Source organism: Saccharothrix sp. NRRL B-16314 (genome assembly GCF_000716595.1).
Taxonomy (GTDB): Bacteria; Actinomycetota; Actinomycetes; order Mycobacteriales; family Pseudonocardiaceae; genus Actinosynnema.
In genome coordinates this window covers 1-47,490 of sequence record NZ_JNXC01000047.1, presented here as the reverse complement: position 1 = coordinate 47,490, position 47,490 = coordinate 1, and the positions used below count along the sequence as shown (strand labels likewise).

The following is a 47,490-nucleotide window of genomic DNA, read 5'->3' as shown; positions in this document are numbered from 1 at the left end:
GATCACCTTGGCGTCACACGCGATCCGCCGCGCCTGCGCCGCACTCAGATAGCGGTCACCGTCGAGCACCGCGTGCCCCACACCCCGCCGCAACGTCTCGAAGTCCAGGGTGACGCTGATGTGCGGCCGTTCCCCGGCCTCCGACGGCAGATCCCCCGACCGCGACGCCAGCGTGATCACGTCGGCGAACGCCTCACCGAACCGGTGCGCCCGGTCCTTCGATCCGGTCGCGGATGCGGTCGGCGAGCTGACGGATCACCTTCGGCTCCACCGACCGCGCCGCCTCGACCAACGTCTCCTGCGACCAGTCGGGCAGCTTCAACGTGGTGATTGTCCGCGTCAACTCCCGCAGGTGACCATCCGACAGCTCGCCTTCCGCCAACGCGGCACCGACGACAGGATGCAAGGGCGGCAACGGTTGCCCGGTGGGCGCGGTGGACGGCAGGTACAACTCCACCTGTGCGATCCACTGCTTCACCTCCGCAGGGTTCGCCCGCACCAACCGCCGGTACGCGTCCAGGTCGTACCCGCACCGCAACACCTGTGACAGCAACTCCAACCGCCGCCGGTGCAACGCCCGCGCGGACGCCTCGACCGCGGCGACGGCGGCGAACACGTCGTCCTCGGTCAGCAGCGGCACAGGCGAAACATCCATGGCCCCAACGGTATTCGAACAGGCATTCCCGGATCATCACTCGACCAGGTATAACGACCGAGTAAGCAAGGCACCGGTCACCGGCTGCGCGCCAGTCGGCCCAGGACCACGCGGGCGATGTGCCGGGCGTCCCGATTCATCCCCATGAGCAACGAGGACGCGAAGGAGTGCAGGAACGGCAGTCCGATCACGTACAGCCCCGGCTCGCCGGACACCACCCCGCGGTGGTGTGTGGGATCTCCGCTGTCGCCCAGCACCGGGAGCTTGATCCAGGAGTAGTCCTGGGTGTAGCCCGTGGCCCAGATGATGGCCGCGGGCTCCAGTCGGGTGCCTGCCGCCACCGGCATCCCGTCCGCGATGTCGTCCACCCGGGGCAGCCTGCGCACACCGGCGGCGGTGACGTCTTCAGGGGAGAGCCGCACGAGGGGAGTGCCCTTGCCCGAGTTCTTGCGCGCCATCGACCGGCCCGGCGGCGTGTCGGAGGTGAGGAACCTGTCGAGCAGCCGGTACGGCAGTCCGCCGAGCCGGACCGGCAGGGTGCCCACGTCGCGGCCCGCGAGCCACACCGGGCGGGTGGCGGCCAACTCGACGGCGATCTCGGCGCCGGAGTTGCCCGCGCCCACCACCAGCGCCGGGCCGTCCGGCAGTTGCGCCGGGTTGCGGTACTCGGCGGCGTGCACCTGGAAGACGCCGGGATCGACCAGGTCGGCGATGCCGGGCACGCGCGGGTTGCCGGTGGGGCCGGTCGCGACGACGACGTGGTCGGCCCAGAGCTCCCTACCGCCGGCGACGGCCAGGTAACGCGCCGGTCCACCGGTCTCCGCGGTCAGCCGCTCGACCGCGGTGTCGCACTCGACGTCCAACCCGAACCGCCGCGCGTACGCCACGAGGTAGTCGGCCGTCTGGTCCTTGCCCGGCACCGCGCTGCGCCGGCCGGGGAAGCGCATCCCGGGTAGGTCGTTGCGCTTGGCCTCGGTGAACAGCCGCAGGGAGTCCCACCGCCGTCGCCACGTCCAGCCCACCTCGGGGTTGGCGTCGACGATGCGCGGCGCGACGCCCGCCCGCCGCAGGAACTGGCCGACGGCCAGCCCGGCCTGCCCGCCGCCGATGATCAGGACATCTGTTCTGTCGATCATGGGCCGCCCATTCCGACATCCAAGTTATTGGTTGATAACTTCGATGCTATCGCCCTTGTCATCCGGTCGCCTGGCTGCGTGCTTTCCGGTGTAGGAACCGTCCGTGGCGAGGCCGAACTGCCGCCGCAGGATGTTGTCCATCGACTTGGACGGGAAAATCCGCCCACTGGCGAGAATGAGCTTGCCGCCGATCGAGACGACATAGCGGGCCCGGGGTGAACGATCGGTGAGCGCCCGCTCGACCGTTCGGGCGACGGCCTGCGGCGGCGTGCTCATCCTGTCGTTGTCGAAGCAGCGGTGCATCTGGTCGCGGATCGCCGCGAGCAGACCCGCGTAGGGGCCGTCGACCGCGGTGTTGCTCGTCAACGACTCGCTCACGTGATCTTCGAAGCGGGTGTTCCGGATGAGGTTCGGCTCGACCACGCTCACCGACACCCCGAACGGCGCGGTCTCGAAGCGCAGCGCGTCGGAGACGGCCTCCACGGCGTACTTGGACGCGTTGTAGAAGCCGCCGCCGGGGAACGTCATCCGCCCGCCGATCGAGGACATGTTGACGATGCGACCGCCACCCGCGCGCCGCATCCCGGGCAGCACGAGCTGGCACATCCGGGCCAGGCCGAGCACGTTCGTCTCGAACTGCTGCCGGGCGCGATCGAGGGACACGGTCTCCACCGGCCCGTACTCGCCGTACCCGGCGTTGTTCACCAGCGCGCCGATGCGGCCGTGGCGCCGTTCCAGGTCGGCGACCACGTCCCGCGCCATGTCCGCGTCGGTCACGTCGAGGCGTGCGGTCTCGGCGCCGGCCCGCGCCAGGGCGGTCAGCGATCGCGGGTCGCGGGCCGTCGCGCACACCACGTGGCCCCGGGCCAGCAGGTGCTCGGCGGTGATGCGACCGATGCCGGAGGAACACCCGGTGATGAGGACCGGGCCGGTGCGGGGTGACATGGCGCTCCTAACGCGGGAGGGGGACCGTCGAGCTCTCGTGCAGGCGCGTGCGCGCTTCCCACAGCTCGGGGAACGGGGCGCCGAGCCTGCCCGCCAGGTACTCCGCGCCGCTGGTGCGCCCGGTTCCCCGTGCCGTGCCGATGCTGCGGCGCACCACTTCGACGTGGACCATCTGCCAGGTCCAGTAAGCCTGGCTCAGCTCGATCAGCGACTCGGCGAGGCGGAACAGCGGATCGCCGTCGTCGGCGGTCGCGTAGAGGTCCGCCACGGTGCGGCCACTTCCGCGAACGGCCGTGACGAGCGCCGTCCAGAGCGGTCCGTCGCCGTCCTCCAGGCCCAGGACCCGGCGCACCGCCCGGAACTGGCCCGAGTGCGCGCCACTGGCCTGGCCGAGCAGGCCCCGGAAGTCGGCGAAGTCCCGGGGTGACAGCGCCCGCAGCAGTCCGACGTGGTCGGCGAGCAGGCGCAGCACCCCGGCCGCGCGTGCCGTGACCGCGGTGCCCGTCTCCGGCCGGCCGTCGTCGACGGCGTGCACGGCGAGGTCGAGGTCGACCAGGACGTGGCGCAGCCACAGCTCGGAAGCCTGGTGGGCGACGATGAAGAAGTGCTCGGCGCTGTGCACCCGCCGGTCGCGCGGTGAGGACAGGGGCCGGATCGCGGCGAGCAGTTCGGGCAGGCGGAGGTACCCGGAGTAGGTCACGCCGTTCACGACCGCCACCTCTTGGCGAACTCGGCCACGCGGGTTGCGGCGGCGCCGACGACGGCCGGATCACCGCAGAAAGCCAGTCGCAGCCTGCTCGCCGTGCCGGGGTCGGCCTCCAAACCGCCGTCCGGCCCGGGGTGCAGCGCGAACCCCCGTGCCGGTGCCAGGGCGACCGCCTCCTCCTCCAGCAGCGCCGCCGCGAACCGCTCGGCGTCGCCACCGCCCACGCCCGCGAGGTCGAGCATGGCGAACCAGCCGCCTGCCGGCAGGCGGTTCAGCAGCCCGGCGTCGACCAGCGGCGCCAGCGCCTGCCGGGACGACGCGACGCGGGCGCGGTTGGCCTGCGCCGCGTCCGTGGCCAACGCGGCGAGGCCCGCGTACTGCACCGGCGTCGGCGAACTGAGGATCGCGGCCTCCTGCACGACGCGGAACGTCGTGGCCCGTTCGTCGTCCGGCAGCGCGATGTAGCCCAACCGGTATCCGGTCATCGCGTAGGACTTCGAGAAGCTGTACACAGTGGACACCCGCCGGTCCCCGGGCGGGAGGTCGGCCTCCAGCTCGGCGACGCAGGTGTGCGGAACGTCGTAGGCGAAGTGCTCGTACGCCTCGTCGCTGACGACCTGCCAGTCCCGTTCCCGGGCCACTTCCAGCAGCGCGGCGATCAGCTCGCGGTCGTACACCGCGCCGGACGGGTTGGCGGGGGAGTTGAGGAGCAGCACCCGTGCCCGCGGACCCCCGAGCGTGCGCAGCACCGCAGGGTCGGGCAGGCCGTGCCCGTCGAGCGGGTAGCAGACCGGGCGCAGTCCGGCGAGCATGCTCTGCTGGAGGTGGATCGGCCAGTGCAGGGCGGGCAGCAGGATCTCGTCACCGGGATCGGCCAGCGACATGAGCAGGGACGTCAGGCCCTGCGCCGCTCCCGTGCACACGAGCACGCGGTCCGGGCCGGTGTCGTGGCCCTGCCCCGCGAGCTTGGCGGCCAACGCCACGCGCAGCTCGGTCAAGCCCTCGGCGCTGGTGTAGCCCGTGCGGCCGGAGCGGACCGCGTCCACGAGGGCCTCGACCGCTTCCGGCGGCGGGGCGAACGCCGGTTCGCCGACGTCGAGGCGAGCGGCTTCACGGCCGGTCCTGGCCTGCCAGGCGTTCACCGATCGGTAGATCGCGTGCACGGCGGACGGCGGGATCATGGCCGCGCGGGGTCGGGTGCGGGTCGAGCCGGTCACGCGCACCGCCCCCCGTCCACCGGCAGCAGCACCCCGGTCAGCCAGGACGCCGAGTCGTCCAGCAGGGCGCAAATCCACGGTGCGACCTCGGCCGGGTCGCCGAAGCGGCCCATCGGCGTGGCCGCGGTGAGGGCCGAGCGGAACTCGGCCAGGTCGTCGGCCGACAGCGGGAGCCCGTCGTAGATCGGGGTGTCCACCGGGCCGGGGACGATGGCGTTGACCCGCACGTCCGGCGCCAGCTCACGGGCCAGCGAGCGGGTGAGGTGGTTGGCGGCGGCCTTGGTGGCGCCGTAGAAGGAGCGGTTCGGCGCGGCCAGCGAACCCGCCACCGACGTCACGTTGACCACCGAGCCGCGCCGCCGCGTCAGGCTCGGCAGGAACTCGCGGATCAACCGCGCGGGCGCGGTGACGTGCAGGTCGAACATGTGGCGCAGGTCGGCGAAGTCGGCGTCGCGCAGCGGCGCGAACCGGCCGGTGCCCGCGTTGTTCACCAGTCCGTCCACCCCGTCCAGCTCGGCCAGGGCGGTCGCCGCCACCCGCGTGACGTCGGCGTCGTCGGTGAGGTCGGCGGGGATCACCACGACCCTGGGCGCGCCGCGGTCCTTCGCAGCCGCGGCGACGTCCTCCAGGACGTCCCGCCGTCGCCCGACCAGCGCCACGGCGGCGCCGCGGGCCGCGACGGCCAGCGCGGTCGCGGCTCCGATCCCGGTGCCCGCGCCGGTCACCACCACTGCTTTGCCGTGTAGGCCCATCGCCACTCCCGCAGGCTCGGCTTCGTCTCGGCTGCTGATGTCGGCCCCGACGCTAAGCGGACGTGAGCGGCGGACGGCCCCCTCGGCGGGGTACCCGACTGGCCACCTCTCCGGGGCAGGGCTCCGGCCGATGGCCCGCGCGATGCTCGGTTGAGCCGCACGGCACCTGCCGTGCGCGCGTGAGTGGGGGTGGTGCGCGTGGCCCGGCCGGAACCGCGGGAGACGGCGAGCCCGGACGCCTTCCGCAGCCTGATGAGCCTGTTCCCCAGCGGGGTGGCGGTGGTGACGGCGCGGGAGGCGGGCGGAACACCGCGCGGCGTCACCTGCACTTCGCTCGCCTCGGTGAGCCTGGAGCCGCCGTTGTTGCTGGTGTGCCTGCACGCGCGCAGCGGCACCCTCGCCGCGCTGCGCCGCACCGGCGCGTTCGCCGTCAACCTGCTCCACCACCGCGGGCGCGGCGCGGCCGAGGTCTTCGCGTCCCCGGTCGCCGACCGCTTCGCCGAGGTGGAGTGGGCGCCCAGTCCCGAGGACGGGCTTCCGTGGCTGTCCCGCCACGCGCACGCGGTCGCCGAGTGCGCGGTCTGGGACAGCCGGTCGGCGGGCGACCACGTCGTGGTCTTCGGCTCGGTGCGCCGGGTGCACGCCGACCCGGCCACCCCGTTGCTGTACGGCGGCCGGCAGTACCGGTCGTGGGCCCAGGCCACTGTTCCCGACCAGCGGATAGAGAGGACGAGGCCATGAGCCGCACCCGGACAGGTCCCGATCTGATGCCGATGCTCTTCGGTTTGGCGACCGCGCAGGTGGTGCACGTCGCGGCCAGGCTGCGACTGCCCGACCTGGTGGCGTCCGGCACCACCGGCGTCGCCGGGCTCGCCGACGCAACCGGAACCCATCCGGGCGCCTTGCGCAGGCTGCTGCGCGCCTTGGCCTGCCTGGGTGTGCTGGTGGAGACCGAACCCGGCACCTTCGCACCCGGCCCCCTGTGCGACGCGTTGCGTTCCAGCGTGCCGGGTTCGCTGCACGGCATGGCGCTGGTGGTGAGCGGACCGGAGGCCTGGCGCAGCTGGGGCGAGCTGGAGCACTCGGTGCGCACCGGGCAACCGGCGTGGGACAAGGTGGTCGGCACGTCGCACTTCGCCCACCTGGCCGAGCACCCGGAGGAGGCCGAGGTCTTCAACACCGCGATGGAGCAGTTCACCCTGGCCGTCGCGCCGGGGGTCGTCGGGGCGGTGGACTTCACCCGTTTCGGCACCGTGGTCGACGTCGGCGGCGGGAACGGAACCCTGCTGGCGCAGGTGCTCGCCGCCTGCCCGGACTCCCGCGGCGTCCTCGTGGACCTGCCGGCGGGCGTGGCGGGGTCGGACCGGGTGTTCGCGGCGGCGGGCGTGACCGACCGGGCGCGGGTGCACGCGGGCGACTTCTTCGCCGAACTGCCGCAAGGAGCCGACGCCTACCTGCTCAAAAGCGTCCTGCACGACTGGGACGACGACGCCGCGGTGCGCCTGCTCACCGCCTGCCGCGCGGCCATGGCGGCGGACGGTGTCGTGGTCGTCGTCGAACCCGTGCTGCCCGACCTCGCCGCGCCCGAGGCCGCGGGCATCGTGATGAGCGACCTCAACATGCTGGTGAACACCGGTGGCCGCGAACGGACCGCGGACGACTACCTCACCCTGTTCGCCGCCGCCGGGCTGCGGCAGCAGACCCGCGTCCCGATCGGTCCCTTCGACGTGCTGGTGGCACGCGCGGCGTGAGCCCGCAGCAGCCGAGCCCGACGCTGCTGGGCCCTCCACAACCGAGCCCGCCGCTCCCGGGGCGAACCGACCGGGAGCGGCCCTCAGACCGCGGGCTCCGGCCGCCAGCCCAGGGCTTCCGCGCCTGCCTCCAGGTACACCTTCGTCGGGGTCAGGCGCACGGCCAGGTCGCGCAGCGCCGCGGCGACGGGGTGGGCGACCTGCTGCACCCGGGCCGACCTGCCGGACACGGCGGCCAGTCGCTGGGTCCGCGGCCTGCGCGCGGCGTCGTAGGCCCGCAGTGCGTCCGCCACGTCGTCATGGGCGCTCACGCACTGGGCCAGGACGACGGCGTCCTCGACCGCGAGACAGGCGCCCTGGCCGATGTCCGGGGTGACCGCGTGCGCGGCGTCACCGAGGAGCGCGACCCGGCCGCGGGTGAAGGTCGGCAGGGGATCGCCGACGTAGTAGATGTCGTTGCGCAGCAACGCCGCCGGGTCCGATGCGGCGAGCAGGTCGGCGATGGGCGCGTGCCACGCGCCGAACCGCGCGGCGATGTCGGCGAGGGTCACCTCGGTCATCGAACCCTCCGGCCCGCCCGCGCTGGCGTACCAGAACACCTTCCCGTCGGCCAGCGGCGCCGCACCGAACCGGCCGCCCCGACCCCAGGTGTCCGTCCACATGGGATCGGAATCGGGCACGACCACGCCCGCCGGGGCGATGCCGCGCCAGCAGACGTAACCGGCGTAGGTCGCGCCGGTGTGCGCGGGGAACAGGCCCGCGCGGACGCGGCTGTGCACGCCGTCGGCGGCCACGACCAGGTCGGCTCGCACCTCACGCGGTCCACTGCCGGTCTCGAAGTGCACGACGGCACCGTCCTCGGCGGTGTCGACCGCGACGGCGCTGTGGCCGGTGCACACCCGGTCCGCGCCGACGGCGTCGAGGAGCATGCGGTGCAGGTCGCCCCGGTGCATGGCGTACATGGGCGCGCCGTAACGGCCGACCAGATCGGCTTCGCGCAACCGCACCATCCAACGGCCCGCGCGCGACTTGACCCCGATCCCCTGCGGCTGGGCGGCGGCGCGCAGCGGTTCGGCGAGCCCCAACCAGTCCAGCGCCCGCACGGCGTTGGGTGCGACCGACAGGCCCGCGCCGACCTCACGCGGCGCGGGGGCGCGTTCGTAGACGGTCACGTCCCACCCGGCCCCCACCAGGCCGCACGCGGTCGCCAGACCGCCGATACCGCCACCGATCACCACGGCTTTGTGCTCTGCCACGTCGAACACCACCTGTTCCACCGGGTCCATCCGACTGGAGCTCCAGAAAGGACAGACGATGGGCGAAGTCACGGTCGCTGCGATGCTAACCACGCCGGCCCGGTCACCTGCGTGCCTGAACGGGCAGCCCGGAGGTGCCCCGTGATGCGGGTCGGCCCGCTGCGGCAGGTGGTCGCGTACCTGGTCGTGGTGGGTATTCCGGCCGCGGTCCTGCTGGCGGTCCTCGCGCCGACGGGGAGCGGGAACCCGGTGCACCTGTCGGGCCACGACGGGGCGCACCGGCACATCCTCGCGCTCGCCGCGATCGTCGTGGTGACCCACCTCGGCGGGTGCGCGGCGGTCCGGCTGCGCCAGCCGGAGGTGGTCGGCCAGCTGACGGCGGGCATCGCGCTCGGCCCCGTCGCGCTCGGTGCGCTGGCGCCCGGACCGCACGCCTGGCTGTTCGGTCCGGGTACCGAGGCCGCGATCGCGGCGCTCGCGCAGGTGGGCATGGTGCTGTTCCTGTTCCTGGTCGGCGCCGAGCTGTCCCGCGCCGGGCTGCGCGGGACGGGACGCGCCGGGCTGGTGGTCGGGCACGCGGCGCTGGCCGTGCCGCTGGCCGCCGGCGCGGCGCTGGCACCGCTGCTGCCCACCGCGTTCCGCCCGGCGGGAGTGGACCCGTTGTCGTTCGGGTTGTTCTGCGGCATCGCGATGGGGATCACCGCGGTGCCGGTGCTCGCGAGGGTGTTGCAGGAGAGGGGTCTGCTGCGGACGCCGTTGGGTGTGCTCGGCACGTCCGCCGCGGCCGTCTGCGACGCGACCGCTTGGTGCTTGCTGGCGGTCGCGCTCGGCGGCGCGGACTTCCTGGGTGTCGTGGGTCCGGCTGTCGTGGGTGCCGTGGTGCTGCGCGCAGTGGTGCGCCCGGCGCTGAGCAGGCTGGCCGGACGCGGTGAACACGCGCGTGCGCCGCTGGCGGTGGCACTGCTGGCCGTTGCGTTCCTGAGTGCCTGGGCGGCGCACGCGCTGGGCCTGCACGCGGCGATCGGCGCGTTGGCCGCCGGGCTGGCCGCGCCGCCGGTCCGCGTGGTCGCGGAGATCCTGGGCGGCTTGGAGTGGCTGGTGCGGACGTTGCTGCTGCCGGTGTTCTTCGCCTCCGTCGGGTTGGCGATGAGCCCGGCCGCGGCGGGCGCGCCACTGCTGTGGTTGGTGCTGGCCGGTGCGGTGGCACTCGCCGTGATCACGAAGGTGGGTGCGACGGTCACCGTCGGCGCGCTGCTCCGACTGCCGCGACGGGACTCGTTCGCACTGGCCGCGATGATGAACTGCCGGGGGCTCACCGAGCTCGTCGTGCTGGAGATCGGGCGGTCGGCGGGGCTGCTCACCGATGCGCTGTTCATCGCGCTGGTGGGGATGGCGCTCGTGACGACCGCCCTGACCGGACCGCTGCTCTCGGCGGCGTGGACGGGAGGCGCCGCCGACCTGCCCGACCGGGTACCCCCCAAGGCCCGCCCACCCGAAGTGCGCCCGACACAGGGAGACAGGGGACTCTCACAGTGATCGGTGCAGGACCGGACGGCGCTGAGGGAGCTGCCCGCAGCGGATTCCCGACGAATCACCCCGCAGCGGTTCCCGGCGAGCCACCCCGCTGCGGTCACGAGCGAGCCACCTCCGGCAGGTCCCGGCGAGCCGCACGCGACCGGACCCGCCGTCCGACCCCACCGATCCGGCCACCAGAACCCGGCCCGCGGTGACCACCGCGATCGCCACCGCACTCGGTCCTGAGGAGGAAGATCCCTATGCAGTCTGAGCGGGCTCCCGTGCGCGAGGTCGTGGTGTTCGGCGGTGGGACGGCGGGGTGGATGACCGCGACCTACCTCACCGCCGCTTTCGGCGACCGGGTATCGGTCACCGTGGTGGAATCGCCGAAGGTAGCCACCATCGGCGTGGGGGAGGCGACCTTCAGCACCGTGCGGCACTTCTTCGACTACCTCGGCCTCACCGAAGCCGAGTGGATGCCCGCGTGCAACGCCAGCTACAAGCTCGCCATCCGGTTCGAGGGCTGGCGGGCGCCGGGCGACGTGTTCTACCACCCCTTCGAACGACCCCGGATCGTCGACGGCTTCCCGCTCACCGAGTGGTGGCTGAAGATGGGGACCGGGCGCTTCGACACCGAGTGCATGGTCCTCCCCGCCCTCGTGGAAGCCAAGCGGGCGCCGAAGTTCCTCGACGGCGAGTTGTTCGAGTCGGTGCTGCGCGACGGCGGCGACCGCACCCGGCGGACCATCGTGGAGCAGCAGGCCGCCACCCAGTTCCCCTACGCGTACCACTTCGACGCCGCCCAACTGGCCGAGTTCCTCGCGGGGTACGGCACCTCGCGCGGGGTGCGCCGCGTTCTGGACCACGTCGTCGACGTCGAGCAGGACCAGCGCGGCTTCATCACCGGTCTGGTCACCGCCGAGCACGGCCGGGTCGGCGGCGAGCTGTTCATCGACTGCACCGGGTTCCGCGGCTTGCTGATCAACAAGGCGCTGGGCGAGACCTTCGAGTCCTACCAGGACCACCTGCCCAACGACCGCGCCGTGGCGCTGCGCGTGCCGTCGAACCCGGCGCGGGACGGCATGCGGCCGTGCACCACGGCCACTGCGGCACCCGCGGGCTGGATCTGGACCATTCCGCTGTACCACCGCAACGGCACCGGTTACGTGTACTCCGAGGAGCACTGCTCGCCGGAGGAAGCGGAGCGGACGCTGCGGGAGCACGTCGGCCCCGCCGCGGAGGGTGCGGAGGCCAACCACATCCGCATGCGCATCGGCCGCAACCGCCGGTCCTGGGTCAAGAACTGCGTGGCGATCGGACTGGCGAGCGGATTCGTGGAACCGCTGGAGTCCACCGGAATCTTCTTCATCCAGCACGGCATCGAACAGCTGGTGCGCCACTTCCCGGACCACAGCTGGGACCGGGCCGCCGTCGACGGCTACAACCGGGCGGTGGCGCGATGCCTGGACGGCGTCCGCGACTTCCTCGTCCTGCACTACCGGTGCGCCGCGCGGGCCGACAACCGGTACTGGCAGGCGACGAAGGAACGGCCGCTGCCGGACGGGCTCGCCGAGCGACTGGACCTGTGGTCGAGCATGCTGCCCGACGCGGCGTCCGTCTACCCGCACTACCACGGCTTCGAGTCGTACTCCTACAACGTGATGCTGCTCGGTCTCGGCGGGCACCTGCCCCGCGGGCACCGCTCGGCCCTCGACCTGCTGCCGCCGGACGCGGCGATCCGCGAGTTCGCGAAGGTCCGGGCGCAGGCGGCCGACCTGGCGGCCACGTTGCCCGGCCAGGCGGAGTACCTCGCGATCCTGAACGGAGACCGGGTGCCCGCCTGATCGCACCGCCCACCGAAGTGGATCGCGGCGTGCGGGGACGGTGCACCGACGAGAACGACCCTCCGGGGGCCTCCGGAGGGTCGTTTTCCTTTGCCGGCAAGACGTGCCGCTGCGCTCTTGAGCGAGCGGGCCACCTACTGTTAGCGTTCACACTGATTGGTGGCGCCCGTCACACCCGACGGACAGTGCCCTCCACGAACAGGGCCACTGCGCTGCTTCCCGGGCCGGCCGCCGCCTGCGCGGCGGTCACGTCGTCCCAGGCCGACCTTCGCCGGCACCGCACCCGCTAGGAGACCACCCGTGAACAGGAAGCCGAAGGTGAGACGCCGGCTGGCCCGTCTCGGCATCGTGGCGCTCACCGCCGCCGGCGTCGCGGTGGCCGGCACCTCACCCGCCCAAGCCGCACCCGGCTACGTCTACACCACCTTCAAGGGAGACGCCGCCGCCGACCAGGAGCTGTGGGTCTACTCGTCGGCCAACGGCACGAACTTCAGCGTGCTGGCCGACACCGACTACCGCGGCCCGTCCGGCGTGCTGCGCGACCCGAGCGTCATCCAGCACAACGGGCTCTACTACATCGCCCACACCGTCCAGTCGTGGACGACGAACTCGACGCACTTCACCATCGCCTCCAGCCCCGACCTGGTCAACTGGACGCACGTCACCAGCGTCGGCTCCGGCGTCGCCGACACGCGGTTCACGTGGGCGCCCGAGTTCTACGTCGAGAACGGCACCGTCCGGATCATCGTGAGCATTTCCCGGACGACGTGCTCCAACTGCTTCCGCCCCTACGTCTTCACCGCCCAGAACAGCGCGCTGACCTCGTGGAGCGGGCCGACGCAGATGGCCGGCCTCGGCTCCAACCACATCGACACCTACGTGGTGAAGTCGGGCAGCACCTACCACGCCTTCACGAAGAACGAGACCTCCAAGTACATCGAGCACTGGACCAGCACGAGCCTCACCGCGGGGTGGGGCAACCGGGGTCAGTTGTGGAGCTCGGGCTACGAGGGACCGGCCGTGTTGCTGATGGGCGACGGCTCCTGGCGCATCTGGATCGACAAGTACACCAACGGCGGCATCTGGACGGCCACCAGCGCGAACCTGGACTCCTGGTCGGGCCTGAGCCAGATCACGTGCCCCGGTTGCCGCCACGGCACGATCCTGCCGGTGGCCGACGTGCCCGGCTCGGTGCCCGCCTACCGCGTGACCAACCGCAACAGCGGCAAGGTGATGGACGTCGTGTCGGCCTCCACGGCGGACAACGCCGAGGTCAAGCAGTGGACCTGGAACGGCGGCGGCAACCAGCAGTGGGTGTTCCAGGACGCCGGCGGCGGCTACTCCCGCATCGTCAACCGGCACAGCGGCAAGTGCCTGGACGTGGCGAGCGGTTCCACCGCCGATGGAGCCAACATCATCCAGTACACCTGCGGCAGCGGCACCAACCAGCAGTGGCAGTGGCAGGCCACCGGAAGCTACTTCCGGATCGTCGCACGGCACAGCGGCAAGTGCCTCGACGTCGTCGACTCCGGCACCGGCGACGGGGCCGACATCCGGCAGTACACCTGCGGCAGCGGCGCCAACCAGCAGTGGAGCCGCGCCCAGGCCTGAGCCCGACCGGCGAGTCGGGGGTTCGACCCAGGAATCCGGATCTAGTGATTGGACATCCCATGACATCGATCAGGGCGTCTGACGGGCACTCATCAGGACCGTCGCGGACCACCCGGTCGTTACGCCGGTTGCTGACCGCCCTCGCGGTGACCGCGTTCGCCGCGGCGGCGGGCGTCGTCGTCCCCGCACCGCCGGCCGACGCCGCCACCAACCAGTTCCGCGGCATGAACTGGGCCGTGCTGGGTGACAACTTCAGCACCGGCACGCTCGTGGTGCAGGGCCTGAGCCAGTCCGACAGCTACGCGACCGTGCGGGCCAAGGCCAACGCCCTCTACGACGACATGTCCACCACGATGGGGGTCAACACCGTCAGGTTGCCGGTCAACACCCACACGGTGGCCAACACGACCTGGTGGAACGCGTACCGCGGCGCCATCGACGCGGCCACCGACCGGGGGTTCAAGGTCATCCTCGCCTACTGGGAGGACGGCGCGGCCTCCGGCGGGAGGATCACGAACCTCGCCGCGTGGAACACGATGTGGTCCAGCGTGACCAACACGTACGGCTCGAACGGCAACGTCTACTTCGAGCCGATGAACGAGCCGCACGGCTACTCCTCGGCCGACTGGCGCAACGTCGCGGCGAACTGGCTCGCCTACCACACGTCGGCGGTGCCCGGCCGGGTGCTCATCGGCGGCACCGGCTTCAGCCAGGACCTGCGGGACGTCTGCAACGACAGCCGCTTCAACTCGACGCTGCTGTCCTTCCACCACTACGCGTTCTTCTACGGTTCGATGACCTACGACGCGTTCCGGAGCCACATCCAGACGCGGCTGGGCAACTGCGCGTCCCGCGCGGTCGCGACCGAGTTCGGCGCGCCGATGTCGACCGGTCTCAACTACGGCGACGCGAACAGCACGGACAACTTCGTCCGCCACATCCGGGCCATGGCCCAGGTCATGCGCGACAACAGGATGGGCGGCACCTACTGGCCCGCCCTCGGCGGCAAGCCCGGGACCATCGGCTACGACTGGTACTCGATGTACTCGCTGAGCGGCAGCGGCACCGACCTCAACCTGACCATCCGCAACACGTCCGGCGCCGAGCGGATCAAGTACGGCTGGGGCGACGGCTCGACGACACCGCCGCCGACGTCCTACCGGATCGACGTGCGCCACAGCGGCAAGGCCATGGACGTCCAGCAGCCGAACACCGACAACGGTGCGCGCGTCGGCCAGTACGCGTACGGCGGCAACGCGTGGCAGCAGTGGCAGTTCGAGGACGCCGGCAGCGGTTACTGGCGCATCGTCAGCCGCCACAGCGGGAAGTGCCTCGACGTGGTGAGCGCTTCGACCGCCGACGGCGCGGAACTCGTCCAGTACACCTGCGGCAGCGGCACCAACCAGCAGTTCCAGATGGTCGCCAACGGCAGCTACTTCCAGCTGCGGGCAAGGCACAGCGGCAAGTGCGTCGACGTGCCGGCCGCGTCGACCGCGGACGGCGTGGTGCTCAAGCAGTACACCTGCAACACCGGCGCCAACCAGCAGTGGTCGCGCACAGCGGTCTAGCGGTCGTCCCGGTGTGAGTACGGCCCTCACGCCCCCGGTGCCGAGTCAACAGTGCTCGGTGCCGGGGGAGTGGGGGCCGTTCGTCCACTTCGACGGGGCCGGGGTCGACCGGACCGTCACCGCGGTCGGGTACCGGTCATTTCCGGTGCTGCTCGATGTAGGTCTTGGCCTTCTCGATCTCGGCCTCGATGTTCTTCGGCAGGTTGCGGCGCAGGACGGGCTCGAGCAGCCAGCGCACCGCCGGGACGAGTTCCACCGTCATCGTCCTGGTCACCAGGGTCCCGTTCTCGACGGGTTCGCACTCGAAAGTCGCGTTGAACTTCATCAGCCGGTGCCAGAACTTGCTCTTCGGCAGCGGTGCCAGTCCGACGTCGACTCGCTTGCCCGGCGTGAGAACGCCCTGGGCGATCATCTTCGGCACCATCTTCGGCGACGGCGCCGGAATTCCGGGCATGACGGGGTGGAACTCGAATTCGACGCGATCCTCCTCGTGGCGGACCCAGGCGAACGGTCCGAGCTTGTCGTCCACTTGCGCGTATCGTTCGACGTCGAGCGCGAATTCGAGGAATTCATCCGGAGAGCATGCCATGACCAGTTGGGCCCGTGCTTCCACCATGGACGCATCCTATCGTTGATCTTGCGGGCGGCCCACTGGTCCCGGCGGCGGTATCACCGGGGGATTGCGCCATCGCGCGGTCGGCGTCCCGAGGAAGCCGATCCCGGCTGTTCGGGGGAACGGTGGCCGGTCAGTTGCCGATTGCCATCGGCATTGCGCCCGCCCAGACGATGCGGCGACCCGGCAAACGGCCCAGCAGTGGATTGCGCATTGATCGTTCCGGTACCGGGATCGGATTCCGCATCCCGAAATCCGACGTGGCTGAAATTCACCCCATGGGAGCAACTGCGACGTGTCGCAACTACTGGGTTGCATCATGCTCGGCCGACGTGCAATCATCTGGTTGCAACCGCCCGCGCCGCGACCGGTGCGCCCAACCGAGGAGATCCGACATGACGACGCTGAAGCCCGGGAGCATGCTGCTCGGCACGACCCGTCCGGCCGAGCTGCGGGCCTGGTACGTCAAGGTGCTGGCGCCGGGGTTCACCGGTGACGGCGCGATCGACCTCGGCGGCTTCCTGCTCGCCATCGACGGGCGCGAGGACGTCGACGCGAAGAACGGCGAACCGGGCCGCGTGATCATCAACTTCCACGTCGACGACTTCGACGCGGTGGAGGCCCGGCTGAACGCGGCCGGCGTGGAGTGGATCTCGGTCGAGGACCGGGAGAAGGGCAAGTTCGGCACGTTCGCCGACCCCGACGGGAACTACCTCCAGATCATCCAGTGGAAGGCCTGAGGCCGGACGTCCTCGCGCGCCCGGCCGGTGCCTCCCGCCGACCGGGCGCGCGAGGTGGCCTGGCCCTGACGGTCGCGGTCCGCATCCCTCTACTGTGGACGCCGTGACGAGCATCCAGGAACGCCTCTACCCCGACCTGCCGTGCTTCGGCTGCGGGCACGGCAACCCCAAGGGCCTGCGCCTGCGCAGCTACCCCGGTGACGGCGCGGTCACCGCGGAGTTCACCCCGTGGCCCGAGCACGACAACGGTCTGGGCTTCCTCAACGGCGGCATCATCTGCACCGTCATGGACTGCCACAGCGCGGCGGCCGTGGTGTTGGAGGCGGAGCAGCGCAACTGGCCGCCCCTGCCCGGCGCCGCGCTTCCCTACGTGACGGCCGGTCTGGACGTGCACTACCTGCGCCCTTCGCCACTGACCGAACCGGTCGAGCTACGGGCTGTGGTGCGCGAGGCCGCCGAAGCGCAGATGACCGTGGACGTCTCCCTCATCTGGGACGGCAAGCCCCGCGCGGAAGCGACGGCCGTGTGGAAGCGCTGGCGCCCGCGTCCCGCGGCGGGCTGAACTCCGCAGCGGCGTGCGTCGGCTTCGCCCACCGGCCTGCCAGGACAACCGCAGAGGGTCGGATGAAACCGGTTCTGATCGCGCTGGGCCTCGTAGTGCTCTACGTGCTGGCTTCATGGTGTAGGCGGGACACGACCGAGGACGACCGCCCCACCGCCGCTTGGCTCGCCGACTGGCGCACCCTCGTGGACGCGCGGGCCCGGTACGCCGACGACCTGGCGGCCGGTCGGAACCCCGAGTGGACGGTTCCGGTGCAGGACGATCGCCTGATCACCGAGCGCATGAGCACTGTCGCACTGGACTGCGCCGTGCCGCCGGAGATCGCCGAAGCGCGCTGAGACCCGGCACCTCGATCGGGCCGCGGCTCTGCGAAAAGGTGTTGGCGGACCACGGGACCACTGCTAGCTTCGCGGGGGCCGTGCGAGAGACCGAGGAGGTGGTACCCGTGAACGTGTCGACGTGGGTGCTCCCCTTCGGGGTCACGGTCGGGCGGTAGGTCGTCCGGGAGCGCCGTTCACGAGCACTCCCGAAAGGCACGACCATGCGCTTCACCTCCGAACAGCGTTTCGACGACGGCGTCCTCGAACGCGGGTTCACCCTCGGCGGGATCCCCGGCTTCCTGTGGACGCCCGCAGCCGCACCCGCACCGCTGATCCTGATCGGCCACCCCGGCGGACTGCCCGGGATGTACCCCCGGCTGGCCGCCCGAGCCCGGCACTCCGCGGCGGCGGGCTTCGCCGCGGCCACCATCGAGCTCCCCTGGAGCGGCGATCGGCCCCGTTCCGCCGCGGCCGAGGACGCCCGCGCCGACCTGCGCCGGGCGCTGGAGGCCGGCGAGCCGGTCGACGACGGGATCGTCGACCGGCTCGTCCTCCCGCTGGTCGACCAGGCGGTCCCGGAATGGCGGGCCGCCCTGGACGCCCTCCTCGAGCTGCCCGACATCGGCGGCCCGGTCGGGTACTCGGGCGGGGTGATCTCCATCGGTGTCCGGCTGGCGGTGGTCGAGCCGCGCATCTCGGCAGCGCTGCTGTTCGCCGGGAGCTTCGTGCCCCGCGCCATCGTCGAGGAGGCCCGTCAGGTCACCGTCCCGCTCCAGGTCCTGCTGCAGTGGGACGACGAGGGGAACGACCGGCAGCAGGCCCTGGACCTGTTCGACGCCTTCGGCTCCAAGGAGAAGACGCTGCACGCCAACATGGGTGGGCACACCGGCGTCCCGGAGTTCGAGGGGGACGCCGGTAACCGGTTCTTCGCCCGGCACCTGAAGTGAGTCCGGCGCCGATGAGTCCGGCGCCGATGTGAGTCCGGGCCGTCAGGTCGGCGTATGTGCGACCACGCCGACCTCGGCGGTTCCGGACGACCACCTCGCTGCCGGCTCAGGACGACAAGGCGCGTTCCTGGCGGTGCACGGCCTCGGCGAGCCGCGCGGTGTCCTCCAGCACGTAGTCGTCCACCATGCGGCCCCAGCGCAGTCGGACCCACTGGACGCCTTCGTTGCGGTACGGCGAACCGTCGGCGAGTTCCGCCTCGACGCGGAACCGGGTCACCACGGTGGTGTCCCACGGCCAGCCGCGCACCACGATGTCCTCGGGTGTGAGGCGGATGCCGGGGAGCAGGTCCAGCAGGTCGCGGAACCACTGGTCGAACGCCTCCCGCCCGGTGAACTCCGCGGCGGGCGGCGCGTCGCCGACGAACCGGAAGTGGACGTCGGGCGTGGCGAGCGAGACGGCCGCCCGGTAGTCGCCGTCGGAGATGCGGGTCCAGAGCGAGCGGACCTTCGCGCGCACGATCGCGTGGTACATGGAGTCCTCCCCGTAGTGACTTGCGAAAAACAAGTCACTGGCACGCTAGTGCGGTGACTTGTCCGTCGCAAGGCACTACGGTCGGAACCGTGAACAGAGACCGCTTCACGGCCATGGCGTGCTCCGTGGCGCGCACGGCGGGCCTCGTCGGCGACCCGTGGACCCTGCTGGTGCTCCGCGACCTGTTCCTGGGTCTGACCCGCTTCGACGAACTCCACCGCGACCTCGGGGTGGCCACGAACGTCCTGACCGACCGCCTCGAGCGGTTGGTGGCGGGCGGTCTGGTCTCGCGCACGCCGTACCAGCACAACCCCGTGCGCTACCAGTACCGGCTCACGGGGCCGGGGGAGCAGCTCTACGGGATCGTCCTCAGCCTGCTCGCCTGGGGCGACACCCACTTGGCGGACGAGGGCGCGCCCCTTCGCCTGGTGCACACCACGTGCGGCTCGCCGACCACGCCGGTGGTGACGTGCGACCACTGCGGCGGCGAACTCGCGGTCGACGACGTGGAGGTGAAACCCGGTCCCGGCGGCAAGGCCGCGCCGGGCACGGCGGTGATCGCGGAAATGCTCACCGGCAACGCGAGCTGAACCGGAGCACGGCACCCCGCACCCGCCGGCAGGTCCCCACACCGGCAGGTGTGCTGGGTCACGTCCGCCGAGGTCTCCGCGAACGCCTCATATGCTGGGTGTGACGTTCCGGCTGGGGGAGGCAGTGGCAGTGCGATACGTGGCCATCGGCGACAGCTTCACCGAAGGGGTCGGCGACGAACGTCCCGACGGCTCGCCCAGGGGGTGGGCCGACCTGGTGGCGGCGGGGCTCGCCGTCGCCCTCGGGGAAGCGGTCCACTACGCGAACCTGGCCGTCCGGGGCCGCCTGCTCGAACCCATCGCCACCACCCAGCTGGACGCGGCGCTGGCCCTGTCGCCGGCGCCGACGCTGCTCACCCTCAACGGCGGCGGCAACGACATGATGCGGCCCGGGGTCGACCTGGACCGGCTGGTCGACCTGACCGAACGGGCGGTGCGGCGTTGTGCGTCGGCCGGGGTGCGGTTGGTGCTGCTCAGCGGGGCCGACCCGTCGCAGCGGCTGCCCTTCGGCCGCACGATCCACCGCCGCGGCGAAGTGCTCACCGCGGCGATCGACCGGCTGGCCGCCCGGCACGACGTGCTGTTCGTTGACGCGTTCAACGACGTCGAGGTCCGTCGGGCCGAGTACTGGTCGCCCGACCGGCTGCACCTCAACGCCGCCGGCCACCAGCGGGTCGCGTCCCTCGTCCTGAAGGCCCTCGGGCACATCACCGAGGCGCACGCCGTCGACCCGGGTCCGGCCGCCCGCCGCAGCCTGCGCGTCGAGACCCGGTACTACCGGGAACACGTCGTGCCCTGGGTGCATCGCCGGATTCGCGGCATCTCGTCCGGAGACGACGTGACCGGCAAGCACGCCGACTGGGTTGCGGTCGAGGCCAACCCGCGCGTCTGAACCCGCCGCCCGTCGCCGGCCCGGGTCCGTGCCTTGTGCGCGTCGTCACGCGTCTACGGTCACCTACCGGGTCGAGGACTCGGCCCGGCCCGCTGCGCGATGTCGAGGCGGAAAGGTGGAACGGCACTGAACGTCATCGTCATCGGCGGCGGCCAAGCGGGGCTCGCCGCGGGCTACTACCTCCGTCGCGCCGGGGTGGACTTCACCATCCTGGACGCCCAACCCGAACCGGGCGGCGCGTGGCTGCGCGGCTGGGACTCGCTGCGCCTGTTCTCCCCGGCCCGGCACAGCTCGCTGCCGGGGTGGCCGATGCCCCGCTTCCCGCACGAGGGTTACCCGACCGCCGACCACGTCGTGGACTACCTGGCCGCCTACGAGAAGCGGTACGAGCTGCCGGTCGAGCGCTCGGTCCGCGTCCGCTCGGTGCGGCGCGTCGCCGGCGGCTACGACGTGGACGGCCGGTTCGCCGACGCCGTGATCAGCGCCACCGGCACCTGGTGGCGGCCGTTCATCCCCGCCGCCGCCCGTGGTCTGCCCGGCCGCCAACTGCACACCGTCCACTACCGCGACCCGCGGGAACTGGCCGGGCAACGGGTCGTCGTGGTCGGCGGCGGCAACTCCGGCGCCCAGATCGCCGCAGACCTGGTCGGGCACGTCGACCTGACCTGGATCACCCGCCGCCCGCCCCGCTACCTGCCCGACGAGATCGACGGCAAGGCCCTGTTCGACATCGCCACCAACCGGCCCGGCGGCGTCGGCGCGCTGGGCGACATCGTCGCCGTCCCACCCGTGCGCGACGCCCGTGACCGGGGCCTGCTCGAAGCCCGACCGATGGACCGCCGGCTGGTGGCCGAAGCCGACACGGTCATCTGGTGCACGGGTTTCCGCCCCGCCCTCGGCCACCTCTCACCCCTGAACCTGCGCGACCGCAACGGCCACGTCAGCGCCGGACAAGGCCTGCACCTGCTCGGCTACGGCGACTGGACCGGTCCCGCCTCGGCCACGCTGATCGGCGTCGGCCCCACCGCCCGTGCCGCGGTCGCGGAGCTCGTCCGTACGTGACGGGACGCCGGCGGTTGTTCTCCGGCGTGGGCGGCGATCAACCCCTCCATCACCTCGACGGGGAGTGACGGGTTGGCGGCTGCGGGTTCGGCCAGGCTCGGGTCTTGCAGGAGTCCGACCAGGACGTCGGTCGGCAGGTTCGGGTGCTCGGCGGCCGAGCGTCGCGCGTCGTCGTCTTCGAGGCAGAGCAACAGGGTCTCCGCGCGGGTGTTCGGGTGTTCGGCGATCGCGCGGTACGTCCGGCGCGCGGTGGCGTTGCGCGCCATGTGGTGCAGCAGCTCGGGGGAGCAGTGGGGATTCGTCGCGATCCTGCGGAACAGGCTCGGCCCGTGCCGCGAGGCGAGTGCCCGCAGCCGGTCGGCCGACAAGGCGGGGTGCTGCGCGATCCCTTTGGCGACGCGGATGTCGTCGTCCTCCACGAGCAGTTCGAAGACGTCCGCGGGCAGCGCGGTGCGCTGGGCGACCAGCATGCGGAACCGTGCGGAAGGTGACGCCGCGAGAAGGCGCAGTTCCCCGTCGGTCGCACCCATGACGCGGGGCAGCAGGGTCGGCCCGATCCGGATCGACTCGGCCAGGCGCGTGAGCAGGTCCAGCGGGACGGACGGGTTGTGCGCCACGCTGCGCCGCACGTCCGCGGACTCGTCGTCGGCCAGTTCGCGCAGGATCGACTCGGCCACCACGGCGGGGTTCGCGGCCAGGTCCGCACGGACACCGGGGATCGGATCGGCCGCCAGCCGCTCCTGCACCACCCGAGGCAGGTCCGGCCGACCGGCGATCACCCACCGGACCAGCGCGTGGCCGTGTTCCATCAGGGCGATCACCTCGTCCACCGGTGTGGTCGAATCAGCTGCCTGCCTGACGTCCGGCTGGTCGTGGCAGTCGGTGTCGTCGTGCGGCAGTGCCGCCGGCGGGGCGGGCAGGCGCGCGTGCAGGTGGCCGGGCAAAGCCGGGTTCGCCGCCAGGCCGCGCAGGACGGCTCGGACATGCTCGTCCACTCAGCACTCCGATAGTCGGTTGGGCCCCTGGGGAAGGTGCGGGGCGGTCGGATCAGAAGTGCGTGGCGATGCCGAACGCTTCGCGAAGCCGGGCCATGTCGTGGCGATCCCGGTCGGTGGGCTCGTAGCCCTGGTGGAAGTGAACCTGCTGTGCGGCGGACAGGCACGGAACGGTCGTGTGCCGGATCGTGCCGGTGACGAAGCACGCTGCCGGGTAGGCGTAAGGGAGTCCTGGTTCCAGCGACTCCTGGGTGGCACTCCCGTCGGGAGCGAAGACCAGGGGGTGCAGGTCGATCTCGCGCCCTCCCGCGTCCGTGACGACGAAACGCACGGGTCGCCAGTCGAGGGATTCGGCGAAGCCTGCTTCGCCGAGCGCCGCGACGACGGCCGGTTCCTGTTCGTGGCGGTGCATGAGGTCCAGGTCCCGGTGCGGGCGGGTCCGCCTCCCCAGCAGGGCGTCGATGCCCCAGCCACCACCGATCCAGACGTCGCAGCCGGCCTTCCGCAGCACGTTCAGGATCTCCAGCACGTCATCGCCGGTCACAACAGTCGTCCCTTCGCCCGGAACGGGAAGGCTACGAGGTGTCGTCGTGCCGCGCACGGTCTTTTCCGCCGTGATCGAATGACCGGATCGGACCGGAACGGTCGGGCCGGACGGGGGTGCCGTCGACCAGAGTCGACGTCGAAGGAGGACCTGTGATCCTGGCGCTCAACCGGCTCGTCGACCTCGTCGACGAGCACCTCACCGAGGAACTCGACGTCGGCGGCCTGGCCAGGGAACTCGGCACGACCGAGTACCACCTGCGCCGGATGTTCTCGTCGCTGGCGGGCATGCCGCTGTCGGAGTACGTGCGCCGGCGCCGCATGACCGTCGCCGCCGCCGACGTGGTCCGGGGCGAGGACGACCTGCTCGGCATCGCCGTCCGGCACGGCTACGGCTCGACCGAGGCGTTCGGACGCGCGTTCCGGGCCGTCCACGGCGCCGGCCCCGGTGAGGTCCGCCGAGACGGAGGTCCCCTTCGCACACAACCACAGCTCAGGTTCCGCCTGACCGTCGAAGGGAACATCCCCATGGACACCCGCATCGTCGACCGCCCCGCGTTCCGGCTGGTCGGACACGCGGCCCGGGTCCCGCTCATCCACCAGGGCGTCAACCCGCACATCCAGCAGCACATCACCGCACTACCGCAGGAGGCGCACGTCCGGCTGAAGGCCCTCGGCGACACCGAACCGGGAGGTCTCCTGCAGGTCTGCGACGACCTCGACCCCGACAGCACCGAGGGCAGCGAGTTGACCTACCTGCACGGCGTCGCCGTGCGAGGTGGCACGCCGGCGCCGGACGACCTCGACGCCATCGAGGTTCCGGCCGGGCGGTGGGCGGTCTTCCACACCGCCGGACCGCACCCCGAGGCCTTGCAGACGACCTGGGCCGCCACCGCCACCGACTGGTTCCCCGCCAACCCGTGGCGACTGCGCCCCGGACCGTCGATCGTCGCGGTCCTCGACTGCGCGGACGACTTCAGCACCGCGACCTGCGAGCTGTGGCTCCCCGTCGAACCGGCGTGACCGCCCTGGCGGTGACCCGGACAACCTGAGAGGCCGATCGGCTCCCGGTCACCGGACCGGGGGCCGACCGGTGCGCCGCTAGGCTGGTCGCCCTGACCCGCCGACGCGCGAGGAGCGGCAGTGACCGGAACGTGGGTGCCCGCCGGAGTCGACATCACGAAGCCGTCCGCGGCGCGGGTGTACGACTGCTTGCTCGGTGGCGGCCACAACTTCCCCGCCGACCGGCACGTGGCCGACTTCATCGTCACCAGGCTGCCGTGGGCGCGGGAGATCGCCGGTTCGAACCGCGCGTTCCTGCGCCGCGCGGTGCTGTTCATGGCGGAGCAGGGCATCACCCGGTACCTCGACCTAGGGTCCGGCATCCCCACCGTCGGCAACGTGCACGAGATCGCCCAACGCGCCTACCCCGACAGTCGCGTGGTGTACGTCGACTACGAACCCGTTGCCGTGGCCCACAGCGAACTGCTGCTGAGCGACAACGATCGCGCGGCGGTCGTGCGGGCCGACCTCACCGACGCCGACGGCGTGCTGTCCGCCGACGCGGTGCGCGACCTGTTCGACACCGGCGAGCCGATCGGGTTGTTAATGGTCGCGGTGCACCACTTCGTGCCCGACGAGAAGGACCCGGCGGCTCTCGTGGCCCGCTACCGCGACGCCCTTCCTCCGGGCAGCCACGTGGCGATCTCCCACCTCACCGCGGACCACGACCCCGACGGCATGGCCGCGGTGACCAGGTCGATGGCCGACGGCCCCGACCCCATGTACTTCCGCACCTTCGACCGCGTCGCCGAGTTGTTCGACGGCATGGACCTGGTCGAACCCGGCCTGGTCGACGCGCCGCGCTGGCGGCCCGAGCCCGGCATCACCGGTGCGGGCCTCGTCCGGGGCGTCTACGCCGGCGTCGCGCGCGTTCGCGGGGGTGCGGCCGGACCCGGGTGACTCCCGGGAACCCGTGCCGTGGAGGACCGCCGCAGGTCCGGGCCGGGAGGGCGCGGCTGTGCCATGATCTGGCCGTGGGGGACTCCTTCAAGGTCGAGCCGCAGGCCGTGGCCCTGCTGGGCGGCCTCGTGCAGCGCCAGGGCGTCGGCATCGCCGCGCACCTCAAGGCGCTGGAGCACAACCAGGTCGACGACATCGGCCAGGGTGTGTTCCAGGAGATCACCGGCCACCTGGCGACCCTGCGCTCCTACGCGCAGGACAACACCCGGCGTGCGCTCAGCCTCGCGGGGTCGTCGGCGGTCGAGCTGACCAGGGCGGCCGAGTTCTACCGCACCACGGACCGCGGTGAGGCCGACCGGCTGGACAACGCGTACCCGACGGTCCCGACGTACCCGAGGAACGTCGAGGCGGGCGCCCTGCCGGCGGGCGTCGCGTCGAGCAGCTTCACCGACGTGGTCGAGACGAGGTACTACAACGGCCCCGGTGAGACGAGCCTCGAGAACGAGGTGATCCGGGACAAGTGGCCGATGGGGCTGGAGGACAAGCTCGCCAAGTGGCTCGAACCCGGCGACCTCGGCTCGGTGGCCGCGACGGCGGACAAGATCGCGGAGAAGATCCTCGGCTGGAGCCCGCTGGGGCGCATCACCGAGGTGTACAGCGGCGACTGGAACGGCATCTACCGGGAGAGCGTCGTCATCGCCGACACCGGCACCGCGTTCGACGGCATCACCCAGAACCTCCAGCGCGGCCGTTACGCCATCCAGGACGCCTGGGACGGCAACGCGGCGGCGGCGGCCGAGCGGTGGCTCGACCAGTTCGCGCTCGGTTGCGCGGAGCACGCGAAGTACTGCCACGACGTCGCCGAGAAGGTGTCGCTGCTCGCCGAGGCCGCGTTCCACCTGTACCAGACGATCGGCTTCCTGCTGGAGACGCTGATCGACGCCATCGTCGCGCTCCTCACCGCGATGAAGGGCAAGCCGGTGCTCAAGTTCATCGGCACCATCGCCGACGTCGCGACCGGTGGCGCCGCGAAGTTCATCGGCTCGATCATCGGCATCGGCAACCAGATCCAGTCCGCGGTCGACCAGCTCTGGGCGATCGCCCACGGTTTCGCCGCCGTCGTGCAGCTGGTACGCGCGGAGGGCGACGGTGTGCGCGCGATCTGGCCGTGGTCCCACTTCGACCACCCGGGGGCGTGATGACGAACCCGTTCGCGACCGCCGAGGGCGAGCAGGCGCAGCGGAACCTGTTCCGCGCGCTGGCCGCGGCGGACGACGGCGCGATGGCCGACTTCGCGAAGGAGGTCGTCGCCGGCCGCCGTTCGCCGCGCGACCTGCTCGCCCGGGGTTGGGCGGTGGAGTCGGTGATGGACGAGACCCTTGCCGCGGTCGACAGGTTCCACCGGCTGCCGGAGACCGAGCGCACCATGCTGGTCGCGGAGGGGCCCGCGTTCCTCGACGAGTACGTCGCCGGGCTCGCCGGCGTGGACGTCGAGGCCGAGCTGAGGCCTCCGCCTGCGCCGTCCAGGCCGGTGCGGGGCGATGACGACGACGAGCAGGGGCCGTCGTTGCTCAGGGACGCGTGGTAGCCCGCGCTTCGCGCTCGGTGTCCTGATCGCGGTCGACGGCTTCGGGACGCGACTCAGGCGTCCCGGCTCTTGTCCCGGACCTCGGGGAGTTCCCGGAAGCCGGCCGACCTGTAGGTGGCGACGGCGCCGACGTTCGAGCTGGGGGTGCAGACCATCGCGCTCGACGAGCCCAGGTCCCGGAGCGCCGCCGCCGCGGCGACCGTGATCGCCTTGCCGTAACCGTGACCGCGGTGTTCCCGGTGCACGCCCATCGGTTCGAGCAACCCGGGTTTCCCCGGACCGGCCGACCACACCGTCACCGCCGCCACCGCGTCACCCCGGTCGTCGTACGCGACCAGGCACCGGGCGTCGGCGTACGGCGATCCGGCCGCCATCGCGTGCCACGCCTCGTCCGTGAACGTCGACCCCTCGAACGCCGCCCGCTGGACGGCGGTCCGCACGGGCACCTGGTCCGGTCCGACGACCTCGATCCGCACGCCGGGATCTTCCACCGGCTCCGCGAGGTCGCGGCGCAGTGGTGTCCACGGCTCGTCGGTGCGCCAACCCTTCTCGGACAGGAGGTCCTGGACCAGCGCGCCCATCGGTGCTTCGACGGACACCCCGCCCTCCGGCAGAACGCCGCGCTCCGGTTCGGCAACGTCGTCGGCCAGCTGCTCCGCCAGCTCTTCGTCCCCCTGGGCGTCGGACGCGATCGTCAGCCGCACCAGACCGGGACCGTCCAGCAGCCCGACCGCGAGCACCCGCCCGTCCCGGCTCCAGGTCCGGACCGCGGCGGCCGTCGCCTCCGCGCCGAAGCGCCAGAACCAGCCCAGGTCACCGGGGTGCAGTTGCAGCGGAGCACCGTCGTCCTGCCAGTCCCGCAGCACGGCGACGGCCTCGTCCAACCCGTCGACCCCGGGCATGTCCAGCACGATCGCCATACCCCTGATCACACACCACCGCGCGGGCCGCCCGCACCCGGTTTTCGGCCGGGATGACGGTGTGACACCACCCGATCGAGGCGGGTGGAGACCCGTTCGGATGTTGTCCCGCCCGTTCCCGGGGCTCCATTCTTTGTGCCGTCCGCGTCAACCGAACGCACACGGAGGGTTCGTGCCGGTCAACGACCTGCTGATGGCAAAGATCAACCACGGCTTCGCCCACTTGGACGTCGACGGGGACGGGTTGCTCACCGAGCAGGACCACGTCCTGATGGGCCGGAGGGCCGCCGCTTCCCTCGGTCACGCCCCGAGTTCACCGGAGGAGCAGCGCATCGTCGACGCCTACCTGCGGATCTGGCACGAGCTGCACCTGCCGCACATCCCCGGTGGCGGCACGGTGATCTCGCGCGAGCAGTTCGTCGCCTCGACGGGGTCACTCGCCGACGACCCGCACGCCGCGCGGGCCAGCGTCGGCGCGCTGGCCGAGGCGTTCCTCGCCATCGCGGACACCGACGCCGACGGTCACGTGAGCCCCACCGAGTACCTGGCGTTCCAGCGCGGGCACTTCCCCGGCCTGACCGAAGTGGAGGCCGCCGAGGCGTTCGAGCACCTCGACGCGGACGGCGACGGCTACCTCACCGGCGAGGAGTTCACGCGTGCGTGCGTGGAGTTCTGGTCCAGCACCGACCCGGACGCCCCGGGCAACTGGTGGATGGGTCGTCCCGTCGCCTGATCGGTCCGCGCCGGCTCGACGTCCGCCGGTCGGCACAAGACCCGCGGTGCCACCGTCGCCGATGAGGCTGGGTGGACCGCGGGTCTTGTGATGTCAGGTGAACTCCCTACCGGGCCCCGTCCGGGAACGCCGACACGACGCCCTGATCCGACGTCCGCCGCTCCACGTCAGCCGGTCAGCTCGTCAGCCGGAACGTGGAGTCCGCCCGACCCGCCGAGTCGGTGATCGGGTCGAGCCTCAACTGGTAGGCGTAGTGCCGGATGTACCGGTCCGGGTGGTTGTAGGACCGGAACGACGACCACGACGACGACGCCAACCCCGCCACCTGGTGGAAGCTCGAGTCGGCCCGGAACGTCGCGGTGCCGTCGTCCGCCACGAGCTGGAAGTCGAACCCGTAGTGCCGCAGGTAGTAGCCGGGGTAGTTGACCGACTGGAAGGACACGGTCCCGCTGCCGGCGAGACCGGGCACGACCCGGAACTGGGAGTCCTGCACGGGTGACACGTTCGGGTCGATGCGCACGTCGTAGTCGGCGTGGCGCACGTACCGGTCCTGGAAGTTGTAGGACTGGATCCGGTTGACCGGGGCGCTGGTGCCCCACTTGCCGAGGACGCGGGTCTCCTCGGCGGCGGTGAGGTTGAGGATCGAGCCGTGCCGCTTGCGGGTGCCGCCGAGCGCGTAGTCGGTGACGGTGCGGAAGTTGCGGGTGCTGCCGAGGTTGGTGGACGCGATCGGCATGTACCCGCGGCCGGTGGCGTACTGGTCCAGCCACAGCGCCCACTCGGTGCGGCCGTTGAACTGCATCCACATCGGGCCTTCGACCACGTTGCCGCCGGTGGCGCCGTTGGAGATGCCCATGTGCGACAGGTCGCCGATCCTGGTCCACGACCCGCGGATGGAGTTGCTGCCCTCGACGGTGATCTGGCCGTCGGCGGACGCGCGGTAGTAGCGGTAGCCGCCGACGCTGGTCGGCGACTCGACGATCTGGGTGTCGATGATGCCCTGGCCCGCGCCGCGGTCGATGTAGAGCTGCGGCGCCGTCACGGTCCGGAAGTCGCTGGTCCGCACGTAGTAGATGCGGTGCTTCTTCACGCCGTTGAGCGTCGCGTTCGTCGCCCAGTAGACGACGTAGTCGCCGGAGGACGGGTCGTAGATCGCCTCCGGCGCCCAGGCGTCGCCCGCGCCGCTGATCGCACCCGCCACGTTCACCAGCCTGGGCGTCGACCAGTTCACCAGGTCGGTCGACTCCCAGACGACCAGCGACGTGCTGCCGCGGTTGGCGGCGTCGGACCACGACGTCCCGCTGGCGATGCGCAGGTCGGTGGCGATGATCCAGTACCGGTCGCCGGCGGGGGAGCGGACGAGCGCGGGGTCGCGCACGCCGCGCGTGCCGACGGTCGACAGCAGCACCGGGGCGCCGTTGTTGAGATCGGTCCAGTGCAGGCCGTCACGGCTGTGCGCGAGGTAGATCTGCTCGCCGGTCGAGTGCTCGCCGGTGAAGTGCGCCATCAGGTAGCCGGTGAACGGCTCCAGCGCCTCGGCCCGCCGTTCGGTCGTCGCGGACCAGGACGTGAACAGCAGGGCGACGGCGGCGAGCAGCGCGCCGGCCCTGGTCAGTGCTCGGTGCATGGGTGATCTCCCTTGATCACGGGGTGGGGACGATCGGGTTGATGGTGCCGTCGGAGCCGAACGTCAGGCGGTCGACGGTGACCTCCCGGTTGGTGCCGTTGCCCCCGGGCACGGCGAAGCGGTGGTAGGCCGCGTACCAGGTGTCCGTGCCGGGCGCGCGGACGACGGAGTGGTGGCCGGGCCCCTTGATCCCCGCGTCCAGCCGCTTCTGCAGGACCACGCCGCGCTTGGTCCACGGGCCGAGCGGTGACGGACCGGTCGCGTAGGCGACCTGGTAGTCCTCGTCGCGGGTGTCGTTCTCCGACCACATGAAGTAGTAGGTGCCGTTGCGCTTGAGCACGAACGCCGCCTCGCGGAAGCCGGTGGTCGTGATGGTGCGCACCTTCGCCGGGTCGAACGACGTCATGTCGGCGTTGAGCGGGACGACGTACGCCGCTCCGTTGCCCCAGTACAGGTAGGACTGGCCGTCGTCGTCGGTGAACACCATCGGGTCGATGGCCTGCCCGGGGTAGGCGCCGGCCCGGACCAACGGCCGGCCGAGGGCGTCGCGGAACGGCCCGGTGGGGGAGTCGGACACCGCGACTCCCAGGTGCTTGCCCGTGTCGCCGGAGGCCGCGCCGCCGCTGAAGTACAGGTAGTAGCGCCCGTTCTTGGCCACCACGGCCGGTGCCCAGGCCGAGTTGTCGGCCCACGACACGTCCGGTCCGTGGTCGAGGATCACGCCGTGGTCGGTCCAGTTGACCAGGTCGGTGGAGGAGAACGCCTTGTAGTAGGGCGACGCCCAGCTCGCGTAGCCGTCGGTGGTGGGGTAGAGGTAGTAGCGGCCGTTGAAGTTCGTGATGTGCGGATCGGCGTACAGACCGGGGATCACGGGGCCCTTGGTGGACTTCGGCGTCCACGGCGCGGTGAGCCGGAACGAGCTGTCGGCCCGGAACCCGGCGGTGTCCTGGTACGTGTCGATCCACAACCCGAAGTCCCGGTGCCGCACCCGGCGGTCGGGGTAGTTGAACGGCGCCAGGGACACCGTGCCGGTCGCGGACCCGTCCACGGCGCAGAACGTGGCGTCCGTGCGGAACTGCGCCGTGCCCGCGTTCGCTTCCACCCCCACGCGCCAGTCCTCGTGCCGCAGGAACATCCCGTTGGCCGCCTGGAACGAGTAGCACGACGGTGACGCGAGCCCGGAGGTCACGGTGAACGTCGCGTCCTGCTTGGTCTGCGCCGTGCTGCCGGACGTCACGGGATCGAGCCGGCCCAGGTAGTCGAAGTGGCGGATGAACCGGCCGGGGTAGTTCACCGCCTCCAGCGACCGCGCCCCGGTCGGCATCGTGGCGGCCGACGCGGGAGAGGGCGGTAAGCCGAGGGCGGAGGCTAGGACGAGCAACGACAGTGCGAGGGCGCCTGTTCGTCGAGGCACGAAGAGCTCCGATCTTCTTTGGCCGGGGCGGTGTTAACGCTAACAGCATGTGCCGCGACGTCTCAAGGATTGTTTATTCGCGCATCCGCCTTCCCTGTTATCGCTAACAAGGCACGGGTCGCCCTCCGGTCCTCGTCGGTGGACGGCTTGACAGTGTTCGCGCCTCTCCGGAGAATGATGGAAAGCGCTTTCCGAGGTAGTGCGGTGCGCCGTGTCCCGTTCCCCGGCGATGAGAGGAGCACCCTCGGTGGCCTCGTCCGACACCCCGCGAGGACACCACGACCTGGGCGGAGGAGCGTTGCGCGCGCTGGGCCGGCTGTTCCGCCCGCACCGGTGGCGCCTGTGCGGTGCGGTGGGCGTCTTCGTCGTCAAGCACAGCCCGGTCTGGCTGCTGCCGCTGGTCACGGCCACGATCGTGGACACGGTGGTGCTGCGCCTGCCGCTCGCCGGGATGTGGGTCGCGACCGGTGTGATCATGCTGATCCTGGTCGTCAACTACCCGCTGCACCTGTTCTACGTCCGCCTCCTGCACGGGAGCGTGCGGCGGGCGGGCACCGAGCTGCGGTCGGCGCTGTGCACCCGGTTGCAGGAGCTGTCGATCGGCTACCACAACCGGACCAGCGCGGGCGTGCTCCAGGCGAAGGTCGTCCGCGACGTGGAGACCGTCGAGCAGATGGTGCAGCAGACGACCGACAGCGGGCTGGGCGCGGTGACCGTCCTGGTCGGCGGGTTGGCGGTCGTGGGTGTCCGGGCACCGCAGTTCCTGCCGCTGTTGTCGGTGATCGTGCCGCTGGCCTCGCTGTTGTTGCTGCGCGTGCGGTCGAGCCTGCGCGACCACAACGAGGTGTTCCGCCAGGACGTGGAGCACCTGGCCGCCCGGGTGAACGAGATGACGCAGCTCATCCCGGTCACGCGCGCGCACGGCTTGGAGGGCCACGCCCTGCGGCGGATGGACGACACGCTGCGGAGGGTGCTGTCGTCGGGGCTGCGGCTGGACCTGCTGAACGGCCGGGTGGCCTCGCTGTCGTGGGTGTTCCTCAACATCCTGGGCGTGGTCTTCCTGACCGCGTCCGCGTTGATCGCGTACTGGGGCGTCTGGGGCATCACGGCGGGCGACGTCGTCATGCTCAGCGCCTTCCTGACGACCTCCACGACCTCCCTGGCCATGCTGATGAGCCTGGCGCCGGTGATCTCCAAAGGGCTGGAGTCGGTGCGCTCGGCGAGCGAGGTGCTGCGCGCCCCCGCCTTGGAGGACAACACGGGCAAGGCCGAGGTTTCCGGGGTCCGCGGCGCGGTGGAGTTCCAGGCCGTCGGCCACGCCTACGACGAGACCCGCCGGTTGGCGGTGCGGGACTTCACCCTTTCCGTCGCACCGGGCGAGACGATTGCCCTGGTCGGACCGTCGGGGGCGGGCAAGTCCACGGTGCTCAACCTGCTCATCGGCTTCATCCGCCCCGTGTCGGGCCGAATCCTCCTGGACGGCGTGGACATGGCCGGGCTCGACCTGCGCACCTACCGGCGCTTCATCTCGGTCGTGCCGCAGGAGCCGATCCTGTTCGACGGCACCGTCCGGGAGAACGTCGCCTTCGGCATGCCTGACGCCGACGACGCCGCGATCAGGGCGGCACTGCGCGACGCCAACGCCCTGGACTTCGTCGACCACCTGCCGGGCGGGCTCGAAGCCCCGGTGGCGGACCGCGGCGCCCACCTGTCCGGAGGCCAGCGGCAGCGCCTGGTCATCGCCCGCGCCCTGCTGCGGGACCCCCGCCTGCTGATCCTCGACGAGGCCACCTCGGCCCTGGACACCCGGTCCGAGGCGCTGGTGCAACAGGCGTTGGCGAGGCTGGTGCGCGGGCGGACCACGTTCGTGGTCGCCCACCGACTGGCCACCATCCACAACGCCGACCGCATCGTCGTCATGCGGGACGGCGCGATCCAGGAGATCGGTCCGCACGACGAGTTGCTGCGTCGGGACGGCCCCTACGCCCGGCTGCACGCGGGCCACCCGGTCTGAGCCCGGCCGCGCCGTCCCGGGTCGGCGGCTCAGCGCCGTGATCGACGGGCGCGTTCGACCTCCGCCAGGTCGGCGGGGGTGACCAGGCGGACCTCGGCGGCCCTGCGGGCGACGGCGAAGCGCGTGTGCTGCTTGCGGGCGGCGTCCTCGGTGGTGAACGGGTTGGTGTCGGGGCCGAAGGCGACGGCGGCGATGAGGCGCAGCGCGTCGTCCACCCGCTGGGGGCGGACGAGGTTCCAGGCGTAGCCGTGCCAGGCGAGCACCCGGTCGTGGATCTCGCGGTTGGACGGCGGGCGGGGGTAGTCGTCGGCGCCGGTCAGCCAGGGCTCGCACAGCGCCAGTGCCACGTACCACTCGCGGGAGTGCCGGGGGAGCGCGGGACTCGCCGCGGTCGGGTCGCCTGACCATCCTGTGTGGACGGTGTGGGTGGTGTGGTCGAGCGGGTCGACCACGATCTCGACGTCGATGCGCAGATCGGCCCCGCTCTGCTTCCCCCGCAACAGGAGCAGCTGGTTCTCCCCGGCGTCGAGGGTGACGGTCGTGCCCTGGGACACGACCACCCGCCGCGCGCCACCGGGTGCGTCGAACAGGCTAGACAGCTGGGCCTCGCTCGCGCCCGACCAGTGCAGCGTCACCGTCTCGCCGGTCACCGCGAGGACGCCGACGAGGCGGGACACGTGTGGGGCGCAGCCCGGCAGCGACAGCGCGGGGGCGCCCGCGCCGGCGACCTGGTGCGGCGCGCGGCCGAAAGCGAGCCGCTCGCCGGGGCGCAGCACGGTGGTGGGCATGTCCGGGCCGCGCACGACGACGTGGCGCATGAGTTCACCCGCATCCGGTGTCGGTGATGTCGGTTCCGCGTTGCTCGGCGAGGATCACGCACAGCCGTGCCGTGATCTCGGCCGGGTCCAGTGGCAGCCGCAGCACCTCGTCACCGGCGCTGGCCAGCCCGCCGGGCGTGAAGGCCACGTGGGTCGGCGGCGAGCGGTGGCCCTGGACGGCGGCCAGCGAGTCGCCGGTCTCGACGTCCCACAGGCGCACGTCGGGTCGGTCGGCGGAGATCGTGGCCAGCGTGTCGCCGTCCGGTGCGAACGCCAGCGCGGTCACCTCGCCCACCGTGATCTCCCGCTCCACCCGCGCGGTGGCCGGGTCGGTGAACCGGGCGGTCCCGGCCGCCGCGACGACCAGCGAGTCGCCGTGGAAGCCGATGGCGATGTCCGACCGGTCCTCGACCCGGCCTTCCTGCTGGGTGAACGACGTGGTGTCCCAGACCCGCGACCACACGCTCACGTCACCGAGCACCTCCCCGGCCAGCCACTCGGCGTCCGGTGAGAAGACCAGGTCGCGCAGCTGGTAGGGGAGTTCGAACTGCTTGACCTCGGCGAAGGTGCCCAGGTCCCACACGCGCATCTCGTTGCCGGTGGTCTTGCCCTCGGGCCGCAGGGACACGGCGATCAGGTCCGCGGACACGGCGAAGACGCGGACGTCGCTCCCGGCCGGCAGCGGTACCTGCCGCCGCGTGCCGTCGGGCGCGGTGACGGTGATCTCCTCGCCCTTGGGCAGCTTGCGGACCACGGCGCGGTGCCCGCGCGGTCCGATCCGCACGTCGACGCCGGCGACGGGCTCGTGGCCCGGCGCCCGCGCCACACCGAGGTCGCCGGCGACCCAGACCGTTCCGTCGGTGGGATCGACGCCCATGCCTGCGGTGGAGCCGACCGCCCCGTCGAAGCGGTGCGGGTTCGCCCGCCACACGACCACGGTGTCACCGGTCGTGCTCGCCGCGACGGTGCCGCCGGCGGACGCCAGCGACCAGACCGGGTCCGGGTTGCCCTCGTACTCGGCCGTGACCTCTCCGGTGGCCGGGGAGCGGGCGGACAGCCCGGCCAGGTTGTTGGTCAGCACGCGGTCGCCCGCGCCGAGCAGGGCGAGCCGGCCACGGGCGGGCGCGAGTTCACCCAGCGGTTCGGCGGTGTCCGGGTGCCAGAGCCGGACCGCGTCGTCCTCTCGGGCGGACACCAGGTACGACGCGGCGAAGCCGAGGTGGACGAGGTTCTGCGAGGCGGGCAGCGCGTCCCGGTGCTCGGTGCGCAGGGCGATGCGCTCGCCCGCCGGGTCCCACAGTTCGACGGCGCCGTCCAGGCGTCCGACGGCGAGCCGCAGCCCATCGGGGCGGAACCGCAGGTCGGTGATCCACTCGCCGGGCGCGGACGACCGTGCCAGGGTGCCGTCGCGCCAGAGCTCGACCCGGCCCGACACCGCGACCGCGAGTGTCCCGTCAGGACTCCACGCGGCCGTGTTGCCGCCGGCGACGGTCTGCACGACCGACGCCGACTCGATGTCCCAGACGGCGGTGCCGCCACCGGAGACGGCGATCCGGCGGCCGTCGGGGGAGAACCGGACGGCCTTGGCGCGCTCGGCGGAATCGCGCTCGGCCGTGAGCACGGCACGGCGTTCGGCGATGTCCCAGACCAGCAGCTTGCCGTCGTGGCCGGCCAGGGCGAGGCGGCGGCCCGCCGGGTCGACGTCGATCGTGGGCGCGTGGGCGAAGGCGGGGTGGTCCTGCTCGGTGAAGACCACCGGTGGCACGCGGGTCACCGCGGACAGCAGCGCCGAGCGCGCCTCCGGGGTCGTGTCCGCGTGCCAGGCGCGCAGCGCGTCGCGCACCGACTGGACCGGGTCGTCGGTGGTCAGCGATTCGGTGGCCAGCTGCCGGGACAGCCGCTGGGCCGACTCGCCGCGGGCCAGCACCGCCACGGTCGCCGCGACGGCGACGACCACCACGACCGTCGCGGCCCCGAACGCGGTCGCCGTACGACCGGCCAGCGAACGCCTGCGCGCCCGTCTGCCCGCTTCGACGTAGTCACGTTCCACCGGGGGCAGGTCGGTGCGCCCGTCGGCCAGGCTCAAGGTCGCGGTCAGGCGCTGTCCGCGCGGCAGGTCGCCGGGCTCGCGGCCGGCCTCGGCCCAGCGCCGGGCGGCGTCGGCGAGGCGGCGGCGGGCCAGCAGGGCGTCGCGGTCCTCGTCCACCCAGGCCCGCAGCCGGGGCCACGCCGTCAGCAGCGCCTCGTGGCTGAGCTGGGCGCCGTCGTGGTCGACGGTGACGAGCCGGGCGGCGACCAGTTCGTCGAGCACCGGGCCCGGCGGCACCACCGCTCGGCGGCGGGTGACCGTTCCGCTCTCGCGCACGGAGACCATGCTCAGCACGGTCGTGCGCAGGACCGCCTGGTCCGCGGGGGAGAGCTTGGCGTAGACCTGCTCGGCGGTCCGCGCGACCGCGCCGTCGATCCCGCCGGTGGCGAGGTACGCCGCGAGGGTGAGCGTGTCGCCCTGGCGGTGGTGCCAGGTCTCGCGCAGCGCGTGCGCGAGACGGGGCAGCGCGCCGGGGTCGTAGTCGGGTCCGCCCAGGTCGGCGATGAGCCGGGCGGGTAGACCCGGTTCGACGGCCGCGCCCACCGCGGCGGCGGGGGCGGTGATCGCCCGGCTGAGCTCGTCGACGCTGAGCGGTCCCAGGATCACCGAACGGGCGAGCGCGCGGCGCAGCGGCGGCAGGCCGATGCAGTGCTCGACGAAGTCCGCGCGCACGGCCAACACCACCAGGCCCAGGCCCGCGTCGGCCAATGCCGCCGCGTAGGCGGCGCGGTCGGACTCGTCCGCGCCGTGGGTGAACAGCTCCTCGAACTGGTCGACCACGATCAACAAGCGCTCGGTCAGGTCGAGCCTGCCCGCGCGGATGCGCCGGGCGAGCACGGCCGGGTCGTCACCGGTCCGCTTGGCGACGGCCGCGGCCAGCGCGCCGACCGGGTCCCCGCCGGGGGTCACGGTCACCCACGGCCAGTCGCCCGCGGCGGGCAGCAGCCCCGCGCGCAGCAGCGACGACTTGCCCGATCCCGACGCTCCCACCACGACGGTCGGCTCCGGGCGGACGAGTTGGTCGGCCAGGCGCACCAGCAGGTCGGTGACCACGTGCGCGCGTCCGTGGAACCAGCCCGCCTCGTCGGTGGTGAACCCGCGCAACCCCGGGTACGGGCAACCCTCCCCGGACGCGATGGCGGTCGTGCCGGTGGCCGACCGGATGATCGCCTCGACGAACAGCTCCTGGTCGGCGGTGCCGGCGGCGATCGTCGGGCTGCCGTTCGCGTGCATGGCGTCGGCGGCGGCGGAGATCAGCGCGGTCGCGGTGGGGTAGCGGTGGCCGGGGTCCTTGGCCAGGCCGCGGGCCAGCACGGCGTCCAGCGCGGGGCCGATCCGCGGGTCCAGCCGCGACGGCGCGGGCGGCGGTTCCAGCAGGTGCGCGGCCAGCTTCGCGGCGGGTTCGGCGCCGCCGAACGGCAGCCGACCGGTCAGACCCTCGTACAGCACGCAGGCCAGCGAGTAGACGTCGGCGCGGCCGTCCGCCTCGCCACCGAGCCGCTCGGGGGCGATGTAGTCCAGCGAGCCGATGAAGTGGCCGGTCCGGGTGATCGCGGTGGCCGCCGCCGACACCGGGCGGGCGATGCCGAAGTCGGCCAGGTAGGCGTGGCCCGCCCGGTCGACCATGACGTTGGAGGGCTTGACGTCCCGGTGCACGAGCCCGGCCGCGTGCGCGGCGTCGATCGCGTCGGCGACCTGGCCCAGCAGGACGAGCAGGTCGTCCGGCGTCAGGCCGTCGGCCAGCAGGCGGTGCAGGTCGACGCCGTCGACGAGCATCATGTCCAGGTAGAGCGTGCCGTCGATCTCGCCGTAGGCGTGCACGGGCACCACGTGCGGGTGGGTGAGCGCGGCGGCGAGCCGGGATTCCCGCCGGAACCGCGCCTCGTACTCCGCGTCGGCGGTCAGCAGCCGCTTGAGCGCGACCGTCCGGTCGTTGGCGGTGTCATGGGCGCGGTGCACCACACCCATGCCGCCCCGGCCGAGCAGCTCGCCCACCCGGTACGGCCCGAACTGCTCCGCCATGCCCCTCCTCTTGTCCCGCCAAGTCAACCGCGCCGGGCCACCGCGTGTTCGGGGTTCGCCGGACAAGGCGGAAGTTTCCGGTTCATCCCGGGACCGGCGGGCGATACCGTCGCCGCATGATCGATTCGAAGCAGGCGGGACCCCGGCACACCTGGCAGATCATCACCGTGCTGGGGCTGTTGACCCTGGTGAACACGTTCGTCCTGGTGATCCTCGCGGTCACCTGGGTGGACGAGGTCGACCACGGCGCGGACTGGGGTGACAAGGAGCTGAACTACGTGGTCTTCGCCGCGGTCTTACAGGCCGCCGCGGTCGGTGCGCTGGTCGCGGCCTGGTTCAAGCGCCTCTGGGGCGCCCAGACCTACCTGGCGATCCAGGGGCTCGCGCTGTTCATCCTGCTGATCACCGCGCCGGAGGCGTTCGGCATCCAGAACATCGTTCCTCTCCTCCTGGCGGGCGTCCTCGTCTCCATGGGCCGCAAGGCGTGGGGCGACAGCACGGCTTCCCGCTGATCCGGTCCGCTCCGCGGTGCACAGCCGAAAGGAGTGGTCAGGTGCGGCATTCAGCCCCCGGTGTGCGGCTGGTCGCCTCCTTGACCGTAAGTTAATTTCAACCATTCTCATAGGTACGAAAACATCGAACCTAGGAGACGTTGGATGCCCCGATCACCCCTGTCGACGCACCGACACCGCCTGAGAGGCATGGCGAGACCTTCGCTCGCCATCGCCACCGCCCTCGGTCTGTTCGCCGCGCTGTCACCCACCACCCAGCAGCCGCTCGACCCCACCCCCGCGTCGATCGCGCCCGAGCTCGTCGCCCAGGTCCGGGCGACCTCGGCGGGCGAGCCGGTGCAGGCGCTGCTGATGCTCCCGAACGCCGAGCTGTCCGGCGACCGCGACGAAGTCCTCGCCGCCCTCCACGACCACGCGGCCGAAACGCAGGCCGACGTCGCCGCGGCCATCGGTGAGACCGCGACCGTGGTGAACCGCTTCTGGCTCACCAACATGCTGCTGGTCGAGTTCCCCGCCGACACCGGCACGCTCGACTCGCTCGCCGCCGTGCCGGGCGTGGAGCAGCTGATCCCGAACTTCGCGGTGGTCGCGCCGGAACCGGTCACGAGCGCCGCCGCCGTCACCCCGGCCGCCGAGCTCACCTGGGGCCTGCAGAAGATCGGCGCGGGGCGGGTCTGGGACGAACTCGGCGTCGACGGCAGTGGCGTCCGCATCGCCACCCTCGACACCGGCGTGGACATCACGCACCCGGACCTGGCCGGCAAGATGGTGTCCGACAACCCGAGCGACGCCAAGCACCCCGGTGGCTGGATGGAGTTCGACGCGACGGGCAACCTCGTCGCCTCCGCACCCCGCGACTCCGCCTACCACGGCACCCACGTGGCGGGCACGATCCACGGCGCCGCGACCTCCGGCACCGCGATCGGCGTCGCGCCCGGCGCCGAGATGATGCACGGCCTGGTGATCCCCGGCGGCAGCGGCTCGTTCGCCCAGGTCGCCGCCGGCATGCAGTGGGCCGTCGCACCGGTCGACGCGGCCGGCAACCCCGCCGGTCGACCGGCCGACGTGGTCAGCATGTCGTTGGGCGGCAACGGTTTCCACACCGCGATGATCCAGCCGACGCGAGCCATCCGCGCGCTCGGCTCGTTCCCCGCCTTCGCCATCGGCAACAACTGCGGCACGGCCGGCACGGCGAGCCCCGGCAACGTGTACGAAGCGGTCGCCGTCGGCGCCACCGACACCTCCGACAGCGTCGCGTCCTTCTCCTGCGGCGCCGTCGTGCGCAAGGACCAGTGGACCGACCCGCCTGCCGACTGGCCCGCCACCTGGGTGAAGCCGGACATCTCCGCACCGGGTGTCGACGTGTACTCGGCCTCGCCCGGCGGCGGCTACCGGACCCTGTCCGGCACCTCGATGGCCACCCCGCACACCGCCGGCGCCGTCGCGCTGATGCTGTCGGCCGCCGGTGACATGCCCGTGTCCGACGTGCTGGACGTGCTCGCGGACACCGCCTTCTGGGACGACCGGTACGCCGGCGCACCGCCCGACACCCGGTTCGGCAAGGGCCGGATCGACGCCTACGAGGCGACGCGGTTCGTCGCGCTGAACTCGGGCGTGCAGGGCAAGGTCACCAACGCCGCGTCCGGCTCGCCGGTGACCGGCGGCACCGTCAGGATCGAGCCGGGCAGCCGCACGGTCACCACGGGCCCGGACGGCACGTTCACCAGCCGGCTCGAACCGGGTGACTACACCGTCGCGGTCGAGGCGTTCGGGTTCGAGAAGGCCACGACGAACGTCACGGTCGCGCCCGACTCCTTCGCCACGGCCGACTTCGTGCTCACACCGGCGCCCTTCGGCCGGGTGACCGGTGTCGCGAAGCTCGACGTGTCCGGTGCCGGCATCCCCGGTGTCGCGGTCAAGGTGCTCGGCGTGCCGAGCGACCTGTCCGCGGTGACCGGCGCCGACGGCACGTACACGATCAACGGCGTGCCCGCGGGCACCTACCGGATCAGCGCGTCGTACCCGGCGTTCCGGGCGCCCGGCGAGGTCGAGGTGACCGTCGTCGCGGGTGAAGCGGCCACGGCCGACTTCGCCTTCGGCGCACCGCCGCGCACGGTGGCGATCGTGGACAGCTCCGAGACGCGGGCCAACCAGTACCGCGACGTCGTGTTCGCGCCACGCGGCATCGGCACCACGTACTACAACTGGGACCAGCTGGACAAGGCGGCGCAGCACGCGACCGTCGTGCTCGGCTACGGCATCCTGTCGTCGAACTACAACGCGGCCAGGTTCCAGGCGTTCCTGGACGCGACGGACGCCAACGGCTCCGGCGTGATCTTCACCGACCACGCCAACACGACCGGCAACGGCATCCGGCAGCTGTCCAAGCACACCGGGCAGCCGGTGTCGACCGGGTACAACTCGGGCGGCAGCACGTCGGCCGTGTCGTACTACGAGGTGACCACCGCGCACCCGATCTTCGACGGGTACGCCGTGGGTGACCGCATCCCGCTCGACGACAGCACGCGGGCGAAGTGGGTGGCGTGGTTCGACGGCTACTCCGGTGACGGCAGGCAGACCATCGCGGGCCTCGGCCGGACGGTCGACGGCGTGATGGGCGGCGGCATCGGCGTCGACCAGCGGGCCACCAACCGGCACGTGCTGCTGTCGCTGCACGGTGTGTCGGCGACCAGGGGCCCCGGCGACTGGACGGCGCAGGCGACCGACCTGTTCCTGAAGGCGATCGACTGGGCGTCGCCCGCGCCGGACCCGAACCAGCCCTACTACGCCCTGCACGACCTGAAGGTGTCGCCGGGTCTGGTGAAGGCCAGCGAGAACGTCACGGTGACGGTCCAGGTCAAGAACGTCGGTTCGTCGGCGGGCACCTACAACGCGGTGCTCAAGGTCGGCGGCGCGGTCCACACGACCACGCCGGTGCAGCTGGCGGCCGGCCAGTCGAAGACCGTCACGTGGACGGTCGACCCCGACGCGCTGGGCACCTTCACGGTCGAGGTCGGCCACCTGACCGGCTCGTTCCGGGTGCGCGCGCCACGCGTCGACCTCGCCGTGTCCACAGTGGACGCGCCGGGCGCCGCCGCGGTCGGCCCGCTGGCCGGTGCGACCGTCGAGCTGATCAGCGGTGGTCAGCCGCGTGGGCTCGGCAAGACCGACGCCGCGGGCAAGCTGTCGTTCGAGATCCCGGACACGGTCGGCCGGTACACCCTCGTGGTGCGCAAGCCGACGCCCGAAGGCGGCGGCGACGCCTACCTGCTGCACCGGGTGATCACCGTGATCGACGACGACGCGATCTCGTTCACGCCGAGGGTGCTGGCGGGCGCGCAGGCCGCGTCCATCGGCGAGAACTTCGCGGTGCGGGCGAACATCGCGCTTGACGCCGCCGACCAGCGGCACACCGGCTCGGTGTTCCTGCGGCCCGCGGGCACCGCGCCACACGGGTACCGCTACGAACCGGGCACGCTGGTGGCGACGCTGGACAAGTACGAAGCGGTCACCGTGCACTCGGTGCAGCACCTCGAACAGGACTGGTTCCTGCCGAGCACGAAGGTCGGCGGGCTCGACTGGACCACCCCGTACGACGTCCCGTTCGCCTTCGGCGGTCCCGCCAAGGTCTCGGTCGGCGACGTGGTGGTCGGCGCGGACGGCCAGGCCACCGTGGACTGGTCGGTGACCGACGCGCACGGCGTGCCGTTCGCGACCGTGATGGCCTCCGACGTGCGGCCGTTCCTGAACCTCCCGGAGCGGGCGGCGCTGGAGGACGTCGAGGGTCTGGTCCGGGCCGCGGCGCCGAACGAGCTGAAGCCGGTCCTGCGGCTGTTCGCGCCGGACGGCAGCCCGGTGCGGGCCGGTTCGATCAACTGGAACGCCCGGCCGTACACGTTCACGGTCGCACCGGGCACGCCGAACGGGGCGTACCGGTTGGCGTTGGACGTGGACACCGGCGGCTACTCCGGTGACCTCACCGGCGAGGCGCGGCTGCGGGTCGGCCCGGAGCCGGTGGCCGACGTGTCCGTGACGGACACGCGCGGGACGTTCGTGCCGGAGACGCACACCCAGTACGACGTGCGCGCGGTCAACAGCGGCACCGCCGACTCCGGGCCGATGGCGTGGACCGTGCGGATCGCGGCCGACCACGCGCTGGCGCCGAAGGACGTGGTCCTGCGGCTGAAGGTGGCCGACAAGTGGCAGCGCGTGGCGCTCACCCACGACGGCGGTGCGCTGGTCGGCACTGTCGTGGCCGACGCGGCGGTGGCCGCCGGTGCGGAGCGGACGTGGCGGATGTCGTTGCTGCTGCGCACCGCCGGGACGTACCACGTCACCGACACGTTCAGCGGCGGCGGCATCTCCGTCACCAACGCCGACGAACTGGTCGTGGCCGCACCGGTGGGCGTCCGGTAGACGTCCGGTAGACGTCCGGTAGTCGACACCGTCCGGTCCCGCGGCACTGTTCGCCGCGGGACCGGACGTTCTTGTCGATCCGTCAGACGTGGTTGAACGCTTGAACCTCCACGCCGCCACCCAACCTCGACAGTTCCCGCGAGGCCGTGCTCCACCTGGCCGACCTCGGGCACCGGCGGATCGCCTTCCTCGGCGACCGGCGGACGTTGTGGACCAGTCAGGAGCGCTACACCGGCTACCTGGAGGGACTCGCGCACGCCGGGCTCAAGCTGCGCGAGGAACTGATCCGTACGGACCTGCGCGGCCCCGACGCGGCGCAGGCCGACACCGAGGCCCTGTTCGCCGTGGCCGCACCGCCGACCGCCCTGTTCGCCGCGCAGAACCTCGTCACTATGCGCGTGCTGCGGGCGCGGGCCCTGCACCACCGGGTCGCGCTGATCAGCTTCGACGACTTCTCCTCGGCGGACATGCCCGAACCGGGTCTCACGGTGGTGCGCCAGGACGTGCCCCTGCTCGGCCGCAAGGCCGCGGAACTGATCTTCGACCGGATCGGGGGCGACCAGTCGCCGCCCGTGCGCCCGCAGACCTGCTGTGGTCGGGTTCGACTACCAGGATTTGTGTCACACCGGTTCGGCCGGGCCCAGGCGCACGCAGCAGTGGCCGGCGGCGGGGGCGAGGCGGGCGGTCAGGCCGGTGGTGGCGAGACCGTCGAGCAGGCCGTCGAGCAGGCAGAGGTTCATGCCGCACACGAGTTCAGTGTGCTGTCGGGCCAGTTTGTGGAACGGGCAGTTGCCCAGGACGATCGAGGTGTCGGGCTCGTCGGTGCGCGGCTCGAACCCGTGGCTCTCCAGCGTCGCCATCACGGTGGACCGGCCGTCCCGGGCGGGCGGCGCGGCGGCTCGGGCCGCCTCACCCAGCTCCTTGCCGACATGGCGGGCGCGTCGGTGCAGGACGACGCTCGGCGGTTCGCCGGAGGTCTCGGCTTCGGCGAGGGCGTCCGCCAGCAGGAGCCCGGCCAGCTCGTAGCGCCGGTCGGGCAGGGAGACCGCGATCTGCTCGGCGGACCGCCGGTACAGCTTCGCCGGCCTGCCCGCGCCGGGACCGGTGCGGCCGGTGCGGCGTTCGTGCACGACCTCCAGCAGTCCTTCCGCCACCAGCCGGTCGAGGTGGAACGCGACCGTGGTGCGCGGTACTCCCATGGCCTCGGCCACCTCGTCACGGCTCGCCGGCGCGGGATGGCGCACCACGAAGTCGTACAGCCGGCGACGGGTCGGCTCGTCGAGCGCCGCGACGGCCGAGATGTGCGTCGGCGACTGGTCAGCCTCACCCATTTCTAAAACCCACTTCTGTTGACGAAATCTCGCGCTGCGTTCTAAGGTTAGCCGAAGTTGTCGATAGAAGGAGGCGTCATGGCTACCGAGGTGTCCGGCGTTCGGTCGGCCGGTCCGGTGTCCCGGTCCGACCCCGCTTACCAGGCGTTTCTGCTCCTGCGAACCGTGTTCACGGTCGCGCCGGTGCTGTTCGGGCTCGACAAGTTCGCCAACCTGCTCGTGGACTGGCCCCGCTACCTGGCCCCGTGGATCGACGGGATCGTGCCGGGTACCGCGCAGCAGGCCATGTACGGCGTGGGGGTGGTGGAGATCGTGGCGGGCGTCGCGGTCGCCGTCGCACCGCGCTTCGGTGGTCTGCTCGTCGCGGCGTGGCTGGCCGGGATCATCGTCGACCTGCTCACCATCCCGGCCTTCTACGACGTGGCGCTGCGCGACTTCGGCCTGCTCGTCGCCGCCGTCGCACTGGCCCGGCTGGCGGCGAAGTACGCACCGGCTCGCGGGCGGGCGGCGTGAACGGGCTCGCGCGGACGTCCTCCATCCTCCCCCCACCCGCGGGTTCGCACCGACGGCTCCAGTCGGTCCACGGGCACGACGGCGTTGACCTGGAAGCGGCGCAGCGGGCGGTGGCCGACCTGCTGACCGCGCTCGGCCGGAACCCTGCGTCCGAGCACCTGGCCGACACGCCCAAGCGGGTCGCCCACGCCTACGCCGAGATGCTCACCCCGCGCGAGTTCGACCTGACCACGTTCCCCAACGACGAGGGCTACGACGAACTCGTGCTGGCCCGCGACATCCCGGTCCAATCGCTGTGCGAACACCACCTCCTCCCGTTCCACGGTGTCGCCCACGTGGGGTACCTGCCCGGGGAGCGCATCCTCGGCCTGTCCAAGCTCGCCCGCGTGGTCGAGCTGTTCGCCCGTGACCTCCAGGTGCAGGAACGGCTGACCAAGCAGGTGGGGGACTGGCTGCTGGAGCACCTGACGCCCCGCGGTGTCGGCGTCGTCATCGAGGCCGAGCACCTGTGCATGTCGTTGCGCGGCGTCCGGGCCACCGGCTCCCGCACCGTCACCTCCGCCATGCTGGGAGTGCTCCGCGAGGACGCCCGCACCCGGCAGGAGTTCTTCGCCATGGCGGGCGTCCCCAGGTGACCGACCGCGAGGTCGGCCGGCGGTCGTCAGACGTGCGGTCCGCGCGGTGGGTACATGGCGGCGCACGTGATCACCAGCGAGGCGAGGACGGCCACCGTCATGAGGGTGGTGATCAGCACGTCGACGAGCCATTCGAAGAGCATGGTCAGTCCAGTGGTGAGGTGGCCCTGTCGCCTGGCGGGTGGGCGCGGGCCTCGGCCCGTCGCAGGCTGGACAAGCTGGTCAGCGTGACGACGGCGAGGACGACGATGATCACGGCCAGGGAGACCGGTGTGGGGATCTCGGGCACGCCCGGCCAGATGCCGTGCGCCCAGTGCAGCACCAGCTTCACCCCGATGAACGCGAGGATGATCGCCAGTCCGTGGTTGAGGTGGACGAGCTTCGCGAGCGCGGTGTGCAGCACGAAGTACAGGGCGCGCAGGCCGAGCAGGGCGAAGGCGTTCGTGGCGAACACCAGGTAGGGGTCCTCGGTGATGCCGTAGACGGCCGGCACCGAGTCGACGGCGAACACCACGTCGGTCGCGAAGACCGCCACCACCACGACCGCCAACGGCGTGAGCGCGCGTCGGCCGTGCTCGCGGACGGTCAGGTGGGCGCCGTGGTACTCGTCGGCGACCGGCATCAGCCGGCGCAGCAGCCGGACCGACCGCATCCGGGAGATGTCGCGCTCGGCAGCGACGCCGGTCATCGCCTCGTGGAGGATCTTCACCGCCGAGGCGAACAGGACCAGGCCGAAGACGACGAACGCCCAGGTGCCGGCCGCCAGCATCGCCGCGCCGGCCGCGATGAACACGCCACGCAGCACGAGGGCACCGACGATGCCGTAGAGCAGGACGCGTTGCTGCACCTCGGACGGCACCGCGAACGCGGCGAGCAGCAGCATGAACACGAACAGGTTGTCCACCGACAGGGACTTCTCGACCACGAACCCGGTCATGAACTCCAGCGCCGGGGTGCTGCCGAAGGCGTTGTACAGCCAGAGCCCGAACACCACGGGCAGGGCGAGGTAGAAGACCGACCACCCGACGGCCTCCCGCATCGACACCTCGTGCGGGCGGTGGGTGACGACGAAGTCGGCGATCAGCAACGCCACCAGGACGGCGATGCTGACCAGCCACAAGCCCGGCGACCCGACCGGACTCGCCGCTACTGCCGCTGACAGGGGCACGAAACCTCCTCGAACAATCGCTGTTCGAGGTCTCCTTCACCCTTGCGGGTGGCCTCCCGGGGACATCGATCGAGATGTCCGTACTGACCGGGTAGACGCTTGGGAAGTACTCCCCTCGCGCCCAGTATCGGGCACCGCCGCCGTTCAGTAAAGGCCTGGTAAAGGTCATCGTCCGATCAGGTTCCGATCGTGGGGGCGTCGGGTCGTGCCCGCCGGGCTTCGGCACGTGGTCGGCGATGGGCGGTCACCGCCGTGCGGCCGGTCGCCGGCGTGGGATTGTTCCGTCCTTTGAGGACGGACAGGTTCGACTGCGGGACGCCGATCTCCGGTATTCGGTGGTTCCGCTACAGCGGACAGTGCCGGGAAGTCGGGCTTGCGCGATCGGCCGGTGCGGTGCGGATCATTCCCGCCAGGTCGACTCGAAGGGGCCACGTCGCCTTCGGCCTGTGAGCGGGCACACCCGGTCGACGCCGAGCGTTGGTGGCGTGCCGTCACGTTGCGTGACGAGTGGCAGGCGCACGCACCGGCGATCGGGCTCCGACCGTGCCGCCAGAGGCAAACCGCACACCCTCACCGCCGATCGCAACGTCGCCCGGTGGACCGGCAGGGTGCTGGACCCGTCAGGCCTGGGCGTGGCGTACGTGGAGAACCCCGCGCCCGGCCTACCTCGTGCACCCGAGCACGGGGCGACCGGCATCACACCAGGTCCGGCTCGTGCGCCGCCGGCGTCGCCGACCAGCGCGGTGACCAATCCGGCGCACGATCGGCGCCGAAGCACGAGTGACAGCACAATCGCTTGATCGGTGGCGCCGCCATCGGGCACGAGGCGTCGGAGAAGGCGGACACGTGCTCGGGTTGATCGGAAGGGACGCGATGACAGGGCGTGAGCGCAAGCTCCGGTCCGTGTCGGTTGCCGGGGCCGGTGACGCCGGTGATGTGGGTGGCGCGTCGGCCGAGGAGTTGCTGTGCATGGTGG

At 71.9% G+C, this 47,490-nt stretch carries 41 protein-coding genes and 2 pseudogenes; 24 read left to right on the top strand and 19 right to left on the bottom strand.

Annotation, left to right across the window (positions count from 1 at the left end; translation table 11 throughout):
• The 7 genes and pseudogenes from OQ02_RS37290 to OQ02_RS37260 form a co-directional block, all read right to left on the bottom strand.
• Positions 1-180, bottom strand: a pseudogene (locus OQ02_RS37290) (DUF222 domain-containing protein); the annotation flags it as partial.
• Positions 181-193: 13 nt separating this feature from the next.
• Positions 194-655, bottom strand: coding sequence for a hypothetical protein (locus tag OQ02_RS37285; protein WP_156077549.1), 462 nt, complete (start codon positions 653-655; stop codon positions 194-196).
• Positions 656-732: 77 nt separating this feature from the next.
• Positions 733-1,791: a flavin-containing monooxygenase gene (locus tag OQ02_RS37280; RefSeq protein WP_033443391.1), complete on the bottom strand. Its 1,059-nt coding sequence runs from the start codon at positions 1,789-1,791 to the stop codon at positions 733-735.
• A 24-nt stretch (positions 1,792-1,815) separates the two neighbouring features.
• Positions 1,816-2,736, bottom strand: a complete 921-nt coding sequence (locus OQ02_RS37275; RefSeq protein ID WP_051773280.1) for an SDR family NAD(P)-dependent oxidoreductase — start codon at positions 2,734-2,736, stop codon at positions 1,816-1,818.
• Between the two features lie 7 nt (positions 2,737-2,743).
• Complete coding sequence (locus tag OQ02_RS37270; protein WP_033443407.1) at positions 2,744-3,445, bottom strand: tryptophan 2,3-dioxygenase family protein; 702 nt, start codon at positions 3,443-3,445, stop codon at positions 2,744-2,746.
• Positions 3,442-4,659 carry a pyridoxal phosphate-dependent aminotransferase gene (locus tag OQ02_RS37265; RefSeq protein WP_156077548.1) on the bottom strand — a complete coding sequence of 406 codons (1,218 nt, stop codon included), beginning with the start codon at positions 4,657-4,659 and terminating at the stop codon, positions 3,442-3,444. Before OQ02_RS37265 ends, OQ02_RS37270 begins: the two co-directional genes overlap by 4 nt.
• Complete coding sequence (locus tag OQ02_RS37260) at positions 4,656-5,411, bottom strand: SDR family NAD(P)-dependent oxidoreductase (protein ID WP_033443389.1); 756 nt, start codon at positions 5,409-5,411, stop codon at positions 4,656-4,658. The genes OQ02_RS37265 and OQ02_RS37260 overlap by 4 nt, the downstream gene beginning before the upstream one ends.
• 198 nt (positions 5,412-5,609) lie before the next feature.
• On the opposite strand from OQ02_RS37260, the gene OQ02_RS37255 reads away from it, so the two are divergent.
• Both OQ02_RS37255 and OQ02_RS37250 read left to right on the top strand, forming a co-directional pair.
• Positions 5,610-6,152 carry a flavin reductase family protein gene (locus OQ02_RS37255; RefSeq protein ID WP_231500400.1) on the top strand — a complete coding sequence of 181 codons (543 nt, stop codon included), beginning with the start codon at positions 5,610-5,612 and terminating at the stop codon, positions 6,150-6,152.
• Positions 6,149-7,162 carry a methyltransferase gene (locus OQ02_RS37250; RefSeq protein WP_033443388.1) on the top strand — a complete coding sequence of 338 codons (1,014 nt, stop codon included), beginning with the start codon at positions 6,149-6,151 and terminating at the stop codon, positions 7,160-7,162. The genes OQ02_RS37255 and OQ02_RS37250 overlap by 4 nt, the downstream gene beginning before the upstream one ends.
• Positions 7,163-7,245: 83 nt before the next feature.
• Here the strand turns inward: OQ02_RS37250 and OQ02_RS37245 are convergent, their stop codons facing one another.
• Positions 7,246-8,418 (bottom strand): FAD-dependent monooxygenase, encoded by a 1,173-nt coding sequence (locus tag OQ02_RS37245; protein ID WP_231500399.1) that lies wholly within the window; start codon positions 8,416-8,418, stop codon positions 7,246-7,248.
• A 144-nt stretch (positions 8,419-8,562) separates the two neighbouring features.
• On the opposite strand from OQ02_RS37245, the gene OQ02_RS37240 reads away from it, so the two are divergent.
• From OQ02_RS37240 to OQ02_RS37225, 4 genes are all read left to right on the top strand, one after another.
• Positions 8,563-9,954 carry a cation:proton antiporter domain-containing protein gene (locus OQ02_RS37240; protein WP_051773278.1) on the top strand — a complete coding sequence of 464 codons (1,392 nt, stop codon included), beginning with the start codon at positions 8,563-8,565 and terminating at the stop codon, positions 9,952-9,954.
• 239 nt (positions 9,955-10,193) lie between these two features.
• On the top strand, positions 10,194-11,777 hold the full coding sequence (locus tag OQ02_RS37235; RefSeq protein ID WP_081916213.1) for a tryptophan halogenase family protein: 1,584 nt from the start codon (positions 10,194-10,196) through the stop codon (positions 11,775-11,777).
• Positions 11,778-12,077: 300 nt separating this feature from the next.
• The gene (locus OQ02_RS42030) at positions 12,078-13,388 is read left to right on the top strand and encodes an RICIN domain-containing protein (RefSeq protein ID WP_063747223.1); all 1,311 of its coding nucleotides are present in this window, start codon (positions 12,078-12,080) and stop codon (positions 13,386-13,388) included.
• 128 nt (positions 13,389-13,516) lie between these two features.
• Complete coding sequence (locus tag OQ02_RS37225) at positions 13,517-14,956, top strand: RICIN domain-containing protein (RefSeq protein ID WP_231500398.1); 1,440 nt, start codon at positions 13,517-13,519, stop codon at positions 14,954-14,956.
• A gap of 136 nt (positions 14,957-15,092) precedes the next feature.
• On the opposite strand, the gene OQ02_RS37220 is transcribed toward OQ02_RS37225, so the two are convergent.
• A complete protein-coding gene (locus OQ02_RS37220; RefSeq protein ID WP_033443386.1) occupies positions 15,093-15,572 on the bottom strand; it encodes an SRPBCC family protein in 480 nt (159 codons plus the stop codon).
• A 392-nt stretch (positions 15,573-15,964) separates the two neighbouring features.
• Here OQ02_RS37220 and OQ02_RS37215 point away from each other — a divergent pair, with 392 nt between their 5' ends.
• The 4 genes from OQ02_RS37215 (at position 15,965) to OQ02_RS37200 (ending at position 18,138) form a co-directional block, all read left to right on the top strand.
• Entirely contained in the window at positions 15,965-16,309 is a 345-nt protein-coding gene (locus tag OQ02_RS37215; RefSeq protein WP_033443385.1) for a VOC family protein, read from the top strand.
• Between the two features lie 103 nt (positions 16,310-16,412).
• Positions 16,413-16,871: a PaaI family thioesterase gene (locus tag OQ02_RS37210; protein WP_231500397.1), complete on the top strand. Its 459-nt coding sequence runs from the start codon at positions 16,413-16,415 to the stop codon at positions 16,869-16,871.
• 62 nt (positions 16,872-16,933) lie between these two features.
• The gene (locus OQ02_RS37205; RefSeq protein WP_156077547.1) at positions 16,934-17,209 is read left to right on the top strand and encodes a hypothetical protein; all 276 of its coding nucleotides are present in this window, start codon (positions 16,934-16,936) and stop codon (positions 17,207-17,209) included.
• Positions 17,210-17,412: 203 nt separating this feature from the next.
• Positions 17,413-18,138 (top strand): hypothetical protein, encoded by a 726-nt coding sequence (locus tag OQ02_RS37200; RefSeq protein ID WP_033443382.1) that lies wholly within the window; start codon positions 17,413-17,415, stop codon positions 18,136-18,138.
• A gap of 106 nt (positions 18,139-18,244) precedes the next feature.
• On the opposite strand, the gene OQ02_RS37195 is transcribed toward OQ02_RS37200, so the two are convergent.
• A complete protein-coding gene (locus OQ02_RS37195; protein WP_051773276.1) occupies positions 18,245-18,670 on the bottom strand; it encodes a nuclear transport factor 2 family protein in 426 nt (141 codons plus the stop codon).
• A gap of 89 nt (positions 18,671-18,759) precedes the next feature.
• On the opposite strand from OQ02_RS37195, the gene OQ02_RS37190 reads away from it, so the two are divergent.
• The 3 genes from OQ02_RS37190 to OQ02_RS37180 all read left to right on the top strand — a co-directional run bounded on the left by OQ02_RS37190 (position 18,760) and on the right by OQ02_RS37180 (position 21,214).
• Positions 18,760-19,260 carry a winged helix-turn-helix transcriptional regulator gene (locus tag OQ02_RS37190; RefSeq protein ID WP_156077546.1) on the top strand — a complete coding sequence of 167 codons (501 nt, stop codon included), beginning with the start codon at positions 18,760-18,762 and terminating at the stop codon, positions 19,258-19,260.
• Between the two features lie 124 nt (positions 19,261-19,384).
• A complete protein-coding gene (locus OQ02_RS37185; protein ID WP_231500396.1) occupies positions 19,385-20,152 on the top strand; it encodes an SGNH/GDSL hydrolase family protein in 768 nt (255 codons plus the stop codon).
• Between the two features lie 99 nt (positions 20,153-20,251).
• Positions 20,252-21,214 carry an ArsO family NAD(P)H-dependent flavin-containing monooxygenase gene (locus OQ02_RS37180; protein ID WP_033443380.1) on the top strand — a complete coding sequence of 321 codons (963 nt, stop codon included), beginning with the start codon at positions 20,252-20,254 and terminating at the stop codon, positions 21,212-21,214.
• On the opposite strand, the gene OQ02_RS37175 is transcribed toward OQ02_RS37180, so the two are convergent.
• Both OQ02_RS37175 and OQ02_RS37170 read right to left on the bottom strand, forming a co-directional pair.
• Positions 21,124-22,209 carry a variant leucine-rich repeat-containing protein gene (locus tag OQ02_RS37175; RefSeq protein ID WP_051773275.1) on the bottom strand — a complete coding sequence of 362 codons (1,086 nt, stop codon included), beginning with the start codon at positions 22,207-22,209 and terminating at the stop codon, positions 21,124-21,126. The genes OQ02_RS37180 and OQ02_RS37175 overlap by 91 nt on opposite strands.
• A gap of 52 nt (positions 22,210-22,261) precedes the next feature.
• A complete protein-coding gene (locus OQ02_RS37170) occupies positions 22,262-22,753 on the bottom strand; it encodes a nucleotidyltransferase domain-containing protein (protein WP_033443379.1) in 492 nt (163 codons plus the stop codon).
• Between the two features lie 152 nt (positions 22,754-22,905).
• Here OQ02_RS37170 and OQ02_RS37165 point away from each other — a divergent pair, with 152 nt between their 5' ends.
• The 4 genes from OQ02_RS37165 (at position 22,906) to OQ02_RS37150 (ending at position 26,302) form a co-directional block, all read left to right on the top strand.
• Entirely contained in the window at positions 22,906-23,775 is an 870-nt protein-coding gene (locus tag OQ02_RS37165) for an AraC family transcriptional regulator (RefSeq protein WP_033443378.1), read from the top strand.
• Positions 23,776-23,895: 120 nt separating this feature from the next.
• On the top strand, positions 23,896-24,714 hold the full coding sequence (locus OQ02_RS37160; protein WP_033443377.1) for an SAM-dependent methyltransferase: 819 nt from the start codon (positions 23,896-23,898) through the stop codon (positions 24,712-24,714).
• 74 nt (positions 24,715-24,788) lie between these two features.
• Complete coding sequence (locus tag OQ02_RS37155) at positions 24,789-25,913, top strand: hypothetical protein (protein ID WP_033443376.1); 1,125 nt, start codon at positions 24,789-24,791, stop codon at positions 25,911-25,913.
• Positions 25,913-26,302: a hypothetical protein gene (locus OQ02_RS37150; RefSeq protein ID WP_033443375.1), complete on the top strand. Its 390-nt coding sequence runs from the start codon at positions 25,913-25,915 to the stop codon at positions 26,300-26,302. Before OQ02_RS37155 ends, OQ02_RS37150 begins: the two co-directional genes overlap by 1 nt.
• Positions 26,303-26,355: 53 nt before the next feature.
• Here OQ02_RS37150 and OQ02_RS37145 read toward each other — a convergent pair whose 3' ends face one another.
• Positions 26,356-27,222 (bottom strand): GNAT family N-acetyltransferase, encoded by an 867-nt coding sequence (locus OQ02_RS37145; RefSeq protein ID WP_033443374.1) that lies wholly within the window; start codon positions 27,220-27,222, stop codon positions 26,356-26,358.
• 172 nt (positions 27,223-27,394) lie between these two features.
• Between OQ02_RS37145 and OQ02_RS37140 the strand changes: the two genes are divergently transcribed.
• Positions 27,395-27,955, top strand: coding sequence for an EF-hand domain-containing protein (locus OQ02_RS37140; protein WP_197043670.1), 561 nt, complete (start codon positions 27,395-27,397; stop codon positions 27,953-27,955).
• Between the two features lie 175 nt (positions 27,956-28,130).
• On the opposite strand, the gene OQ02_RS37135 is transcribed toward OQ02_RS37140, so the two are convergent.
• The gene (locus OQ02_RS37135) at positions 28,131-29,582 is read right to left on the bottom strand and encodes a glycoside hydrolase family 43 protein (RefSeq protein WP_033443373.1); all 1,452 of its coding nucleotides are present in this window, start codon (positions 29,580-29,582) and stop codon (positions 28,131-28,133) included.
• Positions 29,583-29,598: 16 nt separating this feature from the next.
• A complete protein-coding gene (locus OQ02_RS37130) occupies positions 29,599-30,996 on the bottom strand; it encodes a family 43 glycosylhydrolase (protein ID WP_156077545.1) in 1,398 nt (465 codons plus the stop codon).
• Between the two features lie 247 nt (positions 30,997-31,243).
• Between OQ02_RS37130 and OQ02_RS37125 the strand changes: the two genes are divergently transcribed.
• A complete protein-coding gene (locus OQ02_RS37125) occupies positions 31,244-33,010 on the top strand; it encodes an ABC transporter ATP-binding protein (RefSeq protein WP_051773273.1) in 1,767 nt (588 codons plus the stop codon).
• Positions 33,011-33,039: 29 nt separating this feature from the next.
• Here OQ02_RS37125 and OQ02_RS37120 read toward each other — a convergent pair whose 3' ends face one another.
• Positions 33,040-33,828 (bottom strand): hypothetical protein, encoded by a 789-nt coding sequence (locus OQ02_RS37120; protein WP_231500395.1) that lies wholly within the window; start codon positions 33,826-33,828, stop codon positions 33,040-33,042.
• 4 nt (positions 33,829-33,832) lie between these two features.
• Positions 33,833-37,939 (bottom strand): WD40 repeat domain-containing serine/threonine protein kinase, encoded by a 4,107-nt coding sequence (locus OQ02_RS37115; protein WP_033443371.1) that lies wholly within the window; start codon positions 37,937-37,939, stop codon positions 33,833-33,835.
• A 116-nt stretch (positions 37,940-38,055) separates the two neighbouring features.
• Here OQ02_RS37115 and OQ02_RS37110 point away from each other — a divergent pair, with 116 nt between their 5' ends.
• The 3 genes and pseudogenes from OQ02_RS37110 to OQ02_RS47345 all read left to right on the top strand — a co-directional run.
• Complete coding sequence (locus OQ02_RS37110) at positions 38,056-38,451, top strand: hypothetical protein (RefSeq protein ID WP_033443370.1); 396 nt, start codon at positions 38,056-38,058, stop codon at positions 38,449-38,451.
• A gap of 189 nt (positions 38,452-38,640) precedes the next feature.
• A complete protein-coding gene (locus OQ02_RS37105; RefSeq protein ID WP_033443369.1) occupies positions 38,641-42,867 on the top strand; it encodes a S8 family serine peptidase in 4,227 nt (1,408 codons plus the stop codon).
• A gap of 146 nt (positions 42,868-43,013) precedes the next feature.
• Positions 43,014-43,433: pseudogene (locus OQ02_RS47345) on the top strand (substrate-binding domain-containing protein); the annotation flags it as partial.
• A gap of 54 nt (positions 43,434-43,487) precedes the next feature.
• On the opposite strand, the gene OQ02_RS37100 reads toward OQ02_RS47345, so the two are convergent.
• The gene (locus tag OQ02_RS37100) at positions 43,488-44,198 is read right to left on the bottom strand and encodes a helix-turn-helix transcriptional regulator (protein ID WP_033443368.1); all 711 of its coding nucleotides are present in this window, start codon (positions 44,196-44,198) and stop codon (positions 43,488-43,490) included.
• 78 nt (positions 44,199-44,276) lie between these two features.
• Here OQ02_RS37100 and OQ02_RS37095 point away from each other — a divergent pair, with 78 nt between their 5' ends.
• Together OQ02_RS37095 and folE are read left to right on the top strand one after the other, a co-directional pair.
• Positions 44,277-44,711, top strand: coding sequence for a hypothetical protein (locus OQ02_RS37095; protein ID WP_033443367.1), 435 nt, complete (start codon positions 44,277-44,279; stop codon positions 44,709-44,711).
• Between the two features lie 23 nt (positions 44,712-44,734).
• On the top strand, positions 44,735-45,346 hold the full coding sequence (gene folE, locus OQ02_RS37090) for a GTP cyclohydrolase I FolE (RefSeq protein WP_033443395.1): 612 nt from the start codon (positions 44,735-44,737) through the stop codon (positions 45,344-45,346).
• A 145-nt stretch (positions 45,347-45,491) separates the two neighbouring features.
• On the opposite strand, the gene OQ02_RS37085 is transcribed toward folE, so the two are convergent.
• Positions 45,492-46,514, bottom strand: coding sequence for a TerC/Alx family metal homeostasis membrane protein (locus OQ02_RS37085; protein WP_051773272.1), 1,023 nt, complete (start codon positions 46,512-46,514; stop codon positions 45,492-45,494).
• Positions 46,515-47,490: the final 976 nt, after the last annotated feature.

Coding starts and splice junctions, on each gene's coding strand:
- OQ02_RS37095 (WP_033443367.1), top strand. CDS start 44,277: ATGGCTACCGAGGTGTCCGGCGTTCGGTCGGCCGGTCCGGTGTCCCGG.
- OQ02_RS37145 (WP_033443374.1), bottom strand. CDS start 27,222: ATGGCGATCGTGCTGGACATGCCCGGGGTCGACGGGTTGGACGAGGCC.
- OQ02_RS37105 (WP_033443369.1), top strand. CDS start 38,641: ATGGCGAGACCTTCGCTCGCCATCGCCACCGCCCTCGGTCTGTTCGCC.
- OQ02_RS37180 (WP_033443380.1), top strand. CDS start 20,252: ATGTCGAGGCGGAAAGGTGGAACGGCACTGAACGTCATCGTCATCGGC.
- OQ02_RS37275 (WP_051773280.1), bottom strand. CDS start 2,736: ATGTCACCCCGCACCGGCCCGGTCCTCATCACCGGGTGTTCCTCCGGC.
- OQ02_RS37200 (WP_033443382.1), top strand. CDS start 17,413: ATGCGCTTCACCTCCGAACAGCGTTTCGACGACGGCGTCCTCGAACGC.
- OQ02_RS37120 (WP_231500395.1), bottom strand. CDS start 33,828: ATGCGCCACGTCGTCGTGCGCGGCCCGGACATGCCCACCACCGTGCTG.
- OQ02_RS37250 (WP_033443388.1), top strand. CDS start 6,149: ATGAGCCGCACCCGGACAGGTCCCGATCTGATGCCGATGCTCTTCGGT.
- OQ02_RS37280 (WP_033443391.1), bottom strand. CDS start 1,791: ATGATCGACAGAACAGATGTCCTGATCATCGGCGGCGGGCAGGCCGGG.
- OQ02_RS37150 (WP_033443375.1), top strand. CDS start 25,913: ATGACGAACCCGTTCGCGACCGCCGAGGGCGAGCAGGCGCAGCGGAAC.
- OQ02_RS37240 (WP_051773278.1), top strand. CDS start 8,563: ATGCGGGTCGGCCCGCTGCGGCAGGTGGTCGCGTACCTGGTCGTGGTG.
- OQ02_RS37115 (WP_033443371.1), bottom strand. CDS start 37,939: ATGGCGGAGCAGTTCGGGCCGTACCGGGTGGGCGAGCTGCTCGGCCGG.
- OQ02_RS37215 (WP_033443385.1), top strand. CDS start 15,965: ATGACGACGCTGAAGCCCGGGAGCATGCTGCTCGGCACGACCCGTCCG.
- OQ02_RS37110 (WP_033443370.1), top strand. CDS start 38,056: ATGATCGATTCGAAGCAGGCGGGACCCCGGCACACCTGGCAGATCATC.
- OQ02_RS37220 (WP_033443386.1), bottom strand. CDS start 15,572: ATGGTGGAAGCACGGGCCCAACTGGTCATGGCATGCTCTCCGGATGAA.
- OQ02_RS37100 (WP_033443368.1), bottom strand. CDS start 44,198: ATGGGTGAGGCTGACCAGTCGCCGACGCACATCTCGGCCGTCGCGGCG.
- OQ02_RS37135 (WP_033443373.1), bottom strand. CDS start 29,582: ATGCACCGAGCACTGACCAGGGCCGGCGCGCTGCTCGCCGCCGTCGCC.
- OQ02_RS37205 (WP_156077547.1), top strand. CDS start 16,934: ATGAAACCGGTTCTGATCGCGCTGGGCCTCGTAGTGCTCTACGTGCTG.
- OQ02_RS37195 (WP_051773276.1), bottom strand. CDS start 18,670: ATGTACCACGCGATCGTGCGCGCGAAGGTCCGCTCGCTCTGGACCCGC.
- OQ02_RS37285 (WP_156077549.1), bottom strand. CDS start 655: ATGGATGTTTCGCCTGTGCCGCTGCTGACCGAGGACGACGTGTTCGCC.
- OQ02_RS37260 (WP_033443389.1), bottom strand. CDS start 5,411: ATGGGCCTACACGGCAAAGCAGTGGTGGTGACCGGCGCGGGCACCGGG.
- OQ02_RS37235 (WP_081916213.1), top strand. CDS start 10,194: ATGCAGTCTGAGCGGGCTCCCGTGCGCGAGGTCGTGGTGTTCGGCGGT.